53 protein-coding genes and 2 tRNA genes (1 of these 55 running past the window's edge) are annotated in these 55,931 nt (G+C 59.2%); 16 read left to right on the plus strand and 39 right to left on the minus strand.

Annotated elements, in window-relative coordinates; genetic code table 11:
* Positions 1–144 precede the first annotated feature (144 nt).
* From AC1RKH_RS27355 to AC1RKH_RS27375, 5 genes are all read right to left on the minus strand, one after another.
* The gene (locus AC1RKH_RS27355; RefSeq protein WP_493063351.1) at positions 145–471 is read right to left on the minus strand and encodes a DUF3077 domain-containing protein; all 327 of its coding nucleotides are present in this window, start codon (positions 469–471) and stop codon (positions 145–147) included.
* A gap of 579 nt (positions 472–1,050) precedes the next feature.
* A complete protein-coding gene (locus AC1RKH_RS27360; RefSeq protein WP_493063352.1) occupies positions 1,051–2,346 on the minus strand; it encodes a virulence factor family protein in 1,296 nt (431 codons plus the stop codon).
* Positions 2,346–4,988, minus strand: a complete 2,643-nt coding sequence (gene mprF / locus AC1RKH_RS27365) for a bifunctional lysylphosphatidylglycerol flippase/synthetase MprF (protein WP_493063353.1) — start codon at positions 4,986–4,988, stop codon at positions 2,346–2,348. Before mprF ends, AC1RKH_RS27360 begins: the two co-directional genes overlap by 1 nt.
* Before the next feature lie 278 nt (positions 4,989–5,266).
* Positions 5,267–5,343: transfer RNA gene (locus AC1RKH_RS27370), tRNA-Met, on the minus strand.
* Positions 5,344–5,565: 222 nt separating this feature from the next.
* Positions 5,566–5,642, minus strand: a tRNA-Met gene (locus AC1RKH_RS27375).
* 299 nt (positions 5,643–5,941) lie between these two features.
* Here AC1RKH_RS27375 and dinB point away from each other — a divergent pair.
* Positions 5,942–7,003 carry a DNA polymerase IV gene (dinB, locus tag AC1RKH_RS27380; RefSeq protein WP_493063354.1) on the plus strand — a complete coding sequence of 354 codons (1,062 nt, stop codon included), beginning with the start codon at positions 5,942–5,944 and terminating at the stop codon, positions 7,001–7,003.
* Positions 7,004–7,092: 89 nt separating this feature from the next.
* Here dinB and AC1RKH_RS27385 read toward each other — a convergent pair whose 3' ends face one another.
* The 5 genes from AC1RKH_RS27385 to AC1RKH_RS27405 form a co-directional block, all read right to left on the minus strand.
* Positions 7,093–8,046 (minus strand): hypothetical protein, encoded by a 954-nt coding sequence (locus AC1RKH_RS27385; RefSeq protein WP_493063355.1) that lies wholly within the window; start codon positions 8,044–8,046, stop codon positions 7,093–7,095.
* A gap of 17 nt (positions 8,047–8,063) precedes the next feature.
* On the minus strand, positions 8,064–9,779 hold the full coding sequence (locus tag AC1RKH_RS27390; RefSeq protein WP_493063356.1) for a proline--tRNA ligase: 1,716 nt from the start codon (positions 9,777–9,779) through the stop codon (positions 8,064–8,066).
* A gap of 129 nt (positions 9,780–9,908) precedes the next feature.
* A complete protein-coding gene (locus AC1RKH_RS27395) occupies positions 9,909–11,471 on the minus strand; it encodes an AmpG family muropeptide MFS transporter (RefSeq protein ID WP_493063357.1) in 1,563 nt (520 codons plus the stop codon).
* 43 nt (positions 11,472–11,514) lie between these two features.
* Positions 11,515–11,829 carry an MGMT family protein gene (locus AC1RKH_RS27400; protein WP_259740077.1) on the minus strand — a complete coding sequence of 105 codons (315 nt, stop codon included), beginning with the start codon at positions 11,827–11,829 and terminating at the stop codon, positions 11,515–11,517.
* Positions 11,830–12,025: 196 nt separating this feature from the next.
* Positions 12,026–12,235, minus strand: a complete 210-nt coding sequence (locus AC1RKH_RS27405) for a cold-shock protein (protein ID WP_002554837.1) — start codon at positions 12,233–12,235, stop codon at positions 12,026–12,028.
* Between the two features lie 353 nt (positions 12,236–12,588).
* On the opposite strand from AC1RKH_RS27405, the gene dcd reads away from it, so the two are divergent.
* Both dcd and AC1RKH_RS27415 read left to right on the plus strand, forming a co-directional pair.
* Positions 12,589–13,155 carry a dCTP deaminase gene (dcd, locus tag AC1RKH_RS27410; RefSeq protein WP_103315463.1) on the plus strand — a complete coding sequence of 189 codons (567 nt, stop codon included), beginning with the start codon at positions 12,589–12,591 and terminating at the stop codon, positions 13,153–13,155.
* 107 nt (positions 13,156–13,262) lie between these two features.
* Complete coding sequence (locus AC1RKH_RS27415; protein WP_071551564.1) at positions 13,263–13,481, plus strand: hypothetical protein; 219 nt, start codon at positions 13,263–13,265, stop codon at positions 13,479–13,481.
* Between the two features lie 143 nt (positions 13,482–13,624).
* Here the strand turns inward: AC1RKH_RS27415 and AC1RKH_RS27420 are convergent, their stop codons facing one another.
* From AC1RKH_RS27420 to AC1RKH_RS27445, 6 genes are all read right to left on the minus strand, one after another.
* Entirely contained in the window at positions 13,625–14,389 is a 765-nt protein-coding gene (locus AC1RKH_RS27420) for an ABC transporter ATP-binding protein (protein WP_493063358.1), read from the minus strand.
* 13 nt (positions 14,390–14,402) lie between these two features.
* A complete protein-coding gene (locus tag AC1RKH_RS27425) occupies positions 14,403–15,521 on the minus strand; it encodes a succinylglutamate desuccinylase/aspartoacylase family protein (protein ID WP_493063359.1) in 1,119 nt (372 codons plus the stop codon).
* Between the two features lie 27 nt (positions 15,522–15,548).
* Positions 15,549–16,259 (minus strand): ABC transporter permease, encoded by a 711-nt coding sequence (locus AC1RKH_RS27430; protein ID WP_493063360.1) that lies wholly within the window; start codon positions 16,257–16,259, stop codon positions 15,549–15,551.
* Positions 16,256–16,984, minus strand: coding sequence for an ABC transporter permease (locus AC1RKH_RS27435; RefSeq protein ID WP_493063361.1), 729 nt, complete (start codon positions 16,982–16,984; stop codon positions 16,256–16,258). Before AC1RKH_RS27435 ends, AC1RKH_RS27430 begins: the two co-directional genes overlap by 4 nt.
* Before the next feature lie 58 nt (positions 16,985–17,042).
* Positions 17,043–17,822: a transporter substrate-binding domain-containing protein gene (locus AC1RKH_RS27440; protein ID WP_493063362.1), complete on the minus strand. Its 780-nt coding sequence runs from the start codon at positions 17,820–17,822 to the stop codon at positions 17,043–17,045.
* 241 nt (positions 17,823–18,063) lie between these two features.
* Positions 18,064–20,514 carry a penicillin acylase family protein gene (locus AC1RKH_RS27445; protein ID WP_493063363.1) on the minus strand — a complete coding sequence of 817 codons (2,451 nt, stop codon included), beginning with the start codon at positions 20,512–20,514 and terminating at the stop codon, positions 18,064–18,066.
* Between the two features lie 223 nt (positions 20,515–20,737).
* Between AC1RKH_RS27445 and AC1RKH_RS27450 the strand changes: the two genes are divergently transcribed.
* Entirely contained in the window at positions 20,738–21,295 is a 558-nt protein-coding gene (locus AC1RKH_RS27450; RefSeq protein ID WP_493063364.1) for a cysteine hydrolase family protein, read from the plus strand.
* Positions 21,296–21,412: 117 nt separating this feature from the next.
* Here the strand turns inward: AC1RKH_RS27450 and AC1RKH_RS27455 are convergent, their stop codons facing one another.
* The 4 genes from AC1RKH_RS27455 to AC1RKH_RS27470 form a co-directional block, all read right to left on the minus strand.
* Positions 21,413–21,622 (minus strand): SEC-C metal-binding domain-containing protein, encoded by a 210-nt coding sequence (locus AC1RKH_RS27455; protein ID WP_007906737.1) that lies wholly within the window; start codon positions 21,620–21,622, stop codon positions 21,413–21,415.
* 5 nt (positions 21,623–21,627) lie between these two features.
* Positions 21,628–22,113, minus strand: coding sequence for an LEA/WHy family protein (locus AC1RKH_RS27460; RefSeq protein ID WP_493063365.1), 486 nt, complete (start codon positions 22,111–22,113; stop codon positions 21,628–21,630).
* A gap of 119 nt (positions 22,114–22,232) precedes the next feature.
* On the minus strand, positions 22,233–22,709 hold the full coding sequence (locus AC1RKH_RS27465; RefSeq protein ID WP_493063366.1) for a YchJ family protein: 477 nt from the start codon (positions 22,707–22,709) through the stop codon (positions 22,233–22,235).
* Between the two features lie 4 nt (positions 22,710–22,713).
* Entirely contained in the window at positions 22,714–23,211 is a 498-nt protein-coding gene (locus tag AC1RKH_RS27470) for a DUF6231 family protein (protein ID WP_123428330.1), read from the minus strand.
* 251 nt (positions 23,212–23,462) lie between these two features.
* On the opposite strand from AC1RKH_RS27470, the gene AC1RKH_RS27475 reads away from it, so the two are divergent.
* Together AC1RKH_RS27475 and AC1RKH_RS27480 are read left to right on the plus strand one after the other, a co-directional pair.
* Positions 23,463–23,741 carry a DUF1145 domain-containing protein gene (locus AC1RKH_RS27475; protein WP_493063367.1) on the plus strand — a complete coding sequence of 93 codons (279 nt, stop codon included), beginning with the start codon at positions 23,463–23,465 and terminating at the stop codon, positions 23,739–23,741.
* Complete coding sequence (locus tag AC1RKH_RS27480; protein WP_493063368.1) at positions 23,734–24,492, plus strand: collagen-like protein; 759 nt, start codon at positions 23,734–23,736, stop codon at positions 24,490–24,492. The genes AC1RKH_RS27475 and AC1RKH_RS27480 overlap by 8 nt, the downstream gene beginning before the upstream one ends.
* Positions 24,493–24,556: 64 nt before the next feature.
* Here AC1RKH_RS27480 and AC1RKH_RS27485 read toward each other — a convergent pair whose 3' ends face one another.
* On the minus strand, positions 24,557–25,021 hold the full coding sequence (locus AC1RKH_RS27485; protein ID WP_493063369.1) for a CopD family protein: 465 nt from the start codon (positions 25,019–25,021) through the stop codon (positions 24,557–24,559).
* Between the two features lie 99 nt (positions 25,022–25,120).
* On the opposite strand from AC1RKH_RS27485, the gene dinG reads away from it, so the two are divergent.
* From dinG to pdxH, 5 genes are all read left to right on the plus strand, one after another.
* Complete coding sequence (dinG, locus tag AC1RKH_RS27490) at positions 25,121–27,265, plus strand: ATP-dependent DNA helicase DinG (protein WP_071551547.1); 2,145 nt, start codon at positions 25,121–25,123, stop codon at positions 27,263–27,265.
* 94 nt (positions 27,266–27,359) lie between these two features.
* The gene (locus AC1RKH_RS27495) at positions 27,360–29,735 is read left to right on the plus strand and encodes a beta-agarase (protein WP_493063370.1); all 2,376 of its coding nucleotides are present in this window, start codon (positions 27,360–27,362) and stop codon (positions 29,733–29,735) included.
* 138 nt (positions 29,736–29,873) lie between these two features.
* Entirely contained in the window at positions 29,874–31,019 is a 1,146-nt protein-coding gene (locus AC1RKH_RS27500; RefSeq protein ID WP_493063501.1) for a serine hydrolase domain-containing protein, read from the plus strand.
* Positions 31,020–31,163: 144 nt separating this feature from the next.
* On the plus strand, positions 31,164–32,210 hold the full coding sequence (locus AC1RKH_RS27505; protein WP_493063371.1) for an OmpA family protein: 1,047 nt from the start codon (positions 31,164–31,166) through the stop codon (positions 32,208–32,210).
* Positions 32,211–32,250: 40 nt separating this feature from the next.
* Entirely contained in the window at positions 32,251–32,898 is a 648-nt protein-coding gene (gene pdxH / locus AC1RKH_RS27510; protein ID WP_493063372.1) for a pyridoxamine 5'-phosphate oxidase, read from the plus strand.
* Positions 32,899–32,903: 5 nt separating this feature from the next.
* Here the strand turns inward: pdxH and AC1RKH_RS27515 are convergent, their stop codons facing one another.
* Positions 32,904–33,140 (minus strand): hypothetical protein, encoded by a 237-nt coding sequence (locus tag AC1RKH_RS27515; protein WP_123428313.1) that lies wholly within the window; start codon positions 33,138–33,140, stop codon positions 32,904–32,906.
* Between the two features lie 168 nt (positions 33,141–33,308).
* Between AC1RKH_RS27515 and AC1RKH_RS27520 the strand changes: the two genes are divergently transcribed.
* A complete protein-coding gene (locus tag AC1RKH_RS27520) occupies positions 33,309–33,773 on the plus strand; it encodes an outer membrane lipoprotein (protein WP_123428311.1) in 465 nt (154 codons plus the stop codon).
* A gap of 75 nt (positions 33,774–33,848) precedes the next feature.
* Here the strand turns inward: AC1RKH_RS27520 and AC1RKH_RS27525 are convergent, their stop codons facing one another.
* The 3 genes from AC1RKH_RS27525 to nhaA all read right to left on the minus strand — a co-directional run bounded on the left by AC1RKH_RS27525 (position 33,849) and on the right by nhaA (position 36,569).
* Positions 33,849–34,079, minus strand: coding sequence for a DUF7683 domain-containing protein (locus AC1RKH_RS27525; RefSeq protein ID WP_493063373.1), 231 nt, complete (start codon positions 34,077–34,079; stop codon positions 33,849–33,851).
* Positions 34,076–35,260, minus strand: coding sequence for a colicin E3/pyocin S6 family cytotoxin (locus tag AC1RKH_RS27530; protein WP_493063374.1), 1,185 nt, complete (start codon positions 35,258–35,260; stop codon positions 34,076–34,078). The genes AC1RKH_RS27525 and AC1RKH_RS27530 overlap by 4 nt, the downstream gene beginning before the upstream one ends.
* 121 nt (positions 35,261–35,381) lie before the next feature.
* Positions 35,382–36,569 (minus strand): Na+/H+ antiporter NhaA, encoded by a 1,188-nt coding sequence (nhaA, locus tag AC1RKH_RS27535; protein ID WP_493063375.1) that lies wholly within the window; start codon positions 36,567–36,569, stop codon positions 35,382–35,384.
* A 283-nt stretch (positions 36,570–36,852) separates the two neighbouring features.
* Here nhaA and AC1RKH_RS27540 point away from each other — a divergent pair, with 283 nt between their 5' ends.
* Positions 36,853–37,947 (plus strand): PLP-dependent cysteine synthase family protein, encoded by a 1,095-nt coding sequence (locus tag AC1RKH_RS27540; protein WP_493063376.1) that lies wholly within the window; start codon positions 36,853–36,855, stop codon positions 37,945–37,947.
* Between the two features lie 123 nt (positions 37,948–38,070).
* Here AC1RKH_RS27540 and AC1RKH_RS27545 read toward each other — a convergent pair whose 3' ends face one another.
* From AC1RKH_RS27545 to AC1RKH_RS27555, 3 genes are all read right to left on the minus strand, one after another.
* Complete coding sequence (locus tag AC1RKH_RS27545) at positions 38,071–39,684, minus strand: NAD(P)/FAD-dependent oxidoreductase (protein WP_493063377.1); 1,614 nt, start codon at positions 39,682–39,684, stop codon at positions 38,071–38,073.
* A 112-nt stretch (positions 39,685–39,796) separates the two neighbouring features.
* Positions 39,797–40,471, minus strand: coding sequence for a COG3650 family protein (locus AC1RKH_RS27550; RefSeq protein ID WP_493063378.1), 675 nt, complete (start codon positions 40,469–40,471; stop codon positions 39,797–39,799).
* A gap of 162 nt (positions 40,472–40,633) precedes the next feature.
* Positions 40,634–41,233: a short chain dehydrogenase gene (locus tag AC1RKH_RS27555; RefSeq protein WP_493063379.1), complete on the minus strand. Its 600-nt coding sequence runs from the start codon at positions 41,231–41,233 to the stop codon at positions 40,634–40,636.
* Between the two features lie 104 nt (positions 41,234–41,337).
* Between AC1RKH_RS27555 and AC1RKH_RS27560 the strand changes: the two genes are divergently transcribed.
* Positions 41,338–42,252, plus strand: a complete 915-nt coding sequence (locus AC1RKH_RS27560) for a LysR family transcriptional regulator (RefSeq protein ID WP_493063380.1) — start codon at positions 41,338–41,340, stop codon at positions 42,250–42,252.
* Here AC1RKH_RS27560 and AC1RKH_RS27565 read toward each other — a convergent pair.
* From AC1RKH_RS27565 to AC1RKH_RS27605, 9 genes are all read right to left on the minus strand, one after another.
* Positions 42,243–42,746 carry a DoxX family protein gene (locus tag AC1RKH_RS27565; protein WP_493063381.1) on the minus strand — a complete coding sequence of 168 codons (504 nt, stop codon included), beginning with the start codon at positions 42,744–42,746 and terminating at the stop codon, positions 42,243–42,245. The genes AC1RKH_RS27560 and AC1RKH_RS27565 overlap by 10 nt on opposite strands.
* Positions 42,743–43,516 (minus strand): HvfC/BufC family peptide modification chaperone, encoded by a 774-nt coding sequence (locus AC1RKH_RS27570; RefSeq protein WP_493063382.1) that lies wholly within the window; start codon positions 43,514–43,516, stop codon positions 42,743–42,745. Before AC1RKH_RS27570 ends, AC1RKH_RS27565 begins: the two co-directional genes overlap by 4 nt.
* Positions 43,513–44,406, minus strand: coding sequence for an MNIO family bufferin maturase (gene bufB / locus AC1RKH_RS27575; RefSeq protein ID WP_493063383.1), 894 nt, complete (start codon positions 44,404–44,406; stop codon positions 43,513–43,515). The genes AC1RKH_RS27570 and bufB overlap by 4 nt, the downstream gene beginning before the upstream one ends.
* A 22-nt stretch (positions 44,407–44,428) precedes the next feature.
* Positions 44,429–44,737 carry a BufA1 family periplasmic bufferin-type metallophore gene (locus AC1RKH_RS27580; protein ID WP_493063384.1) on the minus strand — a complete coding sequence of 103 codons (309 nt, stop codon included), beginning with the start codon at positions 44,735–44,737 and terminating at the stop codon, positions 44,429–44,431.
* A gap of 234 nt (positions 44,738–44,971) precedes the next feature.
* Positions 44,972–45,673: an ABC transporter ATP-binding protein gene (locus AC1RKH_RS27585; protein WP_401118723.1), complete on the minus strand. Its 702-nt coding sequence runs from the start codon at positions 45,671–45,673 to the stop codon at positions 44,972–44,974.
* Positions 45,674–46,441 (minus strand): high-affinity branched-chain amino acid ABC transporter ATP-binding protein LivG, encoded by a 768-nt coding sequence (livG, locus tag AC1RKH_RS27590; protein WP_123428284.1) that lies wholly within the window; start codon positions 46,439–46,441, stop codon positions 45,674–45,676.
* Entirely contained in the window at positions 46,438–47,694 is a 1,257-nt protein-coding gene (locus AC1RKH_RS27595; RefSeq protein ID WP_493063385.1) for a high-affinity branched-chain amino acid ABC transporter permease LivM, read from the minus strand. The genes livG and AC1RKH_RS27595 overlap by 4 nt, the downstream gene beginning before the upstream one ends.
* Positions 47,691–48,614 (minus strand): high-affinity branched-chain amino acid ABC transporter permease LivH, encoded by a 924-nt coding sequence (gene livH / locus AC1RKH_RS27600; protein WP_493063386.1) that lies wholly within the window; start codon positions 48,612–48,614, stop codon positions 47,691–47,693. The genes AC1RKH_RS27595 and livH overlap by 4 nt, the downstream gene beginning before the upstream one ends.
* A gap of 231 nt (positions 48,615–48,845) precedes the next feature.
* Entirely contained in the window at positions 48,846–49,973 is a 1,128-nt protein-coding gene (locus AC1RKH_RS27605; RefSeq protein WP_123428278.1) for a branched-chain amino acid ABC transporter substrate-binding protein, read from the minus strand.
* Positions 49,974–50,321: 348 nt separating this feature from the next.
* Between AC1RKH_RS27605 and AC1RKH_RS27610 the strand changes: the two genes are divergently transcribed.
* A complete protein-coding gene (locus tag AC1RKH_RS27610; RefSeq protein ID WP_401118711.1) occupies positions 50,322–50,627 on the plus strand; it encodes a DUF2288 domain-containing protein in 306 nt (101 codons plus the stop codon).
* A gap of 303 nt (positions 50,628–50,930) precedes the next feature.
* Here the strand turns inward: AC1RKH_RS27610 and AC1RKH_RS27615 are convergent, their stop codons facing one another.
* Positions 50,931–53,108, minus strand: a complete 2,178-nt coding sequence (locus AC1RKH_RS27615; protein WP_123428273.1) for a hypothetical protein — start codon at positions 53,106–53,108, stop codon at positions 50,931–50,933.
* A 195-nt stretch (positions 53,109–53,303) separates the two neighbouring features.
* Here AC1RKH_RS27615 and AC1RKH_RS27620 point away from each other — a divergent pair, with 195 nt between their 5' ends.
* Positions 53,304–54,200: an NAD(P)-dependent oxidoreductase gene (locus AC1RKH_RS27620; RefSeq protein ID WP_493063387.1), complete on the plus strand. Its 897-nt coding sequence runs from the start codon at positions 53,304–53,306 to the stop codon at positions 54,198–54,200.
* On the opposite strand, the gene AC1RKH_RS27625 is transcribed toward AC1RKH_RS27620, so the two are convergent.
* Positions 54,091–55,931, minus strand: the 3' portion of a protein-coding gene (locus AC1RKH_RS27625; protein WP_493063388.1) for a putative bifunctional diguanylate cyclase/phosphodiesterase. It continues 445 nt past the right edge of the window; 1,841 of the gene's 2,286 nt are visible here — the last part of the coding sequence; its start codon lies beyond the right edge, outside the window; the stop codon is at positions 54,091–54,093. The genes AC1RKH_RS27620 and AC1RKH_RS27625 overlap by 110 nt on opposite strands.

Genomic DNA, 55,931 nt, shown 5'->3' on the forward strand with positions numbered 1-55,931 from the left:
TGCACCGACGAGATTAAATCCTCTCGTTTGATTCCGGTGCAACATACAAGGAGCTGCCGCAGGCTGCGATCTTTTGAATTTGCTGCTCCCAGCAAAAAGCCCCCGTTACCGCAAGGTAACGGGGGCTTTTTCGTCTCTGTGCCTTTAGTTGCTTTCAGGCCGCTGATCTTCAGATTGGGTGTTTGTGCGGGCAGGTCGCGGGGTCAGGACCTTTACCACATCATCAATCACTGCCTTACTCATTGCCGTCAGATAATGCGCGGCCCAGGCGTGGCGGTCGGTGTCTTTTGCGAAGGCGGCATCCTCGGCGAAGGATCTGGCGAGGAACAGCAGATCGGAGGCTTGTGACAATGCATCAACGATGGGGACGCCGGCGCGGACGTTGAATAAGGCTTGGTCCGAGCAGTAGATGAGGGGGGTGAGACCGATGGTTTTTAGTTCTGAAGTCGCAGAAGAATCTGTTTTGGTCATGGTGTTACTCCTGGGTTCAAGGAGCCGACACTTTCGTTTCCAAGCGAATGGGTGGCGGCTGTACGCAGGTTGGAAAACCGGGAACCAAGGAACCGGCACGCCCGAAGGCGTCCCACGCACAGCCGCCATAACACAGGATTGCAGTCGTAAAAACCTCTGCAGTCATGATGGGGGTGCTGTTGCGCTACGGTTCGACGGGTTTCCAAGCCCGATCGCTGAATGGTCAGCGACGTCCGGAGAGTATCCCGTCGAAGAAAAGCGCAACAAGGCATCAAAGTGCCCAAACGCAAGATTCGGAGTGTGCCTACAAGGTCTGCGGGCGTCATCCGATATTGCGACACCTTAAGTAAACGAAAGTAAACGCGGCTTCTTTGGGCGAATGCATAACCTCAAGGCAATGGATATCCAATGTGGGAGCGAGCTTGCTCGCGAAAGCGGTGTGTCAGTCGACATCAATGGTGTATGTCAGTCCGTCTTCGCGAGCAAGCTCGCTCCCACAAGGGATCTGCAGCGTTCGCTTGAATGAAAAAGCCCCCGTTACCTTGCGGTAACGGGGGCTTTTTTTGAGCTTGGCTCAGGTCACTGTTCAGCAACCTTGTCCTTGCTCTGGCGCTGCTTGATGGCGTCGACCAGGCGCTGGGCCAGGGCGGGGTAGTTCTCGTCGAAGTGGTGACCGCCTGGCAGTTTCATGGCTTCGCCAACAGCGGTCTTGTCGGTGCAGCCACTCTCGGCGATTTCTTCTGCGCCGTAGATGCACAGCACCTTATCGGCCGGCAGCTTGGCCATTTCCGGGCCAGTAGCAGCTTCTTTACCGGCATTGCCGAGCCAGCCGTCGACCTGAATTTCAAAGCTGCCGGTGCGGGCGAAGGCTAGCAGGATGATTGCATCGACCCGCTGTTGCTCACTTTCCGGCATGCGGTTGTAGATCGCCGGCAAGACGTCGGCGCCGAACGAGTAACCCGTCAGGATGAAGCGCTTGGTGCCCCACTTCTGGCGGTAGTGCTGCATCAGTTCGGCAAGGTCGATGGCGCTTTGCTCGGGGCTCTTGTGCTGCCAGTAGTAGCGCAGGGTGTCGATGCCGACCACTGGGTAGCCGATCTTCGCCATTTCACCGGCCACGTCACGGTCCAGGTCGCGCCAGCCGCCGTCACCGGAGAGGAACAGGGTGACGGTGTCCTTGGCCTGGCCGGCAGGCACTTCGACCACCGGGATGTTCAGACCGCCATTGCCCTTGTCGGCGCCGACGAGGATCTTGCGCAGTTCGTTGTTGAGGACTTGCGGCAGGTTGATGTCGTAGTCGCTGATGCTGGTTTCGGCATTGGGTTGATCGCGTACGAAACCGGCGCTGGTGTCGTCCGGGTTATCGTTCCAGGCGACCAGCCAATGACCGTGGGCTGCGCTTTTTGGCAGCAAGTGGGTGCAGCCGGGTTTTTCCAGCGCCAGGTCTACTGAAACGGCCTGGGACTTGTCGTCTTTTTGCTCGGCCAGCCAGCGCCAGGCCAGGACGGCGCCCGGGCCGATACCGCTGACCAGGGTCGCAGGGCCTTTGAGCTGTTGGAAGGCCGCTTGCAGGGCATTACCTTGTTGCGTGCAGTCCGTGGGCAGGACCACCTGAACGATTTGCGCGGCACCGCCACGGCTCAGGGTCATCAGTTGCTTGTCGCTGAGCTTCTGCTCTTCGTTCACCGCGACCACCACCTGGGCGCGCGGTGTGGTGCCAGGAATGACCCGGGTCATCGCCGGGCCATCGGTCGGCGTCAGCAGTTCAAGCGTGGGCTCTGGTGCTGGGCGGTTCCAGTACCAGTAACCGCCACCGAGGATCACAGCCAGCACCACCAGAGTGGTCAATACATACCGCCAGGAGCGTTGAATCATCAGCGTTTCACCAATCCAGTCAAGCCGCCCGCAATCAGGGCGGCGGTATCGGCCAGCGCCACCAGCGGATCGAGTCCGGCGGGCACGGCCATGTAACGTGGTTCCCAGTCAGGCTGGAATTTGTCTTTGAAGCGGCGCAGTCCCTGGAAGTTATAGAGCTGCTCGCCACGGCGAAACACCATCGAGCCGAGGCGTTGGGTCAGTGGCGCGCCACGGCGGGGTTGCAGACCCGACAGCGGCACCATGCCCAGACTGAAGCGTGTGTATCCATGATTTTTATAATGTTGAATCAGGCCGACCATCATGAACTCCATGGTCAGCTTTGGGGCGTCCGGGTGTGCACGCATCAGGTCGAGGCTGGCCAGGTCGTGGCTATACGTCTCGAGCAGGTTGGCGAACGCCACCGGGCGACCTTCAAAATGAATGATCGCGATCCGGAAGTGCTTGAGGTAATCGTCGCTGAAACGGCCGAGGGAGAAGCCTTTCTCGCGAACGTTCTTGCCGGTCAACCAGGCGTCGGAAATGACCTTCAGCTCATCCATTGGCGCGTGACCCGGTTCGTAGATCTCCAGCGACAGGCCGTCGCGGGTGCCACGGTTCCAGGTGTAACGCAGGTCCTTCATCTCTTTGCCCTTGGCTTCGAGATCAAAACGCAGCAGGTCGACCCGGGCTTCTTCGCCCAGCTTGATCGCGGTCAGACCGATGTCCATATAGTAGGGCAAGTTTTCGGCGCGTACCTGGTAGAACACTGGGCGGGCGTGATGAAGATCGCACAGGTCACGGAACTGCCAGATCATCTCCGCGCGTTGCTGGGTCGGGCCGATCGGGTCGTACAGGGCCACCAGGCTGCGGCCACGACGCGCATACATCAAGAACGCTTCGTCGTTAGGGTGAAACAGCAGCGCCTTGTCACCGGTCAGGGCGAGGCCGCCGTCCGGTTGTGATGAGGACATCAGAATCTTCAGCGCCTTATCCAGCTCTTCGGTGTCTGGCAAGTGAATGATCGGGCGCGCGGTGCGCAGCAGCCAGGTCAGTGACACCACCACCAGCAAGACCGCCGCGCCGAGCAGCGAGCGCAGGCCGCGTGGTGCATCGGAGTCCAGGGTGAACTGCCACCACAGTTGATGGCTGTACGGCACATCCTGATAGGCGAACAGCAGCAGCCAGATCGAGGCGCCCAATACGCACAGGCTGGCCACCAGGTACAGCGGCGAGAACGGCACCTCGGTCAAACGGCTTGGACGGTAGAAGGAGCGACGGAAGATCGCCAGCAGGCTGGCGGTCAGGATCATCAGGCAGGACTCTTCCCAGTCGAACCCCTTGAGTAGCGAAAGTACGGCACCCATCATCAGCAGAATGGTGGTCAGCATCCACGCGGCCGAGAGGCGACGACGCAGGCCTTGGGCCAGCAGCAGGCAGAGCACGCCGATCAGGCTGGCACCGAAGTGCGAGGCGTCGACCAGGCGATGGGGGATCAAAAAGCCGATGTGTTCCAGGCGAGTGTCAATTTCCGGTGTCGCGCCGGAGAACAGCAACACGACGCCAGACAGGAACACCAGTATCGCCAGCACCGGCGCGGCCATGCCCGAGGCGGCGCGCAACGATTGACGGGTGTTGAACAGGCGTTGTGCTTCATTGATCAGCAGCAGGACGCAGGCCACCAAGAGCGGCAGAACCACGTAGATCAGGCGATACAGCAGCAGGGCGGCGGCCAGTGGCGCCGCTCCGAGTTTGTCGGCAAAGGCCGCCAGCAGAATCGCCTCGAATACCCCGACACCGCCCGGTACGTGGCTGAGCACGCCAGCGGCCAATGCGATCAGATAGACCAGCAGGAAGGCGCCGAACGGTGGCGCTTCCGGCAGCAGCAGATAAAGCACGGTTGCAGCCGCTGCCACGTCCAGCGCGGTAATCACCAATTGCAGGAAGGTCAGGCGGCGACCCGGCAGGCGCAGCGTGCGTCGACCGGCGCGAACCAGCAAGTTATCCGGATAAGGTTGATCCGGCAGGCGACGGCGGTAAATGCCAATGGCCAACACAGCGCCGAGCACCAGCACGGCAATCGCGATCCCGCCCAGCAACGACTGTGACAAATTCAGCGCAGCGGAGGCGGCAGGCAGGTTGCTGAGCGTCGCCAGGGCAGCGAGCGGCGGCAAGGCGCAACCCAATGACAGGCTGGCGAATAGCGTCATGCGGGCGACTTCCGACGCCCCGAGGCCGTGACGTGCGTACAGGCGGTAACGCACCGAACCGCCGGATAGCAGGGAAAGGCCAATGGCGTTGCCGATCGCGAATGCGGTGAAACCACCCAGAATCATGGTACGAGGCGGCAAATTCACGCCAGCGTAACGAGTGGCCGACCATTCATAGCCGAGCAATATGATGAAGCCGGCAATGGTTGCGCCCAATGCACCGAGCAGGGCCGGTTTCGGCACTTCCAGAATCGAGTCGTGCAGCGCGTAGAGATCGAGTTCGCTTAATAGATGGCGACAGGCAATCAGCGCGATAGCGAACAATAGCAATGTGACCGCCAGGCCGATGGGCTGACGGTACTTGCTGACCAGATCCAGCCAATGCAGACGTGTGGCAGTGATCGGTTGTGTCGCTGTGACGGTGTCTTGTGAATCAGACGAGTTGGCGCGCATCAATCACCTCTTGGATTGTGCGCGACAGGATGGAGGTATCCAGCCAAGTTACCAATCCCTGTAGAAAAAAATAATGACAAATATTAACGCGTATCACCGAGCATCGGGGATTACGCACATTCAATCGTAGAGGGGCTTGCCTGCGACTCAGCATAGCCTGATCTGGTGGACCCTGAAGAGTGCCAAAGGTTCGTAGCACGTTGCCAGATCATTGTTGCGAAAGGACTTTTCTACAGATACAAAAAAGGCCACTCTTTCGAGCAGCCTTTTTTGATGTTTGGTTGCGGGAGCCGGATTTGAACCGACGACCTTCGGGTTATGAGCCCGACGAGCTACCAGACTGCTCCATCCCGCGTCTGTGTGGCGGCATTCTACAGGCGATCGCCTGAGTGTCAACCGTTAATGATCCGCTTGGTCAAATAAACATTAATTAGCGTCAAACGGTCGCTGGTCTTAAGTTAAGTATAAGAAGCGCAAAGGGTTTTTTCTCGGCTCTGGCGACGAGAGGGGAGCAAGAGAGACGAAAAACAGACGCGCACAAAAAAGGCCACTCTTTCGAGTAGCCTTTTTTGATGTTTGGTTGCGGGAGCCGGATTTGAACCGACGACCTTCGGGTTATGAGCCCGACGAGCTACCAGACTGCTCCATCCCGCGTCTGTGTGTCGGCATTCTACAGCGGATCGCTGGGCTGTCAATTGCTAATTCAGAAAAATCTGTTCCTGTTCAATCGCTTAGCGTATCAAGCAGGAGCTCGAATAGGGCTGTAGGGCTTGCTGCACAAGGCTTTCAGCTCTATTGGCGGGTTGGTTTCGATTGAAAAAATAAATCCAGTGAAGGCGTTTCCTACCGCTAGTAGAGAAGAATCAAAGCACTGGTGCTATATACAGTTGTCGGTGAGATACTGGCGATTCGTTTCCAGATAACCCTTTTTCCTTCATTGAACACCGCCTTATATGACGCAGCGCAAAATCATCCACGTCGATTGTGACTGCTTCTATGCCGCCATCGAGATGCGTGACGACCCGACTCTGGCGAGCAAACCGCTGGCAGTGGGTGGCTCAGCGGACCGGCGTGGTGTTATCGCCACGTGCAACTATGAAGCGCGCGCTTATGGGGTGCGCTCGGCCATGTCATCACGGCATGCCTTGAAGCTGTGTCCGGACCTGGTCATCGTCAAGCCGCGCATGGACGCCTATAGAGAAGCGTCGAAAGAGATTCAGACGATTTTTCGTGATTACACCGACCTGATCGAGCCTTTGTCGCTGGATGAGGCGTACCTCGACGTGTCCGAAAGTACGCATTTCGCCGGCAGTGCCACGCGAATTGCCCAGGACATTCGGCGCCGGGTCTCCAATCAGTTGCATATCACCGTCTCGGCGGGTGTGGCGCCGAACAAGTTTCTCGCGAAAATCGCCAGTGACTGGAAAAAGCCCAACGGGTTGTTTGTGATCACGCCGGATCAGGTCGAAGACTTTGTCTCACAGTTGCCAGTGAGCAAGCTGCATGGCGTCGGCAAAGTAACGGCCGACAAGTTGGCCAGGCTCGGGATTGTCGATTGCCTTCAATTGCGCGACTGGAACAAGTTGGCGCTGGTGCGCGAATTTGGCAGTTTTGGCGAGCGTCTGTGGAGCCTGGCGCGTGGGATTGATGATCGGCAGGTGCAGAACGACAGTCGCCGGCAATCGGTGAGTGTCGAAAATACCTACGATGTGGACCTGCCGGACCTGATCAGTTGCCTGGATAAGTTGCCGGAGCTGCTGGAAACCCTGAGCGGGCGTATGGCGCGGATCGATAGCAGCTACCGTCCGGGCAAGCCGTTCGTCAAAGTGAAGTTTCATGATTTTACCCAGACCACGCTGGAGCAAGCCGGGGCAGGGCGGGATCTTGGCAGTTATCAGCTGTTGCTGACTCAGGCTTTCAATCGGGGTGGCAAACCCGTGCGTTTGTTGGGGATTGGTGTGCGCCTGGAGGATTTGCGTGGCGGCTTCGAGCAGTTGGATTTGTTTGAGCGTTGATCGTTAAAAGCAAAAGATCGCAGCCTGCGGCAGCTCCTACGCAAGTGAAGTACGTAGGAGCTGCCGCAGGCTGCGATCTTTTCAAGTCATCAATTGGCGCCCGGATCCGCCACCAAGCGCCCTGCATCCTTGGTCAGCGACTTGAGAAACTCGCTTTGCAACTCGGGATCGTTGCGGGTCAGTTCGATCAGGCTTTGTTCCAGCTCGCTGGCTTCTTCTTCCAGACCCAACTCCGACAAGCGTTTGACCCGGTGCACCCACTGGCTCACTTCGTCGTCTTCGAGGTCGTCGTAAATCAGTGCGTGAGCTTCCAGCAGCTTGCTGCGCAAGGTGTTGCTGATCGTCAGGGATGAATCGGTATGCACATCGTCCTGAGCATCTTCGACAGTGATCTGCAGCTTGCCGATAGTTCTCAGGTCCTGCTCCGCGAACGGGCTGTCGAGCAGGTTCAGGCGCAACACGCCGTTACGGTCGGTGGTGAGCTCGAAGGTCTGCTTGCCGGCCTTGACCTCTACCGGGCGCTCGTTCCATGGCAGGCTCGAGTATTCCATGCGTTTATCGCGCTGGACTTCATCGATGCCAGCCAGGTTCTGTTGTGCGCGACCGCGGGACTGCACGTTCATGAACGGGTTGAGCCCGTCAATGCCAGTGCTGACCCAGTCCCTTGTCATGCTGTCTGGCAGATTACCGAGGGCGAACACGTTGGCGATGTTCGCGCCGACGCCAGCCACCAAAGCCACCGCACCCAGCGGGATCTCGTAGACCTTGCGCCAGGGTTGGTACGGCGTGTAGCGATCGTAGCGACGGGTGACGTCGTATTCGGTGACTTCGAAGGTCTTCTGCTCGTGAATCCGTACCCGGCGTTGCGGCAGCTCAAGCACCTTAGGCTCGCCGACATCGATCTGCAGGCTGTGATCGAGCAGTTTGCGCTCGACGCGCTCCTCGTGCTCGCTGCGTTGCGACATCTGATTGGCGCAGCCGCTGAGCAACAGGGTGCCGCACAGGGCGGCACCACCGAGGCTTAAGGTGTTTCGCTTGAACATGACTTCTCTATCTGGTGTCAGCGGCGGATACGAGCCTGGAGGAAAGACAGTACGTCAGCGACCGGCAGCGCTTGTGGCTCGGCCTCGGTACGGCTCTTGTATTCCAGGTTGCCGTCGGCGAGGCCGCGGTCACTGACCACGATCCGGTGAGGAATGCCGATCAGCTCCATGTCCGCGAACTTGATGCCCGGGCTGGTTTTCTTGTCGCGATCGTCCAGCAGCACTTCGAAGCCGGCCGCAGTCAGTTCTGCGTAGAGCTTGTCGGTGGCTTCGCGAACCAGGTCGGTCTCGTAGCGCAACGGCACCAGGGCGATCTGGAATGGCGCGAGGCTGTCGCTCCAGATGATGCCTTTCTCGTCGTTGTTCTGCTCGATGGCAGCCGCCACCACGCGGGAAACGCCGATGCCGTAGCAGCCCATGGTCAGAGTGACTGGCTTGCCATTCTCACCGAGAACCTGGCATTTCATCGCTTCGCTGTACTTGGTGCCCAGCTGGAAGATGTGCCCGACTTCGATGCCACGTTTGATTTCCAGGGTGCCTTTGCCGTCCGGGCTAGGGTCACCACTGACAACGTTACGCAGGTCGGCTACGGTCGGAACCGGCAGGTCGCGCTCCCAGTTGACGCCGAAGTAGTGCTTGTCGTCGATGTTGGCGCCGATACCGAAGTCGCTCATCAGCTCGACCGAACGGTCGATGATGATTGGCAGCGGCAGGTTCAGCGGGCCGAGGGAGCCCGCGCCAGCGCCGATGGCGTCACGCAGTTCGGCTTCGGAGGCCATGACCAGCGGGCTGGCAACGCCAGGCTGGTTGGCGGCCTTGATTTCGTTGAGCTCGTGGTCGCCACGAATGATCAGCGCGATCAGCTTGCCGGCTTCTTCGGCGTGAACCACCAGGGTCTTGATGGTTTTTTCGATCGGCAGATTGAAGCCTTCCACCAGTTGCGCGATGGTTTTCGCGTTTGGGGTGTCGACCAGGCGCAGTTCTTCGGCAGGTGCAGGGCGAGAAGTCTCACGTGGCACTGCTTCGGCTTTTTCGATGTTCGCCGCGTAGTCGGAACCGTTGCTGAAGACGATGTCGTCTTCGCCAGATTCGGCCAGTACGTGGAATTCGTGGGAGCCAGCGCCACCGATGGAGCCGTTATCGGCTTCAACCGGGCGGAATTTCAGGCCCAGACGGGTGAACACGTTGCAGTAGGCCTGGTGCATGCGGTCGTAAGTGGCCTGCAGCGATGCCTGGTCGGCGTGGAAGGAGTAGGCGTCCTTCATGATGAACTCGCGACCGCGCATCAAGCCGAAGCGTGGGCGGATTTCATCGCGGAATTTGGTCTGGATCTGGTACAGGTTGATCGGCAGCTGTTTGTAGCTGCTCAGCTCATTGCGGGCCAGGTCCGTGATCACTTCTTCGTGAGTCGGGCCGGCGCAGAAGTCGCGACCGTGGCGATCCTTGAAGCGCAGCAGTTCAGGGCCGTACTCTTCCCAGCGGCCGGATTCCTGCCACAGCTCAGCCGGCTGGGTGCTCGGCATCAACACTTCGAGAGAGCCGGCGGCGTTCATTTCTTCACGAACGATGGCTTCAACCTTGCGCATCACTCGCAGGCCCATCGGCAGCCAGGTGTACAGGCCGGACGCGAGTTTGCGGATCATGCCGGCGCGCAGCATCAGCTGATGGCTGATGACGACCGCATCGGAAGGCGTTTCTTTCTGTGTGGCGAGCAAATATTGACTGGTACGCATGGTAGGCCGTTGTCGGTTGCTGAAGACTAGAAATGACGGAGCATTGTACGGGCGAGATTTGCTGGCGTACAGGATTGCGGCCGGCGGCGTGGCTCGAAGGCGGGGAAACTCCCGCGCCTTCGAGGGTTCTTACGATTCTTCTACGGCGGTAGCAGTCTGGGCCGGCTCGGGTGTTGGTGTCGGGCCTTCGCGGCGGTTTTCCTGGAACCAGTGCAGGGCAATCAGCAGCAGGGTCGGCACGCCAAGCAGCGTCGTGATGATGAAGAAGTTGTGATAACCGTATTTTTCCACCATGACCCCCGAGTAACCGCCGATCAGTCGTGGCAACAACAGCATGATCGAGCTGAGCAGGGCGTACTGGGTCGCAGAGAACTTCAGGTTGGTCAGGCTCGACAGGTAGGCGACGAAAGCCGAGGTGGCCATGCCCGAACTGAAGTTGTCCAGGGAGATGGTGACGATCAGCATCTCCAGGTTGGCGCCCATGTCCGCGAGCATCACAAACAACAGGTTGGTGGCGGCTGAAGCGAAGCCGCCGATGAACAGAATCGGCAGAATTCCGAAGCGCACGATCAGCAGGCCGCCCATGCCGGCACCTATCAGGGTCATGATCAGGCCGAAGATTTTGCTGACGCCGGCGATCTGATCCTTGGTAAAGCCCAGGTCGATGTAAAACACGTTGGCCATTACGCCCATGACGGTGTCGGACATTCGATAGGTGGCGATCAGGCCCAGCAGCAGAAAGGCCTGCCAGCGGTAGCGTACAACGAAGTCGTTTACCGGAGTCAGTACCGGGGCCAGGCCGCGGCGGCCCATGGTAGAGAGGCACAGGCTGGTCAGGATGATGTAGAGCAGCGCCCGCAGAAAGGCTCGATCTTCCAGCAGCAGATCCAATGGGCTCATGGCGCCCGAGATCACGCTGGCAAAATCTGTGTTGTAGAGCTGGGTAAACATCGCGGGCACGGACACCAGCAAAACGATGAGTACAAATACCGACGCCAGTTGGTGCACAAAGCTGTAGCGGCCAGCGGACAGCTGGGTACGCAGCGGCACGGGAGGCTCACGCATGAACAGGGTGGTCAGCAGCGCCGGGATCATCAGCAGGCCGAACAGCGCGTAGGTGCCGGTCCAGGCGGAGTGCTTGTAATTGAAGCCTGTGGAGCCGAAGCCCTCGGCAATGAACAGTGCGCCCGCTGTCGCCAGGAGGGCAGCGACCCGGTAGCCGGACATATAGGCGGCAGCCAGTGCAGCCTGGCGTGTATCGTCGACAATTTCCAAGCGATAGGCATCGACGGCAATATCTTGGGTGGCGGAGGCGAATGCGACGAGAACGGCAATCGCAATCAGCCATGACAGGTGTTTTTGCGGGTCGCAGAAACCCATGCCGATCAGGCCGAGGACCAGCAGTACCTGCGCCAGGACCAGCCAGGAGCGTCGTCGGCCGAGTTTGCCGAGCAATGGCAGGCGCCATTGGTCGAGAAGTGGCGACCATACCCATTTGAATGCGTAGGCCAGCCCGATCAGGCTGGCATAGCCAATCGTTTCACGGGCCACGCCGGCCTCACGCAGCCAGACGGACAGCGTTGAGAACACCAGCATATAGGGCAAGCCAGCGGCGAAACCCAGCAGCAACAGTACGAGTGTCGAGGGGCTGGCATAAGCGGCGAGCGCGGCGCGCCAGGTTTTACGGGGCATGGGCTGGAGTCTGCCTCAAAATTGCGAAAACAAAGCGCGCACTCTAACCGCTGTGCTCTACCGGACGCCAGCCATGACGCTGAATATCAACACGATTGTTCAGGATACTGACACCTTCCATGCGCAAGCGTGCCCGCTGTTCATCGCCTGAAGGGCTGCCCACTGGCAAACTGAGGCGACCGCCGGCACCCAATACACGGTGCCAGGGCAGTTTGGTATCGCCGGGCAACTGACTCAGTGTGCGGCCCACCCAGCGCGCGGCCCGCCCCAGGCCTGCCAGTTCGGCGAGCTGACCGTAACTCACTACTTTGCCTTCCGGGACCTGGGCCAGGGTCAGGTAAAGCGTGGTTCGGCGCATCTGTGCCGGGGTTTCGGTTTCGCTGTTGGGGTCAGTCACGTTGCCGCTTCCTGATGAGGGTGTTGAGGCTTTCTCTAGAGTAAATCTTCAGTGGGCGAATGAGAATCTCGCCAAATTTGGTGTGGTCCGGTAAAAACACTCGGGCACAAAAAAGCCCCGCTTTTGAGGGCGGGGCTTTTTACTAAATCAGGACAAGTTAGATAACTTGAACTTCTTCAGCTTGCATGCCTTTCTGACCGCGGGTAGCGATGAAAGAAACCTGTTGGCCTTCTTTCAGGCTTTTGAAGCCGTCGGATTGGATAGCTTTGAAGTGAACGAACAGGTCGTCACCGGATTGTGGAGTGATGAAGCCGAAGCCTTTTTCATCGTTGAACCACTTAACGGTACCGGTTTGGCGATTAGACATGGTGTAACTCCTTGAACAAAGATAACTGCGACTCAGGAAGAACCCTGGCCGAGACTGAGTGCAAAGAGCAGGAAAAATTCTTGTAGATGGTTGGATCGAAATTCAACATATCGTGTAGAGATTCTCAGTGACACAAGCAGCACAGTGACGCCACCTTAACCCTTTTTCCTGAACGTGCCAATGGTCTTTGCGAAGGTTTCTCTGTTTTCATGACTGACGGTGCGCTGTATTGCGGCGAAGGCCCGGAAGTCGTGGGGGATCGGCGAGAATTGTACCCCGGACTTTGAACCGGCGGCGCGCCCCGGTAAGATGCCGGACAGAATTTTTCCACCTCGCTATTCAGGACACCCGCCATGAGCATCAAATCGGACAAGTGGATTCGCCGCATGGCGCAAGAGCACGGCATGATCGAGCCCTTCGTAGAGCGCCAGATGCGTGGCGAAGGCTCCGACCGGCTGATTTCCTTCGGCGTGTCGAGCTACGGCTATGACGTGCGTTGCGCCGATGAATTCAAGGTGTTCACCAACATCAATTCGGCGACTGTCGATCCGAAAAACTTTGATGAGAAGAGCTTCGTCGACGTCAAAAGCGACGTATGCATCATCCCGCCAAACTCTTTCGCGCTGGCCCGTACCGTCGAGTTCTTCCGTATTCCGCGCAACGTGCTGACGATCTGCCTGGGCAAGAGCACCTACGCTCGCTGCGGCATCATCGTTAACGTCACGCCGCTGGAACCGGAATGGGAAGGTCACGTGACCCTGGAATTCTCGAACACCACCACTTTGCCTGCAAAGATCTACGCCAACGAAGGCGTAGCACAAATGCTGTTCTTCGAATCTGACGAAGAATGTGAAGTGTCCTACAAGGACCGTGGTGGCAAGTACCAGGGCCAGCGTGGCGTGACCCTGCCGCGTACCTGAGTCAGCCGTCTGACAAATCGTTGGAATTCCTGAGCGGGCGTACACTCTATGGGGTGTACTGCTCCGATGCGCGCAAGGCGCATCGGGCCATCGCTCAGGAGTGCTTCATGAAGATCGATCCGCGAATAAGTGCCGAACTGGCAAGGCTTGAGCCCAATCAAGTGGGCCTGCTGGCCTGGTCATTGCTGGCCCATCCGCCTGTCACGCTGGCTGGCGGAATCCCAGGTCAACCCGACCCCGATACCCCGAACGAACAACCGACCGAACCTGGCGAGCCTGGCGAACCGACCTTGCCGGATAAGCCGCCTCCCGCGCCGGTTGCCTGATTTCCTGCATCGAAATTCAATGGCCCAAGGTTGGTTTGTTCCCTGTGGGAGCGTGGCTTGCCCGCGATGGGGGCGACGCGGTATATCTGATAAACCGCGTTATCGTTCTTCGCGGGCAAGCCACGCTCCCACAGAATGTGGGGCTACTTGAGATTGCCGCTGAGGAACTGCTTCAGCCGTTCGCTTTTCGGGTTGCCGAGCACGTCTTCGGGTGCTCCTTCTTCCTCCACCAGTCCCTGATGCAGGAACAGCACCTGATTGGACACCTTGCGGGCAAAGCTCATTTCATGGGTCACCATGATCATGGTTCGGCCTTCTTCGGCCAGCCCCTGGATCACCTTGAGCACTTCGCCCACCAGTTCCGGGTCCAGCGCCGAGGTCGGTTCGTCGAACAGCATGACTTCCGGCTCCATCGCCAACGCACGGGCGATAGCGACGCGCTGTTGCTGACCGCCTGACAGAAATGCCGGGTACTGATCCGCCACACGGGCCGCGAGGCCAACTTTGTCCAGATAACGCCGGGCGCGATCTTCCGCGTCCTTCTTGCTGACACCCAGCACCCGGCGCGGGGCCATGGTGATGTTTTCCAGCACCGTCATGTGGCTCCACAGGTTGAAGTGCTGGAACACCATCGCCAGTCGGGTACGGATCCGTTGCAACTCGGATTCGTCGGCCACCCGCATGCCGTGGTGATCCTTGATCATACGGACCGCTTGACCGTCCAGGCTCATGGCGCCGTCGTTGGGTTGTTCGAGAAAGTTGATGCAGCGCAAAAAGGTACTTTTGCCCGAGCCACTGGCGCCGATCAGGCTGATCACGTCACCGGTCTTGGCCTTGAGCGAAACACCCTTGAGCACTTCATGGGTGCCGTAGCATTTATGCAGGCCTTCGATGGTCAGTTTGTACATGGGGCATGCATCCTCAAGGCGAAAGTAGGTAGCCGGTGCGATAGGCTTCGAGGCCCGCAACATGGGCGATCACCATGCCGGCGGTGGCCATCCGACGGGTCGAACGGGCGTAGAGCAGGCCGGCGTTGGCGCAATGAACCGGGGTCACGCGGTCGCCGATCGGGTCGATGATTTCGGCGATCAGCTGTCCCGCCTCCAGATACTCGCCGGGTAGCACGCTGTACACCAGCAAACCGCCGACCGGGGTTGCAACCGGCTCTACCGCGGCCAGCGGAGTGGCAGGGTAGGGCAGTTCGGGCAGGGGCGCGGCCTCACCTTCGATGGCGCCGAAATGAATCAGATAGTCGATCAACGCCTGGCAATCGAGGCTGGCCAGTGGATGATTGACGTCGCCTTGACCACGCAATTCGACGGTCACCGAGAAGCTGCCCAGCGGAATGTCGAAGTGCTCACCGAAGCGCTCCTGCATTTGCCACCAGACCAGGGTGAAACACTCGTCGAACGAATGACCGCCGGAGTCGGTGGCGAGCAGGCTGGCTTCTGCACCGATATAGCGTGCCAGTGGCTCGACCTGTGGCCAGGCCTCGGGCGTGGTGTACAGGTGCGCAACGGCTTCGAAATCACAATGCAGGTCCAGCACCATGTCGGCGTCGCAGGCCAGTGTTTGCAGGGTCAGGCGCTGGGATTGCAGTTGAGTGCTGGCGGTCTGCCGGGCCAGTGCGTTGCGCAGGCCGCTGCGGATCAGCTCAAGGTTGTGCTGCGGATCGTCGTTCAGTTGCCCTTCGATCTCGTTGCCGATCTCTTCACCAAGATCAACGAACCAGCGGTTGAAGTTCTGTCCGCTTTCCAGCTCGTAGCGGCCCAGTGGCACGTCCATCAATACTTGTTCGAGGCCAATCGGGTTCGCCACGGGCACCAGCACGATCTCGCTGCGCAGACGGCCGGCGGCTTCGAGTTCCGCCAGACGCAGCTTGAGGTGCCAGGCCACCAGCATTCCGGGCATTTCGTCGGCGTGCAGCGAGGACTGGATGTAGATCTTGCCTTTGGCCTGGGTTGGGCCGAAGTGGAAACTGTGGATTTGTCGTGCAGTGCCCGGCAGCGGGGCTAGCAGGTCATGGATCTGGTGGCGCATTTGCTTTTGTGTCCTGAAGCTGGAGAGCTAGTGAGTCGGCCCAAGGAACGCCAGCCATCGGCGTTCGGCGAGTCGGAACAGGCCGACCAGCGCAAAGGTGACGGTCAGGTAAATCAGCGCGGCAATGCCGAACGACTGGAAGGTCAGGAAGGTCGCCGAGTTGGCGTCGCGAGCGACTTTCAAAATGTCCGGGACGGTGGCGGTGAAGGCCACGGTGGTCGAATGCAGCATCAGGATCACTTCGTTGCTGTAGTAGGGCAACGAGCGACGCAGGGCCGACGGCATGATCACGTAGGCATAGAGCTTCCAGCCGGTCAGACCGTAGGCCTTCGCGGCTTCGACTTCGCCGTGGGCCATGCTGCGAATCGCCCCGGCGAAAATCTCCGTGGTGTAGGCGCAGGTGTTCAAGGCAAACGCCAGGATGGTGCAGTTCATCGCATCGCGAAAGAACGCATCGAGCACCGGTTGCGCACGGACCGCGGCCAGGCTGTAGATCCCGGTGTAGCAGATCAGCAACTGGATATACAGCGGTGTGCCGCGAAACAGGTAGGTGTAGAACTGCACCGGCCAGCGCACGTAGAGCTTGTTGGAAACCCGGGCAATGGACAGCGGAATCGACACCAGAAAGCCGATGAAGATCGAGGCGCTGAGCAGCCACATGGTCATGGCCAGACCGGTGATGTGGTAACCGTCGGTGTAAAGGAACGGTCTCCAGTAGTCCTGCAGTAGTTCGATCATCGTATGGCCTCCCGGGCACCGGCGGCATAACGGCGTTCAAGCCTGCGCAGGACATAATTCGAAGCACTGGTGATCAGCAGGTAGATCAACGCCGCCAGCACCAGGAAATAGAACAGTTGATAGGAGCTTTTACCGGCGTCCTGAGCGGCTTTGACCAGATCGGCGAGGCCGATGATCGACACCAGCGCGGTGGCCTTGAGCATCACCATCCAGTTGTTGCCGATGCCCGGAAGGGCGAAACGCATCATTTGCGGGAACACCACGAAGCGGAACCGCTGGCCGCGTTTGAGGCCGTAGGCAGTGGCGGCTTCGACTTGACCCCGGGGCACGGCAAGGATCGCGCCGCGAAAGGTTTCAGTGAAGTACGCGCCATAAATGAAACCCAGGGTGATGACCCCGGCGCTGAACGGGTTGATTTCGATGTATTCCCATTCCATCAAGTCGGTCAGGGAGGTCAGCCAGGTTTGCAGGCTGTAGAAAATCAGCAGCATCAACACCAGGTCTGGTACGCCGCGAATCAGTGTGGTGTAGACCTGGGCCGGAACCCGCAGCAGTTTGACACTGGAGAGTTTGGCAGTGGCGCCGAGCAGACCGAGCAGCACGGCCACCAACAGCGACAATACCGATAATTTGATGGTCATCCAGGTGCCTTGCATCAGCAACGGGCCAAAGCCCTTCAAGCTGAAGGCAGAAAGCCCCAGGTTTTGTAATAGCTCTTCGAACATAAAATCTGCGACCTGATAACGTGAAAAAAGCGCCCATCACGAGGATGGGCGCCGGGCATTATTTGCCGCTGTACAGATTCAGATCACCAAAGTGTTTCTTTTGAATGGTCGCGTAGGTGCCATCATCGTGTAACGCTTTGATACCTTTATCGAGAAGGGCTTTGAGCTCTTTGTTACCTTTCGAGATACCGACAGCCGTTTTGGCTGGCAGCAAAGGATCGTTGACCGGCTTGCTGACTTCGTAAGCAGCGCCTTGTGGCGACTTCAAAAAGCCCAGCTGGGCTTGCAGCATGTCCTGGATCGAGGCGTCCAGACGACCGGAAGTCAGGTCAGCATAGACCTGGTCCTGGTTGGCGTAGGCCTGAGTGGTCACGCCAGCCTTGTCCAGCACGGCCTTGGCGTAGGCTTCCTGGATGGTGCCTTGCTCGTAGCCGACCTTTTTACCCTTGAGCGAGGCTACGTCAGAAACGCCGGAGCCTTTCTTGTAGACCAGTGCGGTAGGGCCGGAGAACAGCTCGCTGGAGAAGTCGATGACTTTTTCGCGGGCTTCGGTGACGGTCATGGAAGAGATCACACCGTCGAATTTATTGGCCTTGAGGCCCGGAATCATGCCGTCGAAATCGCTTTCGACCCATTTGCACTTGACCTTCAGCTCGGCGCAGATCGCGTTGCCCAGATCGATGTCGAAGCCCACCAGGCTGCCGTCGGCTGCTTTGGACTCGAACGGAGCGTAGGAAGGGTCAACACCAAAACGCAGTTCTTTGTATTCCTTGGCCAGTGCGGAACCAGCGGCCATGCACAACGCCAGTGCAGAAAGGGTCAGCAATGCTTTTTTCATTATTCAATCCCTAAGAACCAAGATGAGCGCTTGTGGCGCAGAATTATTGTTACTGGAAAGCGTAAGACCTTATGAAAGTAGCAATTTCCGAACCAGAGTCCCGAACAAGCGTTTTAAAAGATGATTCAAGACGCGTCTGGAGAGGAATCGTGCCCGAAAACGGGCGTGAACAATTTGTCGCACCAAAGTAGAGCGATCTGTGGCAAGGAAGCAAACTCCCTTGCCACAGATCCCTATCGCATTACTTGCCCGGCACCAGGGTCAGCCGCGTTTTGCCATACACCTTGTCGAAGTTCTGCGGTTGCATCGGCAAGCTCATGTATTGGCCTTTGAGCCACGGATCGATGCTGTCGATATAGTTCGGGCTGGCCGGGTTGCCGGATTGGCCGGTGCCGTTCTGGCCCATCAGCGGTTCGGCCTGGCCAAAGTCGACGATGAAGCGCATCGCCGGCACCAGTGTCACGTTGAAATCCTGACCCCAGGTGTAGGCGGCAGCGTTCAACGTGGTGTGGTCACCTCCGGCAGACATGGCACCGCGCACGGTCTGGCCGCGGGTGTTTTTCCATTCGTAGTGGTGCAATTTGCCCCACTGCCAGGCTTTGTGGTCGGCGCCCATCTGGCTCTCGCCGGCCGTGATGGCCGCGGCCAGGCTGCGGGCGAGAATCGCCGGTTTGTCTTCTTTCTGCGGCGTGCGGATGTCATCCCAGAACGGGCTGTCTTCGCGACCCAGCAAATGGTCGGCCTGGGCCGAGTAGGACAATTTGCCGTTGGCGACGAAGGCCTTCCACGTCGGGCTGGATTCCGGGCCGAGTTCGTCGAGGAAGATCTGCTTCATGCTCTCTTGCAGGAACAACTCGTAGATCGCGGCATCGGTCGAGGTCGGGCCGAGCTTGCCGTCGAACGCCATCAAGCGGTCGAACGCCTCGCGCGCTTTGCCGGCTTCAGCGGCTGGCAATGCGTTGATTGCCTGTTTGAGTGGCTGGGACATACCTGGTGCTTCAAACATCTTTTTCAGTTTGGCGGCGAACAGCGTGGTCTGGTCGTACTGCATGGCAATCATGCTGCGGCTGTCGTGCTTGCCGGCACTCGCCAGCTCGGCGATACGCTCGCCGCGCTCAGGTGCGGCCCAGGAATTGGACAGCTGCATGCCGTAACCGTGGGGGATGACCCGCTGGTTGGCGGTACCGACCCAGCCCTGGGCCGGGTCCTGGTCGTAAGGGTGAAGCATCGGGTCGGCATAGCCGTCCCAGTCATAACGACCTTCCCAGCCGGGCGATGGCAGCAAACCTTCACCTTCGCGGCGGTTCGGGAAACGCCCGGTGACTTGCCAGCCGATGTGGCTGGCGTCGGCGAACACCATGTTCAAGGCAATGGCGCGGATCTCACGGCTGGCGTCCGAGGCTTTCTCTACGCTCTGCGCTCGTGACAGGTCGAAGAAGGCATCCAGGCTCTTGTCGTCCGTAAGGTTCGGCATCTGCAATGCCAGACCGAAACCATTGTCCAGCGCACTGCCTTGGGCACTGTTGAGCAGTGGGCCGTGGCGGGTTTCGTACACGACTTCGCGAATCGGCCGCTGACCTTTGACGAAGTAGGTTTCGTTGCGAACCATCGCTGGTTGCCATTTGCCTGCGACTTCGTAGGCAAGGCCATTGCCCTGACGCTTGAGTTTTTCGAGGAACAGGTCCTGGTTATCACCCATGACCGCGGTCATGCTCCAGGTCACCTTGCCGTTGAATCCGCCAAGGACCATCGGAATACCGGCAATGGAAACTCCTGCAGCCTGGTACTTAGGCGCACGAATTTGTACGTAGCTCCACAGCGACGGCACGCCAATCGGGAATTGGCTGTCGCTGGCCAGCAGGCTTTTGCCGCTGCGGCTGCGCTGCGGGGCAATCGCCCAGTTGTTCGACGCCGTGGCGCCGAGCAGATTCAGCGCGGACAACTGGTCGCCGGCTTTGCTGAGTTCGGTCAGGCCCGGAATCGTACCGTTGAGCTTCACGCCTTTAAGCTTTTCAGCTTCGGCCAGTGGCAGCTTTTCATCCGGATAGGACGGCGACAGCCACGCGAGTTTGTCTGTAGAGACGGTTTGCGCCAGCACCAGCGAGGCGATTTCTTGCGGCAGGTTGGCTGACTGGCTGAAGTTTAGCAGGCAGAACATCAGTGCCGAATCTTCCGGTTTCCAGTATTCCGGCTTGTAGCCAGTGGCGGCCAGGTCCGACGGCAGCTTGTCGCGATAACGGAACAGGTAGGCGTTGACTCCGCGTGCATAGACTTCGAAGAAGCGTTGCAGGCGGGGTGAGGACGCTTTGTAGAGCTCGTCGGCGCTTTTCTTCAGGTTGACCGCGCGCATGTAGCGGTCAGCGTCCAGCAGGTCTGGACCGGACATTTCCGACAGGCGACCCTGGGCCAGCAGGCGCAGGGTGACCATCTGGCTGATGCGATCACTGGCGTGTACGTAACCGAGGGTGAACAGCGCGTCGTGGAAGGTGTTGCTCTCGATCAGCGGCATGCCCATGGCATTGCGGCGCACTGACACATTCTGCGCCAGCCCTTTGAGCGGTTGCACACCGGAGGTAGGTGGCAGGCTGTCCTGGGTATTCCAGGTCTGGCAACCGGTGAGGCTGAGCACACTGGCCACTGCTGCGGCAACGCCGAACCGGGGAAGAAAAGATGTAAGGGCTGGCGAGGCCATGGCAAAGCTCCTGCGGGGGTAATACCAATAATGGCGCTACGTTAGTGAGCAGTAGAGGGTCGCGCAAGCGGGGGCCAATCTTATTTCAAGGTTTGTCCGATAAATCACAGAAAATGACGCTGTACCTGTGGCGAGGGGATTGGCGATCACGATGACTTGCCTATCGAAAGCGGTGATGCTCAAGTGTGGAAAAATCAATGACTCGTGCAAGAGAAAACTCGCCATGGAACTTCAGGCCAACGCAGCGCTTATCCTGATCGATCAGCAAAAAGGCATTCACCATCCCAAACTGGGACCGCGCAACAACCCAGACGCCGAGGAGCACATGGCACAGTTGCTGAGCGAATGGCGGCGCATGGCGCGGCCAGTGATTCATGTGCAGCATTTGTCCCGCTCGCCAGAGTCGGTGTTCTGGCCGCAGCAGTCGGGTGTCGAGTTTCAGGTCAGGTTCGAACCGCTATCGGGTGAGCAGGTGATTCAGAAACAGGTCCCTGATGCGTTCAGTGGGACGACGCTTGCGGCGAGTTTGCGTGAGGCGGGGATCGAGCAACTGATCATTGTCGGCGTGGCGACCCACAACTCGGTCGAGTCCACGGCGCGTACGGCGGGCAATCTGGGGTTTGAAACCTGGGTGGCGGAAGACGCCTGCTACACCTTCGACAAGGTCGACTTCTTCGGCAAAGCGCATTCGGCGCAGGAGGTGCATGCCATGTCGCTGGGCAATCTGCACGGAGAATATGCGACGGTGGTTCGCACCACAGATATTTTAATGGCTGATTAAAACCTGTGGGAGCGTGGCTTGCCCGCGAAAGGGGCGCCTCGGTACATCAGGCAGACCGCGTTATCGACTGTCGCGGGCAAGCCACACTCCAACAAAGGGATGCGTGCAGCTAAAAAATCAAGCGCCGTGGCACTTCTTGAATTTCTTGCCATTGCCGCATGGGCAAGGGTCGTTGCGGCCAACGTCTTTCAACGCGTTGCGTACTGGCTCCTGGTGAGCGTGGCCGCAGTTCGGGCCGTGAACATGGCCATGGTCGTGATCATGGTGGTCGTGATGGTCATGATCGTGATTGCAGTCAGGGCCATGGACATGGGGTTGCTGGGTCATCGAGGTTACTCCGGAATAAAATCGCCGGGAATTATCTCGCCATATCGGGCCTGGTGCACGTCATTGCCGAACAATAATCCGGTTTTCAACTCCCCTTCCAGACGATAGGGGATTGGCTGGTCGGGTTTCTTCAGCATTTTCACCACGTCGCGCAGGTGCTGCCAGAGGTTGGTACGAATCGGCACCTGAAAATAGCTGCTGCTTTTCGGATCGACGGTGAACCAATTGCTGGACTCGCCTTCGGCCAGCAGGAACTCGCTCAAATGAATCCGGTACACCAGCCCGCGAACCGTCAGGTCGGAGTCGTTGGGGTTGTCGACGCGAAAATACAGCATGAATTTCTGCTCAAGGAGTTTGGCGCGCACGACTTCGACTTTGAGCAGATGGACTTGCGGGTCGAGGGTCTCGTCAGCGAACCAGGATGCGCAGCCGCCGAGGCTCAGGGCGATGAACAGGATGAGGATTTGTAAGGCGCGCCGCTGATGGGTCATGGTGGTATTTCTCCTTGAACCCCAGTTTAGCCGCAAAAGATCGCAGCCTTCGGCAGCTCCTACGACGGACGCATTCCCCTGTAGGAGCTGCCGAAGGCTGCGATCTTTCAGGGCTCACCTCAAGCAGTGAAATAACTCGCGCAGCATTTCTTGAATTTCTGCCCGCTGGCACAGGGGCATGCATCATTGCGCCCGGCCTTGAGCTGCACGGTCGGGTCGATGAAGTACCAGCGCCCGGCGTTTTGCACAAAGGATGAACGTTCGCGGTGGCAGTGCTCGCCGGTGCTGTCGTGCCAACGTGCGGTGAAGGTGACGAACGCATGTTCGGGCTGGCCGCCGAACACCTCGGAACTTTCCACTTCAAGGCCGAGCCAGGTGCTTTGCGCGCTCCAGTCGCTGATCGACTGGCGATCCAGGCCTGCCTGTTGGGCGGGCAGGGTGGTAGCCACCAGATAGTCGATCAGGCCCAGCACATAGGCGCTGTAGCGCGAACGCATCAAGGCTTCGGCGCACGGCGCCGGGTGGCCGGCGTGGTAGTGGCCGCAGCAGGCATCCAGCGGGGTGCCGCTGCCGCACGGGCAAATGGACGTACTCATCGTGTTACCACCAGTATTTTCCGAAATTTTCCGGATTGGCCCAGAACCGTGAATTGAGCCAGTCGGGTACTTGTTTGTAGTCAAGCAGATCGTAGGTAAACAGTGTCAGGACCTGTTCGTCGCGCTGGAAGCGTTCGCTGGATTGCAGTGCCAGGGAAAAGAAGTCGGTTTCTTGCCAGCCACAGGCTTTCAGATCTGCAAGCACGGCAATGCGGCTGGCGTTGAGGTTGCGAATCCCGCCGAGCAGGTTCAGGCCATCGCGTTTGGGCAGATGCTCAAGGCAATCGAGTGCCAGTGCCAGGTCAAACCGCTGGGCCGCGAACTCGGCTGGCAGCGGACCGGGTGCGACCTGAGCGACGCAGGCATCCGGGTGCGCGAGCTTGAAGGCTTCCAGCGCCGGGAAGTCGCTGGCGCCGATCAGCAACAGACGTTGTGGCGCATAACGGTCGAGCAAGGCGGCGAGGGCTTGCTGGGGCGTGCGCGAAGAAATACCTGCGGTCATCGAAGATCCTCAATCAGATAGGCGAAGACTAGCCTGCCCGAACGTCCGGGCCTAGGGGCTGTTGCAGGCAATGGCGGGATCTGCCGTAAATACGCGGCGAAAAGCCGTCGGGTCGAACGGGTGATGAGCCGCTGATCGACAGTTGCGACGCTCTAAACCGCCCGTTCAGAAGAATTTTCGCTGGCCTCTGGCTTATTCCTTGTTGAAGTCGGTACTGTGCGCGCAAAGAACAATGATCTGCGGGGGCGTACATGAAGGTGCTTTGGGGCTTGGGGAAGGGATTGACCCTGTTGTTCTGGCTGGTGGTGCTGGTCAATCTGATCAGCCCGTTGATCAGTCCGTTTCATCTAATGGTCAATCTGGGCGGTAGCCTGTTGCTGATGACCCATCTTGTGGAGCTGGTGCTCTATCACCGCAACCTCAGCGAGCGTGCTCATCCGTGGCGTGATCGCTTGCAGATCCTCGTCGTCGGTATCTTCCATTTGCAAACCATTGCGACCCCTTCGGCTGCGGAGGTTCGCCATGCGTAAACTCTGCCTGCTGGCCGTCTTGATCAGCCCCTTGGCGATGGCCCAAGTGGTTACGGTCGAAACCAACTCGCTGCTGCGTTTGCCCAATACCGCCAGCACCTTGCAACTGGAGCGCCTGGAAGTCGCCGACTATGGCACGTTGCTGATCCCCTCCAATGTGACCGAATTGAGCGTTGGCGAGTTGCGTCTGGGGCGCGAGGCGCGGATCGCCATCGTCCCGAGTGAACAAAGCCTGCAACTGAAGATCAACCGTGCGCAGCTTTCCAGTGGCAGTCAGATCACCTCGCGAGGTGCGCCGGGCACCTATCTCAAGGCCGCTGGCGCCGGGCGCAGCCTGAATTTGCGGATTGCTTCGCTGAACGCTCCCGAGTTGTCAGTGGATGCACGCGGCGGTGCGGGTGCACCGGGTTACGTCGGGCTCGATGGGGGCAATGGCGAGGAACCAGGCTGTACATGGGGCCAGGCCGGACAGGGTGCTGATGGCGACAACGGCGGTGATGGTCATGCCGGGGCGCCGGGCGCGCAGGTGCGTGTGGAATTGCCGCGTGATTACCCGGCGCAGCAGATCAAGGTGCTGGTCGACGGCGGTGCCGGAGGCGTGGCCGGTGCCGGTGGCAAACCGGGTGCGGGCGGCAAGGCCAAAGGTTGCTTCGTCTACCGTACCGACGGCGGCAAGAGTGGCCGGGCGGGTGTGCAAGGCCAGCCAGGCCCTGCCGGAGCAGCAGGTGCGGTGACGGTGCAGCGGTTGTAAGCACTGGCGAGGGGGCAGCACGATCCGTAGCAGCTGGCGAAGCCTGCTGCTACGGAGGAAACCTCTAGAACATCGGCCGAGCCGAAGCTACCGCCACCAGCAACAACCCCAGCAGCAAGTTGATCCCCACCAGACGCCGAATCTTGCCCAGGGTCGCCGCACCCGTCGGCCAATCCTCGGCCAGCACTGCGTTACGCAACTCCGGCAGTTTCAGCGCCTGAATGCGAATAAACAGCGCGGTCATCACCAGATACAACCCCATCATGATCTGCACATAACGCGGCGCGGTTTCAAAACCGCTGAAGCGCAGATGAATCATCCCGACGCCACTGATCGGCAAGATCACTACGGCGATCCAGACCCAGACAAAAAAACGTTGAAACACTTCTACCCACAGCTTCAGTCGCGCAGGCCCCTCAAGTGCCTTCATCGCGGCGGGGCGCAGGACTATCCACGCGAAAAACATGCCGCCGACCCAGATCAGGGCAGCCAGCACATGCAGGGTATAAATGAAGGCGAAAGGTGTCATCGGGGTACTCCGTTCTGCGCGGGATTAATTAGCGGGGTATGATAGCGGCCGAACCGAACCACTGAAAATTTATCCAGCGTTTTTTGCGCCCGACAATCCATGATCAGCACTGAACTCAAAACCACGATCCAGGGCGCCTACTCGCGTTTTCTCGAAGCCAAGAGCCTCAAGCCGCGCTACGGCCAACGCCTGATGATCGCCGAAATTGCCAAGGTCCTCGGTGACATCGACACCGACGACGAAGGCCGGCGCAGTGGCGACCCCGCGATTGTCGCGGTGGAAGCCGGCACCGGTACCGGGAAAACCGTGGCCTACAGCCTGGCGGCGATTCCGACCGCCAAGGCCGCCGGCAAACGCCTGGTGATCGCCACCGCGACCGTCGCCCTGCAAGAACAGATTGTCTACAAGGACCTGCCGGACCTGATGCGCAACAGCGGGCTGAATTTCAGCTTCGCGCTGGCCAAGGGCCGTGGCCGCTACATGTGCCTGTCCAAGCTCGACATGCTGTTGCAAGAAGGCCACGCGCAAACCGCTACCGCGCAGCTATTCGAAGAAGAAGGCTTCAAGATCGAGGTCGATGAGGCCAGCCAGAAGCTTTTTACCAGCATGATCGAAAAGCTTGCCGGCAATAAGTGGGATGGCGACCGCGACAGTTGGTCCACTGCTCTTGAAGATGCGGACTGGGCACGCCTGACTACCGATCACAGCCAGTGCACCAACCGTCATTGCCCCAACTTCGGTCAGTGCGCCTTCTACAAGGCCCGCGAAGGCATGGGCAAGGTCGACGTGATCGTCACCAACCACGACATGGTCCTGGCCGACCTGGCGCTGGGCGGCGGCGCCGTCCTGCCTGACCCGCGCGATACGATTTACGTGTTCGACGAAGGCCATCACCTGCCAGACAAGGCGATCGGCCACTTCGCCCATTACACGCGCCTGCGTTCCACCGCCGACTGGCTGGAAGCGACGGCCAAGAACCTCACCAAATTGCTGGCCCAGCACCCGCTGCCCGGCGATCTGGGCAAGTTGATCGAGCAAGTGCCGGAGCTGGCCCGGGAGATCAAGACCCAGCAGCAGTTCATGTTCACCGCCTGTGAACAGGTTGCCGATTTCAAGCCCGGCGAAGACGTCGAAGGTCGTGAGCGGCCGCGTCATCGCTTCGTCGGCGGGGTGATTCCCGAGCATATGCGCGAGATGGGTATCGAGCTGAAGAAAGGCTTTTCACGCCTGACCGATGTCTTTACCCGGCTCACCGAGCTGCTCAAGGAAGGCATGGATGGCGAGGTCAACATTGGCATCGCCAGCAATCAGGCCGAAGAATGGTACCCGCTGTTTGGCAGCCTGCTGTCCCGTTCTCAAGGCAACTGGGAGCTGTGGACTGCATTCACCGCCGAAGACCCGGAAGACAACCCGCCGATGGCGCGCTGGCTGACCCTGGCCGAAAGTGGTTCGCTGTTCGACATCGAGGTCAACGCCAGCCCGATCCTCGCGGCGGAAATGCTCCGACGTAACCTGTGGAATGTGGCATACGGTGCGCTGGTGACTTCGGCCACCTTGACCGCACTCGGCACCTTCGACCGTTTCCGCATGCGCGCCGGTCTGCCGAAAAAAGCCGTGACGGCCGTGGTGCCGAGCCCGTTCCACCATGCCGACGCTGGCGTGCTGCGGGTTCCGGACCTGCGCGCCGATCCGCGGGACGCGGCAGCCCACACCGCGGCGATCATTCGTGATTTGCCGGAACTGGTCGAAGGCTCGCGCGGCACACTGGTGCTGTTCTCTTCGCGCAAACAGATGCAGGACGTGTTCGATGGCCTGGACCGTGACTGGCGCAAGCAAGTGTTCATTCAAGGCAACCTGTCGAAACAGGAAACCCTGAACAAGCACAAGGCGCGCGTTGATGGCGGTGACTCCAGCGTGCTGTTCGGTCTGGCGAGTTTCGCCGAGGGGGTCGACTTGCCGGGTGCTTACTGCGAGCACGTGGTGATCGCCAAGATCCCGTTCTCGGTCCCGGACGATCCGGTCGAAGCCGCGCTGGCTGAATGGATCGAAGCCCGGGGCGGCAATCCGTTCATGGAAATCTCTGTGCCGGACGCCTCGCTCAAGCTGGTTCAGGCCTGCGGGCGCCTGCTGCGCACCGAAGAAGACCGCGGCACCATCACCTTGCTTGACCGGCGTCTGGTCACGCAACGCTACGGCAAAGCGATCCTCAATGCGCTGCCGCCGTTTCGCCGCGAAATATCTTGAGACACGGTGGGCGAAATCGCCCACTTCGTTGTCTATCCCCCGTCACCGATTCCACACAGGCCGTAAATTGGTCGTTAGGGAGAACCTGGTTCATATGATTCGCCGTTCGTTACCCGCTGTTTTTGCCCTGATGTTCGCTGCGCCACTGCTGGCGGCTCCGGCCGGACAACAGACGCTGTTCAACTTTGTCCGGCCCGCCGATGTGGTCCAGGTGGCGACTCAGGACGCCAGCCTGCCGCAATCCAATGCAGAGCAAACAGCTGAGGGTGAAGTGCTGCGTCGGGTGACCTTTAATCCGGCGACGCAACCGAATCTGCGCCTGACCCCGCAAACCGGCGCCTGGGACTGGTCGCAGTCGGGTGTCATGAGCTTGCGGATCCAGAGCGCGATGAACTGGGCGGTGACGCTCTACGTGAAAATTCAGAGCAACGACGGCAAGACCCTGGTCAGCCGCATCGATCTGCCGGCCGGCCCTGCGCAAACCTTGCTGGTGCCGCTGACACCGAGTTCGCCGCTGAGCCAGGGCATGAAAGCCGGGCCGCCGATGCCGATGACTGTCGAAGGCCAGCGCGTATTGCTGACCAGCAGCGCGGGTGAACTGGATCGTAGCCAGGTGGTGTCGGTCACGTTGTCGATGGATCAGCCAAAAGTCGCCCAGAGCATCATGCTTGAGCGCTTTGGCGTGCAGGACGGCGAGGCGGTATTCAACGCCGTCTACGGCTCGTTAGTGGACGCTTATGGTCAGTCCACTCGTGCGAAATGGCCGGAAAAAGTCGCCAGCGACGAGCAGCTCAAAGCGGCAGCGAATAAAGAACAACAGCAACTGAAAACCTGGCTGGCCGAACGCGAGCGCTCGTCCCTGGACAAGTTCGGCGGCTGGAACAAAGGCCCGGCGTTCAAGGCCAGTGGCTTCTTCCGCACTGAAAAACGTGATGGTCGCTGGTATCTGGTGACGCCGGAAGGTCACCCGTTCTATTCGTTGGGGGTCAATGCGGTCACCGCCGACGCCAGCCAGACCTATGTCGCCGGGCGCGAAGCGATGTTCGAGTCGTTGCCCGACAACAACGAGCCATTGGCCAGCCATTACGGTGAAGGTGACAACCGCGGTGGCAATGGTGCCGATCAGGGACGTGGATCCAACGCCGGCCGCTGGTATGACTTCTATGGCGCCAACCTGCAACGCACCTATGGTCAACCGTGTGCGGTGGTGAGTGAAACCAAGGCGGACGAAGCCAAGGCCGACACCGCTGCAACACCATGTGCGTCCCATACGTTCGACGAAAAACGCTGGACCAGCCATACCCTCGACCGCCTGCAAGCCTGGGGTTTCAATACCATCGGCGACTGGAGCGCCCCGGCATTGGGCCTGAATGACCGTGTGCCGTACACCTTGCCGCTGTCCATCGTTGGCGATTACGCGAGCATCAGCACCGGCACCGACTGGTGGGGTGGTATGCCCGATCCGTTCGACCCGCGCTTCGCCATGGCCACCGAACGTGCCGTGGCCATTGCTGCACGCGACCACCGCGACGACCCATGGCTGATCGGTTACTTCGCCGATAACGAACTGGCCTGGGCCGGTCCCGGCGATGACCCGAAGGCCCGTTATGCGTTGGCGTACGGCACTTTGAAAATGACCACCGACGTGCCGGCCAAACGGGCGTTCCTCAAGCAATTGCGCGACAAGTACCGTAACCAGGAAGGGCTGTCGAAAGCCTGGGGCATTGATCTGCCAGCCTGGGAATTGATGGAGGACCCGGGCTTCGTGCCGCCGCTGCCAAGTCCTGAGCACCCGGAGATCGAAGCCGACTTCAAATATTTCCAGAAAGTCTTCGCCGATACCTACTTCAAGACCATTGCCGATTCGCTGAAATGGCACGCGCCCAACCACCTGCTGCTGGGTGGCCGGTTTGCCATCAGCACGCCTGAGGCTGTCGAGTCCTGCGCGCAGTATTGCGACGTCCTGAGCTTCAACCTGTACACGCTCAAACCTCAGGACGGTTATGACTTCGCCAAGCTACAGGCGTTGGACAAACCGGTGCTGATCACCGAATTCAACTTCGGCTCGCGCGATCGCGGCCCGTTCTGGGGCGGTGTGACGGAACTGGCCAAGGAAGAGGACCGTGGGCCGGCCTACGCCAATTTCGTCAAGCAAGCGGTGAGTGAGCCGTCGATTGTCGGCGTGCATTGGTTCCAGTACCTCGATCAACCGGTGACCGGCCGTCTGCTGGACGGTGAAAACGGTCATTTCGGTCTGGTCGGGATCACCGATCTGCCGTTCCAGGGCTTTGTCGAGAGTGTGCGCAAGGCCAACTTGCAGGCCGTCGACCAGCTCGGCAAAGCAGCCGAGAAGGCCAAGGCTGCAGCCGATAAAGCCGACAGTGCCAGTCATGACGACGCTGGAGGGAAAAAAGGCCACGACAGCAAGGGTGCAGGCCATACGGGTGGGCATTCCGGTAATGGCCATTAAAGCCCGCAGCCTCCGATCTTTTGATCGTTGACCGATCAACGATAAGGGCAACCGCCGAGCCCGCCCCTGTTCCCAAATCCCTCAAGGGCTGGAACAATGCAGGTCATTGTGTCGAAACGTTTTTCTGGAGAGTTACGGGTGCTGATTCAGGGTCATTACGAGCTTAAATTCGAAGCCGTGCGCGAAGCCTTCGCTGCGCTCTTCGACGATCCCCAGGAACGCGGCGCGGCATTGTGCATTCAAATCGGTGGCGAAACCGTCGTCGACCTCTGGGGCGGTACCGCCGACAAGGACGGTCGCGAGGCCTGGCACAGCGATACTATCGCCAACCTGTTCTCCTGCACCAAGACGTTTACTGCCGTCACCGCTCTGCAACTGGTCGCCGAAGGCAAGTTGCAGCTCGACGCACCAGTCGCCAGGTACTGGCCGGAGTTCGCCGCTGCCGGCAAGGACGCGGTCACCTTGCGCCAGTTGCTCTGCCATCAGGCCGGTCTGCCGGCCTTGCGCGAGTTGCTGCCGCCCGAGGCCCTCTACAACTGGCAAACCATGGTTGATGCGCTAGCCGCCGAAGCCCCTTGGTGGACGCCGGGCGAAGGCCATGGTTATGCGGCGATCACCTATGGCTGGCTGGTCGGGGAGTTGCTGCGTCGCGCCGATGGCCGTGGTCCGGGCGAGTCGATCGTGGCACGTGTTGCACGGCCGCTGGGGCTGGATTTCCATGTCGGCCTGGCGGATGAAGAGTTTCATCGCGTGGCGCACATTGCGCGCGGCAAGGGCAATGTCGGCGATGCGGCGGCGCAGCGCTTGCTGCAAGTAACCCTGCGTGAACCGACGGCCATGACCACTCGGGCTTTTACCAACCCGCCGTCGATCATGACCAGCACTAACAAGCCCGAATGGCGTCGAATGCAACAGCCGGCGGCGAATGGCCACGGTAATGCTCGCAGCCTGGCCGGGTTTTACAGCGGCCTGCTCGATGGCAGCCTGCTTGAAAGTGAAATGCTTCAGGAACTGACTCGCGAGCACAGCCTGGGCGAAGACAAGACTTTACTGACCCGGACCCGTTTCGGTCTGGGTTGCATGCTCGATCAACCGGACGTACCCAACGCAACCTTTGGCCTCGGCCCTCGAGCGTTTGGTCATCCGGGTGCTGGCGGCTCCATCGGTTTCGCTGACCCGGAACACGATGTGGCCTTCGGTTTTGTGACCAATACCCTTGGGCCATACGTGTTGATGGATCCGCGTGCGCAGAAGCTTGTGCGGGTTTTGGCCGCTTGTCTGTAAAGGGTGGCTGTAAGGCATTTTTTCGAAAAAAACTTGCCCAATGGTCGCAGGACGGAACCCTGTGGCTTCTATAGTTTCATAGCGTCTGTTTTATACGGGTCGTAGTGACCCACAGCTTTCTATCTCATTTTGTGGATATCCCCCATGTCACCGAACAAATCTCTAGCCTTGGCCCTGTGTCTCAGCATTACCGGTTGCGCACAGACCCCACAAAATGATGCCGACGGTGGCCACTGGTGGTCATTCGGTTCCGGTTCGGACAAGGTGGCGAGCAAAGACGCCACCAAACCGGACGTTAAACCGGATGCCAAGGCGGCTGAAGCCGCTGCCGCCGCCAAGGCCAAATCGACCGCAAGTGCTACTGCGCCAGCTACCCCGGCTGCAGTTCCAGGCTCCTCAGCTGCCGCAGCCGCCAAAGCCGATAGCGAAAGCAAATGGTGGTGGCCGTTCGGCGACCAGCCAAAGGCCATAACCAAGGCCGATATCAAAGACGTGCCAATGCCTGATCCGAAAATCACCCAGGCCTGGCTGGACAGCCACGAGCCAGGCTTGCGGGCTGCGGTCCAGGACGGCCACTCGACAGTGGAACGTCGCGAGAGCGTGCTGGTGGTGGTCGTGCCGGTGGATGACTCTTTCAACCCGAAACGTCCAGCGATGTTGCTGCCGTCGGCCTTGGGTCAGTTCACCAAGATCGCCAAGCTGGTTGAGAATGACCCCCAGACTTCCATCCTGGTACTCGGCCACGGCGACACTACGGGCACAGCGTCTGAGACTCAACAGCTGAGCAAGGACCGTGCGACTTCCGTTGCGTCGATCTTCAGTCTCAGTGGCTTGAAGCGTGATCGTCTGATGTTGCGTGGTATGGGTGACTTGATGCCGCGTGCCGCGAACGACAGTGCCCAGGGCCGTGCCTTGAACCGTCGTGTGGAAATCATGCTGACCCCGCGCACCACCATGCTGGCATTGCTGAACAAGTACAGCCAGCCGACCCCACCACCGGTGGAAGTGGTTGCAGCGCAGGCCGCGAAGCCGGCAGCACCGGCCGCGACCGAGAAAAAAGCGACTTCGAAGAAGAAAGGCGCCGCCTCGAAAAAGGCTCCGGCGAAAAAAGCGCCAGCCAAAAAACATCCGGCCAAAAAGCCTGCTGCAGACAAAGCGGATACAGCGGCAAAAAGCACCAGCGGCCAGTAATCAGGCCAGGAACTGATTGATCAAGCACAAGGAAAACGCCATGACCCGGGCTCTGGCCGATATGCGTCGTGATTACACTCGCGATGGTTTGACCGAGGCTCACGCCCCGGCCGAGCCATTCGCGCTGTTTCATCAGTGGTTCGCCGAAGCGGTGAAAACCGAACAACCTCCGGTCGAGGCCAATGCCATGACCCTGGCCACTGTTGATCCGGACGGTCGCCCGCATTGCCGGATCCTGTTGCTCAAGGGGCTTGATGAGCAGGGATTTACCTTCTTCACCAACTACGACAGTGCCAAGGGTCAGCAACTGGCGGCAAATCCGTTTGCTGCCATGACCTTCTTCTGGCCGACCCTGGAACGCCAGGTGCGCATTGAAGGACGGGTGGTGAGGGTCACGCCGCAAGAATCCGATGCCTATTTCCAGGTGCGGCCTTTGGGCAGTCGCCTGGGGGCCTGGGCGTCACCGCAGAGTCAGGTAATTGCCGATCGTGCCGAGCTGGAAGGGTTGCTCAAGACTACCGAGCAGCGCTTTAGCGATAGTCAGCCGCATTGCCCTGAACACTGGGGCGGCTATCGTTTGCTGCCAGAACGCATCGAGTTCTGGCAAGGTCGAGCGAGCCGTTTGCATGACCGTCTGAACTATCGTCTGCAAGGCGCCGACTGGAGTCGCGAGCGTCTGGCGCCGTAAACCGGTTACACAGTGGGGTAGGCGGCAGCAGCCGCCTCCAGCCACTGTGGCAGGTCCCTGCGTTTGATATTCTGCTGCCGGGCACTGGCCAGTTGTTGCAGCATGAATGCCTTTTTCCGCTCATCATTGCCGGCAAGTGCCAGCGCCAGATCACGGTCCATCCAGCGTTTGATCCGCACGTACAGCCACCAATGGAAGTACAGTCCGGCAACGGTAGTGACGACAATGATAAAGTAATCCATGGAAATCCTTGGGGCGGTGGCGCAGGTTCTGTAATTTGGCGCTACTGTGTGATGAGTTCTCAAGTGCGACTGTACTGCACCTGAATCAAACCAATTTTATCCGGGCGGTGCCGTGACAGGCGTCAAGCTGCGGAGTTTAATGAATACCTGTCCTTTGGAGTTGATGCTATGCGTAAGTCTGTTTTGCTGGTTGCTTCTTTTTCTACGATGGCGATGTTGCTCACTGGTTGCCAATCGAGCCTGACCGGTGACTCCTACTCCCGTGACGAAGCACGTCGGGTGCAGACGATCCGTATGGGTACCATCGAATCCCTGCGTCCGGTGAAAATCGAAGGCACCAAAACCCCGATCGGCGGCGCAGCCGGTGCGGTCGTTGGCGGCGTTGCCGGTAGCTCCGTGGGTGGTGGCAAAGGCAGCATCGTCGCTGCGGTGATCGGCGCAGTGGCCGGCGGTCTGGCGGGTTCTGCCATCGAAGAGGGCGCGACCCGTACCCAAGGCGTGGAAATCACCGTGCGCGAAGACGACGGCAGCATGCGCGCCTACGTTCAAGAGGTTCAGCCAAACGAAGTATTCCGTGTTGGCGAACGTGTGCGCATTTCCACTGTTGGTGGCACCAGCCGCGTTTCACACTGAGTTTTACGCGGTTAAAGCAAAACCCCGATCAGGTAACTGGTCGGGGTTTTGTGTTTTTGGCTGGAATTTTATGGACTACACATTACAGCTGAGTTGATAGAGGTACGCTGGGTCGCAGATCTTCTTACCCAGTATTTCCTCTATGGCTGAAAGCTGAGAGCTCGAAAGGTCGTATCCCTCCCAACCTTGTTGATCTGTAGTCCAGCCCATAATTGCTCTTAGCTGTTCATCGCATCCCTTCGGTAGTTCTTCCTCGAAAACCAGAAGCTCCGTTACTTTGTCGTAAGCTTCTACGAGATAAATCATGGTTCAACACTCCTTGTGCTATCCACGGGTTTAGTCTGTTTCCCTGTCATCGGGTCATATTCACCGAGGTGCTTCCCTCGCTTGTCATACATTTCGACAGTCCCGTGTTGCGAGTCCCATTCATAAATTATCCCTTTAGGGGTTTTCCACCGTTTTCGAAGTCCACCGCCGCCTTTCACCGGAGTCTTACGCGTCGCTTTTGTTGCATCAGGAAAAGCCGTAAGGCCTCCCGGCGCAGGATGATATTTATGGTCATTAACACTCACCACAATATAAACCGGCAACACCCCCGAATCCGCCGGGAACACAAGAATGAAGTCCTTGTACTCAGGCGGATATACCGGGTCGACGATGATGCTGTCGGCGGCGGGTGTTGGCGGGTAGACCCAGATGTGCGGTGCCTGGGGCGCGGCTTCCAGGGCCGGGATGCCAAGGATGTCCGAGGGATCCATGGCGGGGGTCCAGATCAGCTCTATACCATCGCCCAGGTCGGCGACCTGCTGAGAGCCATGCAGTTTGAACTGCACGACATCGACCATTTCCCAGTCGCGGTTCTTGCCGGTGTAAAAACCGTAACCCTTGAGGCTGCCGTCGGCTTGTTGCTCGACGCGCAGACGAACCCGGGTGCGGGCCTGTTTGAGGCCGAGTAACTGATCTTCGGTGTAAAGCGAGCTGTCACCGAGGTTTGATGGCCAGACCAACGCCACTAACCCGGCCAGTGCGCCGGCAACGACACCGCCAGTTGCTACCGATACGGAACCAAAAGCAGAGCCACCAAGGGCCAGGCTGCCAATGCCGGCTGGTATTGCTCCGCCACTGATTTTCTGAAGAGGTACCCGGCCGGATTCATCCGCCTCGCGCGCGCCGAGAAGGATCAGCTCGCCGTAGTCTTTCAGGCTGTCGGTGGGCACCATTCCCGAAGGATTCGAGTAGTCGATGATGGCATTCGGTAGCTTGCAGGACTTGGCGAAGACGCATCCTGCGCGGACCGGATTGAGTTTTTTTACAGAGTCTTGACGACCCCGTTCGAAGGCTGCTTGCCTTGCGAGCATGTCGTCGTAGGATTTTTGTCGTGCATCACGGTCTGCCAGCTCGGTGGCCGTCATATACCGTTCGGTGACGTGGTGTCCATCGCCTGATGGTGGATTTCGAACCTTGGGAATGTCCTTGTTAACAGCCACTGATTGTCCTTGCTCGGTTTGTCCATCGGCAGCCCTGTGAAGGGCTGCACGACGTTATCGAACGTGGCTGATCGTGGCTGTAGGACTAGTCTTGAATGTGCCCGGGTTCTGTCTTTGGTGATTAAGAGGTGAGCGCCGCGTTCTTGCGGCTGGCCCCAGCCATCAAGGCGTAGCCGATCAATGCGGCGAGGATCGAACCGGTGAGGATGCCCATGCGGTCCATGCCGGCGTATTCGCTGCTGCCCGGTACAAAGGCCAGGGAACCGACAAACAGGCTCATGGTGAAGCCGATACCGCAGAGAACCGCCACACCGAGTACCTGACCCCAATTGGCGCCAGCGGGAAGGGCCGCGATACCTGTTTTGATGGCCAGCCAGGTCAGGCCGAAGACACCGACGGTCTTGCCCAGCAGCAGGCCGATGGCGATACCCATTGGTACGTGGTGAGTGAAGCTTTCGACAGTCACGCCGGTCAGCGACAGGCCGGCGTTGGCAAAGGCAAACAGCGGCAGGATGCCGAAGGCTACCCACGGATGCAGCGCGTGCTCCAGGGTCAGCAGCGGCGAAGGCTCGGCATTCCGGGTACGTAACGGGATACAGAACGCCAGGGTTACACCAGCCAATGTGGCGTGGACACCGCTCTTGAGCACGCAGACCCAGAGGATCAGGCCGATGATCATGTACGGCCCGAGCTTGACCACGCCGAGGCGGTTCATCGCCACCAGTGCGACAATGCAGGCGGCGGCCAGCATCAGCGACAAGGTCGACAGTGCGCCCGAGTAGAAGATCGCGATGACGATGATTGCACCCAGGTCATCGATGATTGCCAGGGTCATCAAAAACAGCTTCAGCGAGACGGGCACACGCTTGCCCAGCAAGGCGAGCACGCCCAGTGCAAAAGCGATGTCAGTAGCCATCGGGATCGCCCAGCCGCTCAGGGCTGGTGGGTTGTCCTTGTTGAGGAACCAGTAGATCAGCGCCGGCACGACCATGCCGCCGATGGCCGCCGCACCCGGCAGGACGATCTGCGACGGTTTGGACAGATGGCCTTCAAGGATCTCGCGTTTGACCTCAAGACCGATCAGCAGGAAAAACATCGCCATCAGACCGTCGTTGATCCATAACAACAGGGGCTTGGCGATTTTCAGGGCGCCGATCTGGGCGACCACGGGAGTGTCCAGCAGGCCGTTGTAGAGCCAGGACAGCGGTGAGTTGTTGATGATCAGGGCAAGAGCTGCGGCGGCAATCAATAACAGACCGCTGGCAGCTTCCAACTGAAAGAAACGCGTGAAAGTGCTACGCAGAGGCAAGGTCGCTCTCCATCTATCGATTCAAAAGGTGGACCACCCTAACCCGTACGGTTAGTTGTTAAAACAAAAGTTATATTCTTTTTTGTTATATGCCGTTACAACGATGACTGCCGGACTTGGACTGAGCCTAGCAGTTGACTGGCGTATTGAGCCTCAGCTGTACCTGTGCGTTATGCAGGTTTTTTCCTAAGCTTACTGATTGAGCCTTTCGACAAGGTCAATCCGTTGCCTGTTGTCACCGCCAGGTTTCCTTACGCCTAATCGATTCAACGAGAAAAAGACCATGAGCGACAACCGTCAGTGGGCCCGCGAAGCCATCCGGATCATTGAAGCCGACTTCCAGCGCAGCGCCGATACGCACCTGATTCCTTTGCCGCTGCCGGGATTGCCGGGCATCGAGTTGTACTTCAAGGATGAATCCAGTCACCCCACCGGTAGCCTCAAACATCGACTGGCGCGTTCGTTGTTTCTCTATGCGCTGTGTAACGGCTGGCTCAAGCCGGGAGCGCCGGTGATCGAGGCGTCCAGCGGTTCGACGGCGATTTCCGAAGCGTATTTCGCCCGCTTGCTCGGTTTGCCGTTCATTGCTGTGATGCCGGCCACGACCTCCCGGGAAAAAATTGCGCAAATCGAGTTCTACGGCGGCAAAAGCCATCTGGTGCAGGATCCGACGCAGATCTACGCCGAGTCCGAGCGTCTGGCCCGGGAGCATGATGGTCATTTCATCGACCAGTTCACCTATGCCGAACGCGCCACAGACTGGCGAGCCAACAACAACATTGCCGAATCGATTTTTCAGCAAATGCGTTTCGAACGTCATCCTGAACCGAGCTGGCTGATTTCCAGCCCTGGAACCGGCGGCACCACCGCGACCTTGGGGCGCTACGTGCGTTATCGCCAGCATTCCACCCGCGTGCTGTGCGCCGATGCCGAGCGTTCGGTGTTCTTCGAGTACTACCAGACCGGCGATGCGAGCTTGCGTCTGGACTGCGGTTCGCGGATCGAAGGCATTGGCCGGCCGCGGGTCGAGGCATCGTTCTTGCCGAAGGTCATCGATGCGATGGTCAAGGTGCCGGACGCGCTGTCGCTGGCGGCCATGCATTACCTGGCTCAGCGTCTGGGCCGGCACGTGGGCGGTTCCAGCGGGACCAATCTGATCGGGGCCCTGATGGCTGCCCAGCAGATGATTGCAGCGGGGGAGAGTGGTTCGATCGTGGCAATTCTGTGTGATAGCGGCGAACGCTACGCGACCACCTATTACGATCAGGACTGGCTGAAGGCTCAGGGGTATGAGTTGAGTGGTCTGATCGCGGCCGTTGCGGCCAGTGTCGAACGCGGCGAGCCGCTGCCGGCCAGCGTGTTGCGCGCAAACATCTGAAACCGCTCAGACGCTGAACATTCCTGTGGGAGCGAGCTTGCTCGCGATAGCGGCGGATCAGTCAACATCTCTGTTGAATGTTAATCCGTCATCGCGAGCAAGCTCGCTCCCACAGGGTTTCGGTCAGGCCTCGATACCGAGCATATCCCGCGCTACGGCTTCGGCAATACGAATCCCGTCGACACCCGCCGACAGAATCCCACCGGCATAACCGGCGCCTTCACCCGCCGGGAACAGGCCTTTGACGTTCAGGCTCTGCATCGACTCGTTACGGGTAATGCGCAGCGGCGAAGAGGTGCGGGTCTCGATCCCGGTCAGCACCGCGTCGTGCAGCGAGTAGCCGCGGATCTGCTTCTCGAAGGCTGGCAAGGCTTCACGAATGGCGTCGATGGCAAACGCCGGCAAGGCCAGCGCCAGATCACCCAGCGCAACCCCGGGTTTGTAGGACGGTTCGACGCTGCCCAAGGCTGTCGACGGCTTGCCTGCGATGAAATCACCGACCAGTTGCGCCGGTGCTTCGTAGTTGCTGCCTCCCAGCACAAAGGCGTGGGACTCCAGACGCTCCTGCAACTCGATCCCGGCCAGCGGGCCGCCCGGATAGTCGACTTCCGGGGTGATGCCCACAACAATCCCGGAGTTCGCGTTACGTTCGTTACGCGAGTACTGGCTCATGCCGTTGGTGACCACACGGTTTGGCTCGGAAGTCGCCGCCACCACGGTGCCGCCCGGGCACATGCAGAAGCTGTAGACCGAGCGACCATTCTTGGCGTGGTGCACCAGTTTGTAGTCGGCGGCACCGAGTTTCGGGTGACCGGCGTATTTGCCCAGGCGCGCGCTGTCGATCAGCGATTGCGGGTGTTCGATACGGAAACCCACCGAAAACGGCTTGGCTTCCATGAACACGCCACGACCGTGGAGCATGCGGAAGGTATCGCGGGCGCTGTGGCCGAGGGCGAGGATCACGTGTTTCGAGTGAATCTGTTCGCCGCTGGCGAGCTCGATACCGGTCAGTTGACCGTCTTCGATCAGTACGTCGGTGACGCGTTGCTGGAAGCGTACTTCACCGCCCAGCGCACGAATCTGCTCACGCATGTTTTCGACGACGCCGGTCAGACGGAACGTACCGATGTGCGGCTTGCTGACGTAGAGGATCTCTTCCGGCGCACCGGCCTTGACGAACTCGTGCAGGACTTTGCGGCCGTGGTGCTTGGGGTCCTTGATCTGGCTGTACAGCTTGCCGTCAGAGAATGTCCCTGCGCCGCCTTCACCGAATTGCACGTTGGACTCAGGATTCAGCACGCTTTTGCGCCACAGCCCCCAGGTGTCTTTGGTGCGCTGACGTACTTCCGTGCCGCGCTCGAGAATGATCGGCTTGAAGCCCATTTGCGCCAGCAGCAGCCCGGCGAAAATCCCGCACGGGCCGAAACCGACCACGATCGGCCGTTGGCTCAAATCCGTCGGGGCCTGGCCAACGACCTTGTAGCTGACATCCGGTGCCGCATTGACGTTACGGTCGTCGGCGAACGTGTGCAGCAACTTCGCCTCGTCGCGCACGCTGAGGTCGATGGTGTAGATGAAGCACAGTTCGGAAGATTTTTTGCGCGCATCGTAGCTGCGCTTGAACAAGGTGAAGTCGAGCAGGTCATCACTGGCGATGCCCAGGCGCTGCACGATGGCAGGCCGCAGGTCTTCTTCGGGATGGTCGATCGGCAACTTGAGTTCGGTGATTCGTAACATGACGGGATCCGGTTCGCGGGGGGCGCACAACTGCGCCAAAGGCGTTTCACAAACCGGCGATTATAAGCCTCAACGGCCCGTTCCGGTGAGGCTAAAACAGCATCCTGTCGAATCAGTCGTTACGTGAACCGCCGAAATACGCGCAGCCACGTTGTACCTGGCCGTTGACCCGCAGTTCGGCGCTCATGAATTGAACGCTGCCACGGGTGCTGTCGACGCAGCGTTGTGGCGCGATCCAGAGTTCAACGTGTTGGTCATTGGCTTCGCTACTGAGGCTGAAACGCCCGTCACCGAGTTGTTCTTCCAAAAACGGCAAAGCCAGCGCTGGCTGGCCGGCGCGCTCGACCACCATGCCCTTGGTGTTGACCTTGACGTTCCAGTCAGGCGTGTTGCCGCTGGCGCGCAGGATCAGCCGCTGGAAGTTGGGGTCTTCACAGGCCGTGCCCGAACGTTCGACGCGGTATAACTGCTGTACGTCGAACTGGGCAGCAGTGTCGGAGGATTTGCCAGCGGCAACCCGACCACGCACATCGGCGAAAATCTTGTGCTGTGCGCCCGCCAGTGTTGCGGCTTCCTGCAGGATGCTGGTGCTGCCGGCGTCATTGACGACATACAGCTTGTTTTCCTGGCACGGCTGAAACATCAGCTTGCCGTTGGCCATGCTGAGTTCGCCCTGCATGCGGGTCTGGCCCGCCGTGGACGGTTTCTCAGGCTGGCTCTGCAGCAGCTGGCAACCGGCGAATACAGGAAGCAGGGCGACAAACATCAGGGAACGGGCAGCACGCATCGTTGGGTCTCCAGACAAGTGCCGCCACGTTACTCAGCCTGACCGTTCATCACAACCCTGCAATGCATCTGCGTTCTGTAGGAGCTGCCGCAGGCTGCGATCTTTTGATCTTCGGTATTAAAAGATCGCAGCCTGCGGCAGCTCCTACAAACCGTGTTGGTCTTAGCCGACGTTGTAGGTCTGGCCGGTCTGCAAGCCTTCGACACTTTTCGCGTAGGCCAGCGCCACATCGGCGGCCGGAACCGGTTTGAATCCACGGAAGTACGGCGCGTAGCTGCCCATGGCTTCAACCAGCACGTTCGGGCTCACCGAGTTGATCCGCAGACCGCGCGGCAATTCAATCGCCGCCGCTTTAACGAAGCTGTCCAGGGCACCGTTGACCATGGCTGCCGAGCTGCCGGTACGAATCGGGTCGTGGCTGAGAATGCCGGTGGTGAAGGTGAATGATGCACCGTCATTGGCGAATTCACGGCCGATCAGCAGCAGGTTGACCTGACCCATCAGTTTGTCCCGCAAACCCAGCTCGAAGTCTTTTTCGGTCATGGTGGCCAGCGGCACGAAGTTGACGCTGCCGGCGGCGCAGATCAGCGCATCGAAGCTACCGGTCTGTTCGAACAGTTTGCGGATTGACTTGCTGTCACTGATATCCACCTGAAAGTCACCGCTCTTGCGACCAATGCGGATGATTTCGTGGCGCGGTGCCAGTTCTCGATCAATGGCTGAGCCCACAGTACCGCTGGCGCCAATCAGTAGAATTTTCATCGTGCTGCTCCTTTATGGGTTGGACTAAGTTTCAGTTTAGTGTGGTTTTTTTCATTGATAAGCGCGCTAATTGGCAACCTTTGGTTTTCAAATGGAAACAATCCATGAGCGAAATGGATGATCTGGCGGCGTTCGCAGTGTTGATCGAGGCCGGGAGTTTCACGCTGGCAGCGCAGCAATTGGGCTGTAGCAAGGGGCAACTGTCCAAGCGCATCAGCCTGTTGGAAGCACGCTTCAGCGTGGTGCTGTTGCAGCGCACCACCCGACGCCTGAGCCTGACGGCGGCTGGTGCGGCGTTGTTGCCGCAAGCTCAGGCGCTGGTGATTCAGGTTGAGCGGGCGCGTCAGGCCCTGGCACGCCTGAAGGACGATGTGGCGGGGCCCGTGCGAATGACGGTGCCGGTGTCGTTGGGAGAGACTTTTTTCGATGGGCTACTGCTGGAGTTTTCCCGGGAGTATCCCGAGGTGCAGATCGAACTTGAGCTCAATAACAGTTACCGCGACTTGTCACGGGATGGTTTCGATCTGGCGATTCGGTCAGAAGTGGCCAATGACGAGCGATTGGTGGCCAGGCCGCTGTTGGCCTGGCACGAGATGACCTGCGCCAGCCCGGCGTATCTTGAACAGTTTGGTGAACCGCAGACACCTGCGGACCTGATCAATCATCGTTGCCTGCTCAACAGTCATTACAGCGGCCGGGAAGAGTGGCTCTATCACCAGCAACATGAGCTGTTGCGGGTGCGGGTCTCGGGGCCGTTTGCCAGCAACCACTACAACCTCTTGAAGAAGGCCGCGCTTGCCCATGCGGGAATCGCACGCCTGCCTTCTTACTTGCTCCAGGCTGAACTGGCCGATGGCCGTTTGCGCTGGCTGCTGCGCGACTATCAGACCCGCAGCATGCCGATGTATCTGGTGCACCCATATCAGGGCGGTTTGCCCAAACGCACGCAGGTGTTGGCCGACTACCTGATAGGTTGGTTCAAGCGCAGCGGCGAAGCGCTGGATCGGCTTCAACGATAACGTCTGGCGATCAGTTGATCGATCGACAGCACGCCCGGACCTCTGGCCATCAAGTACAACAGAATCGCCGCCCAGGTGCCGTGAGTCGGGTAGGCGTCAGGGTAGACAAAGGTCTGAATGGTCAGGGTCATGCCCAGTAGCGCCAGGGCCGAGAAGCGTGTGGCGAAGCCGACGAGGATCAGGATCGGGAAGCAGTGCTCGGCAAAGGCCGCCATGTGCGCCGCCAGCTCCGGGGACAGCAGCGGAACGTGGTATTCGCTCTGGAACAACGGAATGGTCGAGTCTGCCAGGCGCGGCATCCCCAGCTCGAAGGTCCCGGAAATCAGGTCCACGGCAAAGCCCTCGACCTTGGTCTGGCCGGACTTCCAGAACACCGCCGCAATGGAGAAACGTGCAACGAAGGCAATCAGGCTGTGAGGGATCATCTCGAAAAGTTCGATGATCCGTTCGATCAGGCGGGCGATGGCGTTTGGCTGTTCGGTGCGCGCGTTCATGGCGATTCCTTGTCGTGATGCAAGCGGGTAATGGCGTTGTGGCCAATCAGCAGCGCCAGGCACTGGCTCAGGTCAAACGCCGGTGCGGCATTCAGGGCATCGGCCACGGCCTGCCCCAGAGGACGGTTGTTGTGCAGGCTATGGATGAAGGTCGTGGTGCCGACATCGATGGCAAAGACCTCGACCGCAAGACCGTTGCGTAGCACCAGCGCACTTTGCGGGTGATACGGCTCAAGGTTCCGGGGCGGGTCGTCAGCCTGATGGGCCGCCCATAGCGCAACCACGGCATACGCCGAGTTCAGCGTGAACGTTGATGGATGCAAATGAACGTGTAGCGCTGCGAGCGTTTCGGGCTCGCTCATGGCGGCAGCAATTCGCGCGGGTTCGACGGTGCTTGCATCCGCCGCGTGATAGGCCCTGACTCGCAAGCGCTCCAGCCGTGCAACGTCCGCGAGATACGGCACTGATGCGGCCGGTGCAAAGTGCTCAATGAAACTGGCGAAGTCGCTGCCGTAGTCGTTGATCAGCGCACTGGTCGGTGGGAAATCCCGCACATGGAACTGGGCCATGGCCCGGAAGAATTCATCGCCGACCAACTGCGAAACCACCGGATAACTGTCGGCCAAAGCGTTGATCAACGAACTCTGCACGTTATTGCGATACACCGCGAAACGGCTATCCGGATCAGCCCCGTTGGCGCTGAACAACCCGTCAGGGCAGGGCCGTTGAGGATCAAGCAGGGCGGCGGCGAAATCGGCTTGAGTGCTCATTGGCGAACCCCGGTGTAACCCAGCAACTCATCGGCCTGACGGGCCTCGGCGTGCAGCACGGAAAATGCAGGTATCTGATTGTCGCGCTCAATCAACGTGGCCACCGGGCCGATGCGTTCCAGAACGTGCGCGTACAACGCCCATACAGCGTTATCGATGGCTGCGCCGTGATCGTCGATCAGCAGGCGATCGCCGAGGTTGTCGGTGTCTTCGGCAAATCCGGCCAGATGAATCTCACCCACGGCGTGCAGCGGCAGTGCGTCGAGGTAGGCCAGCGGATCGCGCTGATGATTGATGCAGGAGACGTAGACGTTGTTCACATCCAGCAGCAAGCCGCAGCCAGTACGGCGAATGACTTCGGCGATGAAGCTGGCTTCTTCCATGCTGGAGCGCTGGAATTGCAGATAAGTCGCCGGGTTTTCCAGCAGCATGGGGCGTTTCAGACTGTGCTGGACCTGGTCGATGTGCTTGCAGACACGCTGCAGTGTCGGTTCGTCATAGGCCAGCGGTAGCAGGTCATTGAGAAACACCGGGCCGTGGCTCGACCAGGCCAGGTGTTCGGAAAAGGACTGGGGTTGATAGCGTTCGATCAGTTTGGCGAGGCGGGCAAGGTGCTCGGTATCCAACGGGCCTTCGGCGCCAATCGACAGGCCGACGCCATGCAGCGACAGCGGATACTGCTCGCGGATCAATCCCAGGTAGTGATGAAACGGGCCGCCGGCCACCATGTAGTTTTCGGCGTGGACTTCGAAGAAACCGATGTCCGGGCGGGTGCCGAGTACTTCACCGAAGTGCCCGGTCTTGAGCCCCAGCCCCGCGCGCGGCGGGAGCTCGGATGCCAACGCCTGAGTGTGAGGATGTACGTTGTGCAGCGATGAAGTGGTCATCATCAACACTCAGGCAGAGGTGGGGTTACGACTTGGCTTTGTAGGCGGCCAGTTGACCGAAGCCGGTCGGTGAGGTCGGGCTCGGAGTCTTCTCGCAAGTGCCTTTAGGTACCAGCTTGAAGTGATTGCTCTCGTAGTCGACTTTCGAGGTGCCGGCACAGGTGGTGCCTGCGCCTGCGGCGCAATCGTTCTTGCCTTTCATGGCGACGCCAAAGCATTTTTCCATGTCGGTGGCTGCGGCATGGGCGGTGGTCGGCAGAGCCGCGATGCTCAGGGCAGAACCCATGGCCAGGGCGAGGGCGGCGGCGGACAGGGTGCGAGTGGTAGCGGTCATGATGTTTCTCCAGTTGTGGGCGTGGTCAAGAAAGCGTTTGTGCTTGCTTACCCTAGTAGAGATGGGGCATTCGGGTTCGTTACAGCATGGCAAAAAATAATTGGTTCACACAAAAAAGTGTGGGAGCGAGCCTGCTCGCGATAGCGGACTGTCAGGCAACATCAATGTTGACTGCCAGACCCCCATCGCGAGCAGGCTCGCTCCCACACAGGCCGTTTTTTGTTGCAGCAGTGCTTAGCCGCCCAGGTACGCGTCGCGCACTTTAGGGTCGTTCAGCAACGCTTCACCGGTGCCTTGCATCACCACCCGGCCGTTTTCCAACACGTAGGCGCGGTCGGCGATTTTCAATGCCTGGTTGGCGTTCTGCTCTACCAGGAACACCGTCACACCATCCTTGCGCAGCTGTTCGATGATGTCGAAGATCTGCTGGATGATGATCGGCGCCAGACCCAGCGACGGCTCGTCGAGCAGCAGCAGCTTGGGTTTGCTCATCAGCGCCCGGCCGATGGCGAGCATTTGCTGCTCGCCGCCCGACATGGTGCCGCCGCGCTGGGCGAAGCGTTCCTTGAGTCGCGGGAACAACCCCAGGACCTTGTCCATTTGCTCCTGGTAATCGCCCTTGTCGGTGAAGAACCCGCCCATGGCGAGGTTTTCTTCCACGGTCAGACGAGCAAACACCCGACGACCTTCCGGGACCACGGCGATGCTTTTACGCATGATCTGCGCGGACTCCTGGCCGACCAGTTCTTCGCCCATGTAACGGATACTGCCGCTATGGGCCTGCGGCGAACCGCACAGGGTCATCAGCAGGGTGGACTTGCCGGCGCCGTTGGCACCGATCAGCGTGACGATCTCGCCCTGACGGACTTCGACGTTGACGCTGTGCAGGGCCTGGATCTTGCCGTAGAAGGTGGAAACGTTTTCGAACTGCAGCATTTACGCTTCCCCCAGGTAGGCTTTGATCACTTCAGGATTGTCGCGGATCTGTTCCGGCGTGCCGTTGGCCAGAGGCGTGCCCTGGTTGATCACGAAGATGTGGTCGGAGATGCTCATGACCAGTTTCATGTCGTGTTCGATCAGCAGCACGGTGACGTTATGCTCTTCACGCAGGGTGCCGATCAACGCCTTGAGGTCGTCGGTTTCCCGTGGGTTGAGGCCGGCGGCCGGTTCATCGAGCATGAGGATGCTTGGACGGGTCATCATGCAGCGGGCGATTTCCAGGCGGCGCTGCTGACCATAGGCCAGGGTGCCGGCCGGCCGGTTGGCGAACTCCTTGAGGTTGACCTTGTCGAGCCAGAACTCGGCGTAATCCATGGCCTCGCGTTCGCTACGGCGAAATGCCGGAGTCTTGAACAGACCGGCCAGGAAGTTGGTGTTCAGGTGCCGGTGCTGAGCAATCAGCAGGTTTTCCACGGCGGTCATATCCTTGAATAACCGCACGTTCTGGAAGGTCCGCACTACGCCTTTACCGGCGATCTTGTGACCGGGCAGGCCTTCGATCGCTTCACCGTTGAGCTGGATGGTGCCGGCGGTGGGCTGGTAGAAACCGGTCAGGCAGTTGAACACGGTGGTCTTGCCGGCGCCGTTAGGGCCGATCATCGAGACCACCTGTTTCTCTTTCACGCTCAGGGCCACGTTATTGACCGCCAGCAAGCCGCCGAAGCGCATGCTCAGGCCATCTACTTTCAGGATCTCTCTGCTCATTTACGCAGCTCCATGTGAGGACGTTGCATGGGCAGCAGACCTTGTGGACGCCAGATCATCATCAGCACCATCAAGGCGCCGAACATCAACATGCGGTATTCGCTGAAGTCACGCATCAGCTCGGGCAACAGGATCATCACGACTGCTGCGAGGACCACGCCCAACTGTGAGCCCATGCCGCCCAATACCACGATGGCGAGGATGGTGGCCGACTCGATGAAGGTGAACGACTCCGGCGTCACCAGCCCCTGCCGTGCGGCGAAGAAGCTGCCGGCGAAACCGGCGAAGCAGGCACCCAGGGTGAAGGCCGACAGCTTGATCACGGTCGGGTTCAGGCCCAGTGCACGGCAGGCGATTTCGTCTTCACGCAGCGCTTCCCAGGCACGGCCGATCGGCATGCGCAGCAGACGGTTGATCACGAACAGTGCGAACAGCGCCAGCAATAGCGCCACCAGGTAGAGGAAAACCACCTTGCTGACCGGGTTGTACGTCAGGCCGAAGAACTCGTGGAAGGTCTGCATGCCTTCGGCGGCCGTTCTGTCGAAGCTCAGGCCGAACAGCGTCGGTTTGGGAATGTTGCTGATGCCGTTCGGTCCGCCCGTGAGGCCGGTCAGGTTACGCAGGAACAGCCGGATGATCTCACCGAAGCCCAGGGTCACGATCGCCAGATAGTCACCGCGCAGACGCAGCACCGGGAAGCCCAGCAGGAAGCCGAAGGTCGCCGACATCAAGCCGGCGATGGGCAGGCAGATCCAGAAGCTCAGGCCGAAGTAGTGCGACAGCAGCGCATAGCTGTAGGCACCCACCGCGTAGAAACCGACGTAGCCCAGGTCGAGCAGACCCGCCAGGCCGACCACGATGTTCAGGCCCAGACCGAGCAGCACATAGATCAGAATCAGCGTGGCGATATCCACCGCACCGCGCGAGCCGAAGAACGGCCAGACCAGAGCGACGACGATCAATCCCATGATGACCCAGCGCTGGGTGCTGGGCAGGGTCAGGAACTGGCTCGCACCGGCCGGGATCAATTTACCTTTGGGCACGGAGCGCATGGCGGTCGTGTATTGGCGGTCGAATATCACCCGCAGGAACATCAGCACCGAACAGACGGCGATGATGATCAGCGTGGAAGTGCTGGCACCTTGAACTTCGAGGTTGATGCCGGCGATGGACAGTTTCAGACCGAGTACCGGGTACGCCACAGCCCAAACCAATAGCGCGCTGAAAAGCGCCTGTTTAAGATTCCGAATCATACTTTTTCAACCTCCGGACGGCCCAACAGGCCGGTTGGCCGGAATAACAACACCAGAACCAGAAGGCCGAAAGCCACCACGTCCTTGTACTGGTCACCGAATATATCGGCGCCGAATGCTTCGGCCACCCCCAGCACCAGACCACCGAGCATGGCGCCCGGAATGCTCCCGATGCCGCCCAGAACCGCTGCGGTAAAGGCCTTGAGGCCCACCAGGAATCCGGCGTTCGGGTTGATCACGCCATACTGCATGCTCAGCAGTACAGCCGCCACGGCCGCCAGGGCGGCACCGATGACGAAGGTCAGGGCGATGATGTTGTTGGTGTTGATGCCCAGCAGGTTGGCCATCTTGATGTCTTCGGCACAGGCCCGGCAGGCACGACCCAGACGTGAACGCGAGATGAACTGGGTGAGGCAGAGCATCACCACCAGGGTCACGACGAACACCAGGATCTGCATGTAGGAGATCAGCACTTCCTGTGCGCCGCCCGGACCGAAGCTGAAGCTGCCCGGAATCAGGTTGGGGATCGATTTGTCCTTGGAGTCCTGCGAGAGCAGTACGGTGTTTTGCAGGAAGATCGACATGCCGATGGCCGAGATCAGCGGGATCAGGCGGTTACTGCCCCGCAGAGGGCGGTAGGCGATCCGTTCGATACTGTAGCCGTAGGCACTGGTAACAACGATGGTCGCCAGGAATGCGGCGGTCATCAACAGCGGTAGAGAATGGATACCCAGCATGGCCAGTCCGGCAAGGACGATGAAGGCCACGTAGGAACCGATCATGTAGACCTCGCCATGGGCGAAGTTAATCATTCCAATGATGCCGTAAACCATCGTATAGCCGATGGCGATCAGGGCATATGTGCTGCCAATGGTCAGACCATTAACCAGCTGTTGGAAAAAGTGATAGATCTCAGGCATTACAGCGCTCCTAAAAACCTGATACGCATTTCACTGGTGGAGTCATTTTCCCGCTCAGGCCCCGTGGATCTGCATCCACTTCGAACGTGAGGTTTGCCAGCGAACCGCTGATGACGGTTTTGAGATTTTCAGGTGGGGAGGCTTCCGGATCACGGAGGCACGGCCCATTACCTCGTAAAACAAAGCCCACGGCACGCCGTGGGCTTTATTGGCAGTCAGTCAGGCAGCGCCTTACTGAGGCGAAACTTCGGTTTTAGGTTTGCCAAAGTGCCACTGGTAAACCACGAACTTGAAGTTCTTCAGGTCGCCCTTCGAGTCGAACGACAGGTCACCGGTCGGGGTCTTGAAGGTGCCAGCGCGGATAGCCGCGGCTACTTTGGTGGTGTCTTCGCTCTTCGCTGCCTTGATGCCTTCAGCGATCACTTCGACTGCCGAGTAGGCCGGGAACACGAACGGACCGCTCGGGTCCTGCTTCTTGGCGGCGAACGCGTCAACCAGTGCCTTGTTGGCCGGATCCTGGTCGAAAGATTTCGGCAAGGTCACCAGCAGGCCTTCGGAAGCGTCCTGGGCGATCTGCGAGATGGAGTCGTTGCCGACGCCTTCCGGCCCCATGAACTTGGCGTTCAGGCCTTTTTCCTTGGACTGACGCAGGATCAGGCCCAGTTCCGGGTGGTAGCCGCCGTAGTAGACGAAGTCGACGTTGGCTTGCTTGAGTTTCTGGATGATCGAGGAGAAGTCCTTGTCACCGGCGTTGAGGCCTTCGAACACGGCAACCTTGACGCCTTTGGCTTCGAGGGTTTTCTTCACGGCGGTGGCGATGCCTTCACCGTATTGCTGTTTGTCATGCAGAACAGCAACGATTTTCGGTTTTACGTGATCGGCGATGTAGTTACCGGCGGCAGGGCCCTGGGCGCTGTCCAGGCCGATGGTGCGGAACACCATTTTGTAGCCACGGTTAGTGATGTCCGGGCTGGTGGCGGCAGGGGTGATCATGATCACGCCTTCGTCTTCGTAGATGTCGGACGCTGGCTGAGTGGAGCTGGAGCAGAGGTGACCGACCACGAACTTGACGCCGTCGTTGACCACTTTGTTGGCGACGGCAACGGCCTGTTTAGGGTCGCAGGCGTCATCGTATTCTTTGGCTTCGAGCATCTTGCCGTCGACACCGCCCTTGGCGTTGATCTGCTCGATGGCCATTTTAGCGCCGGTGAACTGCATGTCACCGTACTGGGTCACTGGACCGGTTTTAGGGCCGGCGATGCCGATCTTGATGGTGTCAGCTGCGAACGAATGGCTGGCGACTCCGGCCAGAACCATAGCGGCAAACAGTTTGGAAATCTGCTTAGTAGCCTTATTCATAGTGCTCCACTCTTACTGTTGTAATTTTTATAGTCCTGGCGGCCAGAGCCACAGAACCGGATCGATATCCTGGATATCCTCCGGAAATGCCCCCCGGCAACTGTACCGGTACAGTGTAGAGCGCCGGTTGTTCGCTTGGAAAGCTGGCGCTCAGGGGCAAAACCTGAGGGTGTCGCATTTTTGAAAGAAAAAGACAGAATTGCGGCGGGATTTTGGCTGGGTAGTGGCCTGATTCAGCGGCTATCCTTGCTTTCCTGCAGTTCTCGATCAATGACTCTATTGCATCCGGGTTTTTCTGCCAGGGCACCGACGTTATGATTGCGCCGATTTCTTTTCCGGACAGGGCCCATGACTCAAGAACCTAGCACCCTCTATGCCAAGCTGCTTGGTGAAACCGCATCTATTACCTGGAAGGAACTCGAACCGTTCTTTGCCAAGGGTGCCCTATTGTGGGTCGAGGCCGATCTGGATTTGATCGAAGCAGCCGAAGCCGTGGCCGAGGATCAGGGCGAGAAAGTGGCTGCCTGGCTGGCTGCCGAGAAGGTTGCCAAGGTGTCTGCGACGCGGGCGCTGGATTTGGTCGAACGTGATCCGCAGCTCTGGGCGGTGGTGGTTTCGCCGTGGATTCTGATCCAGGAAAGGGCGCAGGCCTGACGGTTTGCACCGATTTGGTGCTGGCTGCGCTCGGGCAAAAGTGTGTAGCCGAGTAGCGTGATGGCAGGTTGCCGTAGAGAAATGCCACAGGCTGGCGGGGGGAAGGTTACGTAAACGTAACGGGAACAGTTGAGAGAGCAGCCGAACGGCTGCTTAATTGTTTCTGGATGTTGGATATGTGCTGGATGTGAGGACGCCATCGCGAGCAAGCTCGCTCCCACAGGATTCAGTGGCGTTCACAGAGTTTGTGTTCGACACCGATCACTGTGGGAGCGAGCCTGCTCGCGATTGGCCGCGACGCGATCAGACCGTCTTGCCAGTATGGTTATTCAGCGAAATGACCTTGGTCTTGCCGATGCGGTGACGGTAGATCTCGCGCAGGTACTTGATGGCTTTTTTCACGCAATCGCGCGACAGGCGGATGTCGTTGATCGAGACGAATTTGTCTTTGTCGTTGATCAGCTCGCGGTACTTCTTCTCGTACATCGGCTTGATCGCGTACCAGTTGGTGTCGAGGATCTTCGCCGGGTTTTCGAACTCGTTGAGCAGTTCGTCGATTCTGGCCTCGTCGAAGTCTTCATGAATGATGAAGTCGAGGATCGAGTTGTCCAGCGTTTCGTCGAAACGGTACGGGTTGCGTGCAAAGCAGCGTTTGATGAACGCCACGATCAAGGTCAGGAAATCGTCTGACAGGCACGGGCTCTTGGCGATCAGGGTGGTCAGCGAGAGGTTGGCCGAGGCGCCGATCACCAGTGCATAACGCTTGAGCGTGGTGTTGGGGAACAGGCTGTTGAGGTGAGTCTTCAACCGGTTCAGGTCCATATAGGACAGCTTGTAATCCTTGGGCAGCGACACGATCGACACGACCGACGAGCAGTTCTTGAAGAAGTGCAGGTCATGCAGGGCAGCAGCGTCGTAACCCGAGTTCTTGTATTGCTCCAGCGATGCGCGATAACGCTTGGACTCGATCGGCAACAGGCTGATGCCTTCGATGGCCTGGGTCACCTTATTGAAGTGCGGCAGGTCGATGGAGCGGAAGAACAGGTCGTCGATGTTCAGGCGCTGCGGCTCTTTGTCGAACACCTTGAACTTGTCACTGCTCGGTGCCGGTTGCTCTGGTACCACCGATTCGGCGTAGGCAATCGCCACTGGCCCGGCCAGACTCATGAACAGGTCGTTGGCGTCCAGGCGAATGGTTTCGCCGATATCGATACCGGCCCGACGGAAGTAGTTCTGGTCGTAGTCGGTAGTGACGGCCTGGGCCGTCAGAATGTTGAAGATCTGCTGCGAGATGTACTGGTTGGCGTGCTTTTCCATGGCATTGACATCAATGTTCTGGATATTGCCGTCATCGTTCTCTTCGGCGTAACGCATGATGTCGTTGGAGATCAGCATCATCGCATTCCATGGACGGATACGGCCCATGACGCTGGCTTCGCTGCTGTCTTCGTTGGCGAAGTTGTACGAAAAATCCCATTCTTCCGACAGGTACTTGCACAGCAGGCGACCGGCGTTGATGTGCAGAGCCTCAGACATTTCGCTGCGGTGATCGGAAATGTTCGGCAGTACGCAAATGCCGCTGGTGAAGATCGGCTCGAAAACGAAGGAGTGGCCGCTCTTGCTGTCGTGCTCGTCCACCGGTTTGGTGTCGAACGTCTTGTTCATGTACGAGTGCTGCTGGGCCAGGCCGAACTCCGAGGCCATGCCCGAACCGGTACCGCCGCCGGCGCTGAAGATCGAGAAGTACAGGCGCGACTGGTTGGCCTTGATGCCGCAGCTGTCGATCAGGTACGAATGAATCATCTTCCAGTCAGGGCTGGAGAAACGCTGGGTGTCCTTGTTCAGGATGATCTTCGCCAGGTACTGGCCGAGGATCGGCGCGTTACCGGCGCCACCGGCGTGGACTTCCGAGAGGTCCATGATCTTCATTTTGCTGTAGTCGCGCAGGAAGCCGCTTTTTTCGCCCTTGCGCGAGAAGCGGATACGTCCGGCGATGTCTTTGTCCAGGTCGCCGAGCATCACCAGCGGCTCGACCAGGAACACCGGTTTGGTGGCCTTGCCGGCACCCAGTTTCAGGTTGTTGCGAATCCATTGCGCAGGGCTGTAGCCTTTTTCAGCATAGGGCTTGTCTTCGTTGTTGAACTCGTTGAGGTAGAACTTGCGGGCGTTGTACACCAGCTCCGCGACGTCCAGCGCAATGTTCGAACCGCAGCGACCCAGACCGATCAGGCAAACCGAGGGAAACTCCTGCTGATGCAGTTCGTGGGTGTCTTCCAGGTGCGGCGGCTTGGGGAATACCAGATCGCGCAGGCCGTCGAGGTTGTCGAGGATGCGATCGGTGTTGGTCTCGGTGAAATACAGATACTGCTGAGTCGCAAGCGCTCGTGTGCTGGTCAATGGCTTCGGGACTGGAGGTTTATCCGTGGCGGCGGTGAGCGTCAGTTCGGATACCGCAGGGGCAGGATTATTTTTAGAAGTCATTGTGCGCCATGTGCCTGGACTGGTTGGTTTGGCGGCGAGATATCATCAAGCCATCACGAATAAAGAACTCGCGACTTTACATCGCGATAGTGTCCCCAGCGATAGGGCTTTACCTGAGCGTCGCTAGGGGGAATCCTTTCCTGATTGATGATGAATCGGCCAATATTTGGCGATCTTTAATCGAACAGAGGCAAATTGATGGCAACGTTACCTTCACTCGCGTTCGCTGGAATCGGCTTGATGGGTTTGCCGATGTGTCGGCGCCTATTGGCGGCGGGTTACTCACTGACGGTGTGGAATCGTGATCCGGCCAAGTGCGCACCGTTGGTCGAGGCCGGGGCGCGACAAGTGGCCACGCCTGCCGAGCTGTGTCAGCACGCCGATCTGGTGATGTTGTGCCTGGCCAACACCGAGGTGGTGCGCGAGGTGGTGTTCGGTGCGGCAGGCGTTGCGTTTGGCGCGAAAACCGGTCAGCTGCTGGTGGATTTTTCCAGTCTGGAACCCACGGCGACGCGGGAAATGGCTGCCGAGCTGGCCAGCCGTACCGGCATGGGTTGGCTGGATGCGCCGGTATCCGGTGGTGTAGCGGGTGCCGAAGCCGCCAGCCTGGCGATCATGGTCGGCGGCACATCTGCGGATGTTGAGCGAGTGCGCCCGGTGCTGTTGAGCCTCGGTCAACGGGTCACGCACATGGGCGCGGTCGGCGCAGGGCAGGTGACCAAGGCCTGCAACCAGATGATTGTTGCCTGCAATGCGTTGGTCATTGCTGAGGTGGTGGCGCTGGCCGAACGCTCAGGCGTGGATGCGAGCCTGCTGGCCGAAGCATTGAGCGGCGGGTTTGCCGACTCGAAACCCTTGCAGATACTCGCCCCGCAAATGGCCGAGAGCCGTTTCGAACCCATAAAGTGGCATGTTCGGACGCTGCTCAAGGACCTGGATGGTGCAGTGAAGTTTTCCCGCGAGCAGGGCTCGGCGACGCCGATCAGTGGACTGGCCGCACAGTTGATGCGCCTGCATGGTGGTCAGGGCTTTCTGGAAAAAGATCCCGCGACACTAATCCATCTATACCGCGAGCCAGACTTAAAGGACTGACAGGGTGTGGGTGTTTACGCTGGTTGATCTCGTTCAGTACCGGGCGCAATTCAGCCAGCGGTACCGGGCGGCTCAACAAGTAACCCTGAATAAAGTCGCAACCGAAGCGTTCGAGAAACTGGTATTGCTCCAGGGTTTCGACCCCTTCGGTGACCACCTGCAAATGCAGGGTATGGGCCATGACGATAATAGCCTGGACGATCTCCATGTCCTGGGTGGCCTTGGGAATGTCCAGGATAAACGAACGGTCGATTTTCAGGGTGTTCAGAGGCAAACGCTTGAGGTAGGCCAGCGACGAGTAACCGGTGCCAAAATCGTCGATCGACAACGAAACACCGAGTGCACGAATTTTGCGCAACAGCACCAGCGTATTGGCGATGTTGCCCATCAGTGCGTTTTCCGTAACCTCCAGCTCCAGCCTCTGCGGCGCGACGCTGGCCGCTCGCAGCGCACTTTCGACTTCTTCGGCGAGCTCTTCGCGAGCGAGATTGAGGGGCGAGCAGTTCACGGCGATTTTCAACGACTCGCAGCCGTGCCTGGACAGCTCGCTCAGGTCTTCGCAGGCTTTGCGCAGCACCCAGTTGTCGAGTTCGGCGATCAAGCCATTGGCTTCGGCAATCGGGATGAAGCGGTCGGGTGCGAGTAAACCGTGCACCGGGTGCTGCCAGCGAATCAGCGCTTCCAGTTTGGTGACCTGGCCGCTTTTGAGGTCATAGATCGGCTGGTAATAAAGCATCAATCCGTCTTCGTCGCGTAAGGCATTGCGCAGTTCTTCTTCGAGTTGCAGCGCCATCGTCGCCTTGGTTTTCAGGTTGGAGCTGAAGAAGTGCAGGCCGTTTCGGCCGTTGCCCTTGGATTGGTACAGCGCCAGGTCGGCGTGTTTCAGCAGTTCCTCGCAGGTTTTGCCGTCGTCAGGGAACACGCTGATACCGATGCTGGTGGTCATGACCATGCGCCTGCCGGCCAACTCGATCGGCTCCTTCATCTTTTGCATGATGCGCTGGGCCATGTGCCGTGCTTCGTCGCGCTCACGCAGGTTGATCAGAATGCAGAACTCATCGCCGCCAAACCGCGCGACCACATCATCGTGGCTGCGGGTCGAGCTTTTGATGTGGTTGGCGAGCACTTTCAACAGTTCGTCACCGGCGTCATGACCGAGGCTGTCGTTGATCCGCTTGAAGTGATCGATGTCCAGAAACATCACCGCCAGCATGCCGCCATGGGTGCTTTTCTCGATGAGCTTTTCGGCGAAGATCTGATTGAACCCTCGGCGGTTGATCAGGTTGGTCAGGGGGTCGTAGTGCGCCACTTGTTGCAGCGACATGCGCGCCTGATCCAGTTGACTGAGCAGCGCGTTGACCCGGCGCAGGTCATGGTCCTTGTGCTGCAGCTTTTTGTCGGCGAGGGCGGCGCTGATGCTGCTGCCGATGACCACCAGCGCGATCAGCGCAATCGTCAGCGCCAGTTGCAGGTGGTCGTCGTCGACCGACAGTTGCATGGGGACACCGGTCGGCAATACCAGGCTCATGGACTGCATGCCGGTGAAGTGCATGCTCACGATGCCGGCGCCGAGTACCAGGCTGGCGGTGTATTTGAGTACTTGATGAGCGATGCCGCCGCCGTTGCGCAGACCATGCGACAGCAGCAAGGCAATGGCGCTGGCACCGATGGCAATCAGGACCGACAGGCCGAACATGATTGGCTGGTAGTGGGCCACGGCGTTCGAACGCA

The organism is Pseudomonas sp. GW822-FHT06B12, assembly GCF_058799675.1.

Bases quoted from the DNA above. Each gene is read 5' to 3' on its own strand.
- AC1RKH_RS27355 (WP_493063351.1), bottom strand. From the start codon at position 471: ATGACCAAAACAGATTCTTCTGCGACTTCAGAACTAAAAACCATCGGT.
- AC1RKH_RS27565 (WP_493063381.1), bottom strand. From the start codon at position 42,746: ATGAACGCGCGCACCGAACAGCCAAACGCCATCGCCCGCCTGATCGAA.
- dinG (WP_071551547.1), top strand. From the start codon at position 25,121: ATGATCAGCACTGAACTCAAAACCACGATCCAGGGCGCCTACTCGCGT.
- AC1RKH_RS27430 (WP_493063360.1), bottom strand. From the start codon at position 16,259: ATGATCGAACTACTGCAGGACTACTGGAGACCGTTCCTTTACACCGAC.
- AC1RKH_RS27550 (WP_493063378.1), bottom strand. From the start codon at position 40,471: ATGCGTGCTGCCCGTTCCCTGATGTTTGTCGCCCTGCTTCCTGTATTC.
- AC1RKH_RS27440 (WP_493063362.1), bottom strand. From the start codon at position 17,822: ATGAAAAAAGCATTGCTGACCCTTTCTGCACTGGCGTTGTGCATGGCC.
- AC1RKH_RS27580 (WP_493063384.1), bottom strand. From the start codon at position 44,737: ATGACCGCTACCACTCGCACCCTGTCCGCCGCCGCCCTCGCCCTGGCC.
- AC1RKH_RS27470 (WP_123428330.1), bottom strand. From the start codon at position 23,211: ATGACCGCAGGTATTTCTTCGCGCACGCCCCAGCAAGCCCTCGCCGCC.
- AC1RKH_RS27545 (WP_493063377.1), bottom strand. From the start codon at position 39,684: ATGTTACGAATCACCGAACTCAAGTTGCCGATCGACCATCCCGAAGAA.
- AC1RKH_RS27385 (WP_493063355.1), bottom strand. From the start codon at position 8,046: ATGTTCAAGCGAAACACCTTAAGCCTCGGTGGTGCCGCCCTGTGCGGC.
- AC1RKH_RS27420 (WP_493063358.1), bottom strand. From the start codon at position 14,389: ATGTACAAACTGACCATCGAAGGCCTGCATAAATGCTACGGCACCCAT.
- AC1RKH_RS27480 (WP_493063368.1), top strand. From the start codon at position 23,734: ATGCGTAAACTCTGCCTGCTGGCCGTCTTGATCAGCCCCTTGGCGATG.
- AC1RKH_RS27585 (WP_401118723.1), bottom strand. From the start codon at position 45,673: ATGCTGCAGTTCGAAAACGTTTCCACCTTCTACGGCAAGATCCAGGCC.
- AC1RKH_RS27390 (WP_493063356.1), bottom strand. From the start codon at position 9,779: ATGCGTACCAGTCAATATTTGCTCGCCACACAGAAAGAAACGCCTTCC.
- AC1RKH_RS27520 (WP_123428311.1), top strand. From the start codon at position 33,309: ATGCGTAAGTCTGTTTTGCTGGTTGCTTCTTTTTCTACGATGGCGATG.
- livG (WP_123428284.1), bottom strand. From the start codon at position 46,441: ATGAGCAGAGAGATCCTGAAAGTAGATGGCCTGAGCATGCGCTTCGGC.
- AC1RKH_RS27395 (WP_493063357.1), bottom strand. From the start codon at position 11,471: ATGCCCCGTAAAACCTGGCGCGCCGCGCTCGCCGCTTATGCCAGCCCC.
- pdxH (WP_493063372.1), top strand. From the start codon at position 32,251: ATGACCCGGGCTCTGGCCGATATGCGTCGTGATTACACTCGCGATGGT.
- AC1RKH_RS27485 (WP_493063369.1), bottom strand. From the start codon at position 25,021: ATGACACCTTTCGCCTTCATTTATACCCTGCATGTGCTGGCTGCCCTG.
- AC1RKH_RS27460 (WP_493063365.1), bottom strand. From the start codon at position 22,113: ATGACCCATCAGCGGCGCGCCTTACAAATCCTCATCCTGTTCATCGCC.
- AC1RKH_RS27465 (WP_493063366.1), bottom strand. From the start codon at position 22,709: ATGAGTACGTCCATTTGCCCGTGCGGCAGCGGCACCCCGCTGGATGCC.
- AC1RKH_RS27605 (WP_123428278.1), bottom strand. From the start codon at position 49,973: ATGAATAAGGCTACTAAGCAGATTTCCAAACTGTTTGCCGCTATGGTT.
- AC1RKH_RS27475 (WP_493063367.1), top strand. From the start codon at position 23,463: ATGAAGGTGCTTTGGGGCTTGGGGAAGGGATTGACCCTGTTGTTCTGG.
- AC1RKH_RS27505 (WP_493063371.1), top strand. From the start codon at position 31,164: ATGTCACCGAACAAATCTCTAGCCTTGGCCCTGTGTCTCAGCATTACC.
- AC1RKH_RS27615 (WP_123428273.1), bottom strand. From the start codon at position 53,108: ATGACTTCTAAAAATAATCCTGCCCCTGCGGTATCCGAACTGACGCTC.
- mprF (WP_493063353.1), bottom strand. From the start codon at position 4,988: ATGCGCGCCAACTCGTCTGATTCACAAGACACCGTCACAGCGACACAA.
- AC1RKH_RS27445 (WP_493063363.1), bottom strand. From the start codon at position 20,514: ATGGCCTCGCCAGCCCTTACATCTTTTCTTCCCCGGTTCGGCGTTGCC.
- AC1RKH_RS27425 (WP_493063359.1), bottom strand. From the start codon at position 15,521: ATGCGCCACCAGATCCATGACCTGCTAGCCCCGCTGCCGGGCACTGCA.
- AC1RKH_RS27515 (WP_123428313.1), bottom strand. From the start codon at position 33,140: ATGGATTACTTTATCATTGTCGTCACTACCGTTGCCGGACTGTACTTC.
- dinB (WP_493063354.1), top strand. From the start codon at position 5,942: ATGACGCAGCGCAAAATCATCCACGTCGATTGTGACTGCTTCTATGCC.
- AC1RKH_RS27610 (WP_401118711.1), top strand. From the start codon at position 50,322: ATGACTCAAGAACCTAGCACCCTCTATGCCAAGCTGCTTGGTGAAACC.
- AC1RKH_RS27405 (WP_002554837.1), bottom strand. From the start codon at position 12,235: ATGTCTAATCGCCAAACCGGTACCGTTAAGTGGTTCAACGATGAAAAA.
- AC1RKH_RS27495 (WP_493063370.1), top strand. From the start codon at position 27,360: ATGATTCGCCGTTCGTTACCCGCTGTTTTTGCCCTGATGTTCGCTGCG.
- AC1RKH_RS27455 (WP_007906737.1), bottom strand. From the start codon at position 21,622: ATGACCCAGCAACCCCATGTCCATGGCCCTGACTGCAATCACGATCAT.
- AC1RKH_RS27435 (WP_493063361.1), bottom strand. From the start codon at position 16,984: ATGTTCGAAGAGCTATTACAAAACCTGGGGCTTTCTGCCTTCAGCTTG.
- AC1RKH_RS27570 (WP_493063382.1), bottom strand. From the start codon at position 43,516: ATGAGCACTCAAGCCGATTTCGCCGCCGCCCTGCTTGATCCTCAACGG.
- AC1RKH_RS27415 (WP_071551564.1), top strand. From the start codon at position 13,263: ATGAAGATCGATCCGCGAATAAGTGCCGAACTGGCAAGGCTTGAGCCC.
- AC1RKH_RS27560 (WP_493063380.1), top strand. From the start codon at position 41,338: ATGAGCGAAATGGATGATCTGGCGGCGTTCGCAGTGTTGATCGAGGCC.
- AC1RKH_RS27525 (WP_493063373.1), bottom strand. From the start codon at position 34,079: ATGATTTATCTCGTAGAAGCTTACGACAAAGTAACGGAGCTTCTGGTT.
- AC1RKH_RS27595 (WP_493063385.1), bottom strand. From the start codon at position 47,694: ATGATTCGGAATCTTAAACAGGCGCTTTTCAGCGCGCTATTGGTTTGG.
- dcd (WP_103315463.1), top strand. From the start codon at position 12,589: ATGAGCATCAAATCGGACAAGTGGATTCGCCGCATGGCGCAAGAGCAC.
- AC1RKH_RS27450 (WP_493063364.1), top strand. From the start codon at position 20,738: ATGGAACTTCAGGCCAACGCAGCGCTTATCCTGATCGATCAGCAAAAA.
- bufB (WP_493063383.1), bottom strand. From the start codon at position 44,406: ATGATGACCACTTCATCGCTGCACAACGTACATCCTCACACTCAGGCG.
- AC1RKH_RS27555 (WP_493063379.1), bottom strand. From the start codon at position 41,233: ATGAAAATTCTACTGATTGGCGCCAGCGGTACTGTGGGCTCAGCCATT.
- AC1RKH_RS27360 (WP_493063352.1), bottom strand. From the start codon at position 2,346: ATGATTCAACGCTCCTGGCGGTATGTATTGACCACTCTGGTGGTGCTG.
- AC1RKH_RS27400 (WP_259740077.1), bottom strand. From the start codon at position 11,829: ATGCGCCGAACCACGCTTTACCTGACCCTGGCCCAGGTCCCGGAAGGC.
- livH (WP_493063386.1), bottom strand. From the start codon at position 48,614: ATGCCTGAGATCTATCACTTTTTCCAACAGCTGGTTAATGGTCTGACC.
- AC1RKH_RS27540 (WP_493063376.1), top strand. From the start codon at position 36,853: ATGAGCGACAACCGTCAGTGGGCCCGCGAAGCCATCCGGATCATTGAA.